General features: G+C 36.5%; 50 protein-coding genes (1 of these 50 only partly in view). 27 read left to right on the forward strand and 23 right to left on the reverse strand.

Annotated elements, in window-relative coordinates:
• Positions 1-471: the final stretch of a FecCD family ABC transporter permease gene (locus WH188_RS16630; protein ID WP_208698610.1), read on the forward strand. The gene continues 564 nt to the left of window position 1, outside the view; 471 of the gene's 1035 nt are visible here — the last part of the coding sequence; its start codon lies beyond the left edge, outside the window; the stop codon is at positions 469-471.
• Positions 472-474: 3 nt separating this feature from the next.
• Positions 475-2304, forward strand: a complete 1830-nt coding sequence (locus tag WH188_RS16635) for a heme ABC transporter ATP-binding protein (protein ID WP_168126967.1) — start codon at positions 475-477, stop codon at positions 2302-2304.
• A gap of 7 nt (positions 2305-2311) precedes the next feature.
• Here the strand turns inward: WH188_RS16635 and WH188_RS16640 are convergent, their stop codons facing one another.
• A complete protein-coding gene (locus WH188_RS16640; RefSeq protein WP_021189896.1) occupies positions 2312-3271 on the reverse strand; it encodes a helix-turn-helix transcriptional regulator in 960 nt (319 codons plus the stop codon).
• 263 nt (positions 3272-3534) lie between these two features.
• Here WH188_RS16640 and WH188_RS16645 point away from each other — a divergent pair, with 263 nt between their 5' ends.
• The 7 genes from WH188_RS16645 to WH188_RS16675 all read left to right on the forward strand — a co-directional run bounded on the left by WH188_RS16645 (position 3535) and on the right by WH188_RS16675 (position 12240).
• Positions 3535-3894 (forward strand): S-adenosylmethionine decarboxylase family protein, encoded by a 360-nt coding sequence (locus WH188_RS16645; RefSeq protein WP_132842278.1) that lies wholly within the window; start codon positions 3535-3537, stop codon positions 3892-3894.
• Between the two features lie 3 nt (positions 3895-3897).
• Positions 3898-5304: a hypothetical protein gene (locus WH188_RS16650; RefSeq protein WP_168126966.1), complete on the forward strand. Its 1407-nt coding sequence runs from the start codon at positions 3898-3900 to the stop codon at positions 5302-5304.
• A 14-nt stretch (positions 5305-5318) separates the two neighbouring features.
• Complete coding sequence (locus WH188_RS16655; protein WP_108160091.1) at positions 5319-5537, forward strand: DUF350 domain-containing protein; 219 nt, start codon at positions 5319-5321, stop codon at positions 5535-5537.
• Complete coding sequence (locus WH188_RS16660) at positions 5530-7044, forward strand: polyamine aminopropyltransferase (RefSeq protein WP_132842282.1); 1515 nt, start codon at positions 5530-5532, stop codon at positions 7042-7044. The genes WH188_RS16655 and WH188_RS16660 overlap by 8 nt, the downstream gene beginning before the upstream one ends.
• 79 nt (positions 7045-7123) lie before the next feature.
• A complete protein-coding gene (locus WH188_RS16665) occupies positions 7124-8641 on the forward strand; it encodes an NAD(P)-binding protein (protein ID WP_168126965.1) in 1518 nt (505 codons plus the stop codon).
• Positions 8642-8736: 95 nt separating this feature from the next.
• Positions 8737-9783, forward strand: coding sequence for a ferredoxin--NADP reductase (locus WH188_RS16670; protein WP_168126964.1), 1047 nt, complete (start codon positions 8737-8739; stop codon positions 9781-9783).
• Between the two features lie 537 nt (positions 9784-10320).
• Positions 10321-12240, forward strand: a complete 1920-nt coding sequence (locus tag WH188_RS16675; RefSeq protein ID WP_168126963.1) for an acetoacetate--CoA ligase — start codon at positions 10321-10323, stop codon at positions 12238-12240.
• Between the two features lie 105 nt (positions 12241-12345).
• Here WH188_RS16675 and WH188_RS16680 read toward each other — a convergent pair whose 3' ends face one another.
• Positions 12346-13953 carry an acyl-CoA carboxylase subunit beta gene (locus WH188_RS16680; RefSeq protein ID WP_168126962.1) on the reverse strand — a complete coding sequence of 536 codons (1608 nt, stop codon included), beginning with the start codon at positions 13951-13953 and terminating at the stop codon, positions 12346-12348.
• Between the two features lie 151 nt (positions 13954-14104).
• On the opposite strand from WH188_RS16680, the gene WH188_RS16685 reads away from it, so the two are divergent.
• The 3 genes from WH188_RS16685 to WH188_RS16695 are packed head-to-tail and all read left to right on the forward strand — an operon-like array spanning position 14105 to position 16886.
• Positions 14105-15250, forward strand: coding sequence for an acyl-CoA dehydrogenase family protein (locus WH188_RS16685; RefSeq protein ID WP_021189893.1), 1146 nt, complete (start codon positions 14105-14107; stop codon positions 15248-15250).
• Complete coding sequence (locus tag WH188_RS16690; RefSeq protein WP_168126960.1) at positions 15243-16088, forward strand: hydroxymethylglutaryl-CoA lyase; 846 nt, start codon at positions 15243-15245, stop codon at positions 16086-16088. The genes WH188_RS16685 and WH188_RS16690 overlap by 8 nt, the downstream gene beginning before the upstream one ends.
• A gap of 12 nt (positions 16089-16100) precedes the next feature.
• Positions 16101-16886, forward strand: coding sequence for an enoyl-CoA hydratase/isomerase family protein (locus WH188_RS16695; protein ID WP_168126959.1), 786 nt, complete (start codon positions 16101-16103; stop codon positions 16884-16886).
• A 6-nt stretch (positions 16887-16892) separates the two neighbouring features.
• Here the strand turns inward: WH188_RS16695 and WH188_RS16700 are convergent, their stop codons facing one another.
• The 8 genes from WH188_RS16700 to WH188_RS16735 form a co-directional block, all read right to left on the reverse strand.
• Entirely contained in the window at positions 16893-17360 is a 468-nt protein-coding gene (locus tag WH188_RS16700; protein WP_168126958.1) for a hypothetical protein, read from the reverse strand.
• Between the two features lie 7 nt (positions 17361-17367).
• Complete coding sequence (locus WH188_RS16705) at positions 17368-19227, reverse strand: CocE/NonD family hydrolase (RefSeq protein WP_168126957.1); 1860 nt, start codon at positions 19225-19227, stop codon at positions 17368-17370.
• Positions 19228-19369: 142 nt separating this feature from the next.
• A complete protein-coding gene (locus WH188_RS16710) occupies positions 19370-20674 on the reverse strand; it encodes a DEAD/DEAH box helicase (protein WP_168126956.1) in 1305 nt (434 codons plus the stop codon).
• Between the two features lie 76 nt (positions 20675-20750).
• Entirely contained in the window at positions 20751-21758 is a 1008-nt protein-coding gene (gene asnA / locus WH188_RS16715) for an aspartate--ammonia ligase (protein ID WP_168126955.1), read from the reverse strand.
• Positions 21759-22043: 285 nt separating this feature from the next.
• Positions 22044-22370: a HesB/IscA family protein gene (locus WH188_RS16720; RefSeq protein ID WP_021189141.1), complete on the reverse strand. Its 327-nt coding sequence runs from the start codon at positions 22368-22370 to the stop codon at positions 22044-22046.
• Positions 22371-22460: 90 nt separating this feature from the next.
• The gene (locus WH188_RS16725; RefSeq protein ID WP_168126954.1) at positions 22461-23645 is read right to left on the reverse strand and encodes a cysteine desulfurase family protein; all 1185 of its coding nucleotides are present in this window, start codon (positions 23643-23645) and stop codon (positions 22461-22463) included.
• 25 nt (positions 23646-23670) lie between these two features.
• Entirely contained in the window at positions 23671-24105 is a 435-nt protein-coding gene (locus WH188_RS16730) for a DUF983 domain-containing protein (protein WP_168126953.1), read from the reverse strand.
• A gap of 2 nt (positions 24106-24107) precedes the next feature.
• Positions 24108-24977, reverse strand: coding sequence for an AraC family transcriptional regulator (locus WH188_RS16735; protein WP_021189138.1), 870 nt, complete (start codon positions 24975-24977; stop codon positions 24108-24110).
• A 136-nt stretch (positions 24978-25113) separates the two neighbouring features.
• On the opposite strand from WH188_RS16735, the gene WH188_RS16740 reads away from it, so the two are divergent.
• Entirely contained in the window at positions 25114-25965 is an 852-nt protein-coding gene (locus WH188_RS16740) for a mechanosensitive ion channel family protein (protein WP_168126952.1), read from the forward strand.
• 123 nt (positions 25966-26088) lie between these two features.
• On the opposite strand, the gene WH188_RS16745 is transcribed toward WH188_RS16740, so the two are convergent.
• The 5 genes from WH188_RS16745 to WH188_RS16765 all read right to left on the reverse strand — a co-directional run bounded on the left by WH188_RS16745 (position 26089) and on the right by WH188_RS16765 (position 31401).
• A complete protein-coding gene (locus tag WH188_RS16745) occupies positions 26089-27072 on the reverse strand; it encodes a 2-hydroxyacid dehydrogenase (RefSeq protein ID WP_168126951.1) in 984 nt (327 codons plus the stop codon).
• A gap of 180 nt (positions 27073-27252) precedes the next feature.
• Positions 27253-28683 carry a serine hydrolase gene (locus WH188_RS16750; protein WP_168126950.1) on the reverse strand — a complete coding sequence of 477 codons (1431 nt, stop codon included), beginning with the start codon at positions 28681-28683 and terminating at the stop codon, positions 27253-27255.
• 36 nt (positions 28684-28719) lie between these two features.
• Positions 28720-29460, reverse strand: a complete 741-nt coding sequence (locus WH188_RS16755; protein WP_132842306.1) for a LytR/AlgR family response regulator transcription factor — start codon at positions 29458-29460, stop codon at positions 28720-28722.
• Positions 29453-30496 carry a sensor histidine kinase gene (locus WH188_RS16760; RefSeq protein WP_339424427.1) on the reverse strand — a complete coding sequence of 348 codons (1044 nt, stop codon included), beginning with the start codon at positions 30494-30496 and terminating at the stop codon, positions 29453-29455. The genes WH188_RS16755 and WH188_RS16760 overlap by 8 nt, the downstream gene beginning before the upstream one ends.
• A gap of 2 nt (positions 30497-30498) precedes the next feature.
• A complete protein-coding gene (locus WH188_RS16765; RefSeq protein ID WP_132773016.1) occupies positions 30499-31401 on the reverse strand; it encodes a LiaF transmembrane domain-containing protein in 903 nt (300 codons plus the stop codon).
• 284 nt (positions 31402-31685) lie between these two features.
• On the opposite strand from WH188_RS16765, the gene WH188_RS16770 reads away from it, so the two are divergent.
• Positions 31686-32015 carry a DUF3276 family protein gene (locus tag WH188_RS16770; RefSeq protein WP_132773015.1) on the forward strand — a complete coding sequence of 110 codons (330 nt, stop codon included), beginning with the start codon at positions 31686-31688 and terminating at the stop codon, positions 32013-32015.
• A gap of 45 nt (positions 32016-32060) precedes the next feature.
• Here WH188_RS16770 and WH188_RS16775 read toward each other — a convergent pair whose 3' ends face one another.
• Positions 32061-32963: a DMT family transporter gene (locus WH188_RS16775; RefSeq protein WP_339424447.1), complete on the reverse strand. Its 903-nt coding sequence runs from the start codon at positions 32961-32963 to the stop codon at positions 32061-32063.
• A gap of 187 nt (positions 32964-33150) precedes the next feature.
• Entirely contained in the window at positions 33151-33882 is a 732-nt protein-coding gene (locus WH188_RS16780; protein ID WP_021189128.1) for a FadR/GntR family transcriptional regulator, read from the reverse strand.
• Positions 33883-34020: 138 nt separating this feature from the next.
• On the opposite strand from WH188_RS16780, the gene WH188_RS16785 reads away from it, so the two are divergent.
• From WH188_RS16785 to WH188_RS16800, 4 genes are all read left to right on the forward strand, one after another.
• Complete coding sequence (locus tag WH188_RS16785) at positions 34021-34632, forward strand: carboxypeptidase-like regulatory domain-containing protein (protein WP_339424428.1); 612 nt, start codon at positions 34021-34023, stop codon at positions 34630-34632.
• A gap of 29 nt (positions 34633-34661) precedes the next feature.
• On the forward strand, positions 34662-37319 hold the full coding sequence (locus WH188_RS16790) for a SusC/RagA family TonB-linked outer membrane protein (protein WP_339424448.1): 2658 nt from the start codon (positions 34662-34664) through the stop codon (positions 37317-37319).
• A gap of 20 nt (positions 37320-37339) precedes the next feature.
• Entirely contained in the window at positions 37340-38878 is a 1539-nt protein-coding gene (gene nanU, locus WH188_RS16795) for a SusD family outer membrane lipoprotein NanU (RefSeq protein WP_168126948.1), read from the forward strand.
• 117 nt (positions 38879-38995) lie between these two features.
• Positions 38996-39916, forward strand: coding sequence for a dihydrodipicolinate synthase family protein (locus WH188_RS16800; protein WP_132773011.1), 921 nt, complete (start codon positions 38996-38998; stop codon positions 39914-39916).
• A gap of 137 nt (positions 39917-40053) precedes the next feature.
• On the opposite strand, the gene WH188_RS16805 is transcribed toward WH188_RS16800, so the two are convergent.
• Positions 40054-41874: an alpha-L-fucosidase gene (locus WH188_RS16805; protein WP_168126947.1), complete on the reverse strand. Its 1821-nt coding sequence runs from the start codon at positions 41872-41874 to the stop codon at positions 40054-40056.
• 163 nt (positions 41875-42037) lie between these two features.
• On the reverse strand, positions 42038-42946 hold the full coding sequence (locus WH188_RS16810; RefSeq protein ID WP_168126946.1) for an AraC family transcriptional regulator: 909 nt from the start codon (positions 42944-42946) through the stop codon (positions 42038-42040).
• 584 nt (positions 42947-43530) lie between these two features.
• Between WH188_RS16810 and WH188_RS16815 the strand changes: the two genes are divergently transcribed.
• The 4 genes from WH188_RS16815 to WH188_RS16830 are packed head-to-tail and all read left to right on the forward strand — an operon-like array spanning position 43531 to position 50110.
• A complete protein-coding gene (locus WH188_RS16815; RefSeq protein ID WP_168126945.1) occupies positions 43531-46287 on the forward strand; it encodes a DUF1553 domain-containing protein in 2757 nt (918 codons plus the stop codon).
• Positions 46288-46292: 5 nt separating this feature from the next.
• Complete coding sequence (locus tag WH188_RS16820) at positions 46293-47786, forward strand: DUF1501 domain-containing protein (RefSeq protein WP_132773005.1); 1494 nt, start codon at positions 46293-46295, stop codon at positions 47784-47786.
• A 12-nt stretch (positions 47787-47798) separates the two neighbouring features.
• On the forward strand, positions 47799-48680 hold the full coding sequence (locus WH188_RS16825) for a sugar phosphate isomerase/epimerase family protein (RefSeq protein ID WP_237682749.1): 882 nt from the start codon (positions 47799-47801) through the stop codon (positions 48678-48680).
• Complete coding sequence (locus WH188_RS16830) at positions 48677-50110, forward strand: c-type cytochrome domain-containing protein (RefSeq protein WP_339424429.1); 1434 nt, start codon at positions 48677-48679, stop codon at positions 50108-50110. The genes WH188_RS16825 and WH188_RS16830 overlap by 4 nt, the downstream gene beginning before the upstream one ends.
• A 204-nt stretch (positions 50111-50314) precedes the next feature.
• Here WH188_RS16830 and WH188_RS16835 read toward each other — a convergent pair whose 3' ends face one another.
• The 3 genes from WH188_RS16835 to WH188_RS16845 form a co-directional block, all read right to left on the reverse strand.
• Positions 50315-50809: a GNAT family N-acetyltransferase gene (locus WH188_RS16835; protein WP_168126944.1), complete on the reverse strand. Its 495-nt coding sequence runs from the start codon at positions 50807-50809 to the stop codon at positions 50315-50317.
• Between the two features lie 49 nt (positions 50810-50858).
• Positions 50859-51320 carry a VOC family protein gene (locus WH188_RS16840; protein ID WP_168126943.1) on the reverse strand — a complete coding sequence of 154 codons (462 nt, stop codon included), beginning with the start codon at positions 51318-51320 and terminating at the stop codon, positions 50859-50861.
• 66 nt (positions 51321-51386) lie between these two features.
• Positions 51387-51773, reverse strand: coding sequence for a ribosomal maturation YjgA family protein (locus WH188_RS16845; protein WP_168126942.1), 387 nt, complete (start codon positions 51771-51773; stop codon positions 51387-51389).
• A gap of 207 nt (positions 51774-51980) precedes the next feature.
• Between WH188_RS16845 and WH188_RS16850 the strand changes: the two genes are divergently transcribed.
• The 3 genes from WH188_RS16850 to WH188_RS16860 all read left to right on the forward strand — a co-directional run bounded on the left by WH188_RS16850 (position 51981) and on the right by WH188_RS16860 (position 54314).
• The gene (locus tag WH188_RS16850; protein ID WP_132772994.1) at positions 51981-52553 is read left to right on the forward strand and encodes a Crp/Fnr family transcriptional regulator; all 573 of its coding nucleotides are present in this window, start codon (positions 51981-51983) and stop codon (positions 52551-52553) included.
• A 71-nt stretch (positions 52554-52624) separates the two neighbouring features.
• Positions 52625-53446: an alpha/beta hydrolase gene (locus WH188_RS16855; RefSeq protein ID WP_168126941.1), complete on the forward strand. Its 822-nt coding sequence runs from the start codon at positions 52625-52627 to the stop codon at positions 53444-53446.
• On the forward strand, positions 53433-54314 hold the full coding sequence (locus WH188_RS16860; RefSeq protein WP_168126940.1) for a DMT family transporter: 882 nt from the start codon (positions 53433-53435) through the stop codon (positions 54312-54314). Before WH188_RS16855 ends, WH188_RS16860 begins: the two co-directional genes overlap by 14 nt.
• A 69-nt stretch (positions 54315-54383) precedes the next feature.
• Here WH188_RS16860 and WH188_RS16865 read toward each other — a convergent pair whose 3' ends face one another.
• A complete protein-coding gene (locus WH188_RS16865; protein WP_132842339.1) occupies positions 54384-54860 on the reverse strand; it encodes a hypothetical protein in 477 nt (158 codons plus the stop codon).
• Between the two features lie 165 nt (positions 54861-55025).
• Between WH188_RS16865 and WH188_RS16870 the strand changes: the two genes are divergently transcribed.
• Together WH188_RS16870 and WH188_RS16875 are read left to right on the forward strand one after the other, a co-directional pair.
• A complete protein-coding gene (locus tag WH188_RS16870) occupies positions 55026-57002 on the forward strand; it encodes a tetratricopeptide repeat-containing sensor histidine kinase (RefSeq protein WP_168126939.1) in 1977 nt (658 codons plus the stop codon).
• Positions 56995-57627 carry a response regulator gene (locus tag WH188_RS16875; protein WP_168126938.1) on the forward strand — a complete coding sequence of 211 codons (633 nt, stop codon included), beginning with the start codon at positions 56995-56997 and terminating at the stop codon, positions 57625-57627. The genes WH188_RS16870 and WH188_RS16875 overlap by 8 nt, the downstream gene beginning before the upstream one ends.
• Positions 57628-57671: the final 44 nt, after the last annotated feature.

Consider the following 57671-nt stretch of genomic DNA (forward strand, 5'->3'; position numbering starts at 1 on the left):
TCCATCACCTTTTGGTCATTGGGCAGTTTAGCGGGAGCATCATGGGAAAATATTAAAGTATTGTATCCCTGTGTCTTTATTTCTTTAGTTATTCTACCTCTTTTTGCGAAACAATTGAATGTTTTTGCTTTAGGAGAATCTCAAGCTGAAATGATGGGCGTCAATACAAGCCGGTTGAAAATTGTTGTTATTTTGTTTTCAACATTGGCAGTAGGAGCAGCTGTTGCATTTTCCGGAGTTATCAGCTTCGTGGGTTTATTAGTACCGCATGCAATCCGGTTGATTGGTGGTGTTGATAATCGTTACGTGCTCGTGGCATCAAGTATTGCCGGAGCATTGGTCCTCACACTTGCTGATCTGCTTTCCCGCTTAATTATTCAGCCATTGGAACTTCCTATTGGGGTTATTACAGCATTATTGGGTACTCCAGTTTTCTTATTTATCCTGATCAGAGACAAGAATAAAATCTAGTTTATGCTACAAGTACAATCACTATCATACGAAATCAAAGGGCGTCCCATTTTAAGGGATATTGATATCTCTATTCAAAAAGGCGAATTTTACGCAATTGTAGGAGCAAATGGAGCCGGAAAAACATCTTTGTTACGTATGTTGGCTTCCGATCTGAAACCTGCAAAGGGAGAAATATTGTTTAAAGGCAAACCACTTCGTTCTTACTCATTGAAAGAACTTGCTTATGCGAGAGCTTTCCTACACCAGTCCAATAGTATGGCTATGGCGTTTACTGTCGAGGAGGTCGTCCGTATGGGACGCTATCATTTGAAAGCATCTCAGGAGCAACACGACGTGGCTATAGCAGAGTGTATGCGTATCTGTGAAGTCGAACATCTGGGCGATAGAAAAATACAGCAACTGTCGGGTGGAGAGCAGCAACGTGTTCATTTTGCAAGGGTATTGGCACAGGTGTGGGACCAGAAAGACGTTTTGTTATTATTAGATGAGCCTGTAGCGAGTATGGATATCCAATTTCAACATCAAACATTAGCCATTGCGAAAGCTTTGACTGCTGTTGGATTTAGTGTTGTTGCCATATTACATGAACTGAATCTTGTTGCACAGTATGCCGATCGTGTATTGATGCTCAAATCGGGTAGGAAATGGTGGGAGGGAGCTCCTATTGAAGTGCTCAAGCCTGAAAATATATATGCTATATTTGGTGTACAAACAAAAGTGAGTACTGATATGGCTACGCTGACACCGTCTGTACAAACCTGTACAGTACATTATTCAGCAGCAAAATTTAATTCAAATTATAAACATGAACTGGCGATGGAATTAAAAGAAAAGTACGAAAATTATAAAAAAGATAATCCTAAGGCAAGGATTTACGACTGTGCAAAAGCACTTAAGGTAAGTGAAGCACAGCTTCTATTGACACAATTGTCAGATGATGTGGTGTTACTTAAGGATGATATTTGGGCTATTTTGCAGGAATTACCGCGCTTAGGGCATGTTATGGCTTTGACACGTAATGATGCATGTGTTCATGAAAGAAAAGGAACGTATCCCACACCTTCCAATGAGGGGCATGTCGTATTATTTCATAATGATGATATTGACCTACGCGTTTTTATTCAGAATTGGGCTTATGCATTTGCTGTAAAAGTTAAAGATCTTTTGAGTATCCAGTTCTTTGATAAAGCGGGATTAGCTGTTCATAAAGTTTATTTGACCAAAGACTCTAATCCGATTGCTGTTTATGAAGAACTTGTAAATTCTTATCGTGCTGCAGACCAGACGTATTTTACAATCAATATTCCCGCAGTTTTAAGCGATATCTCCATTCCAGATACGGAAATTGCTGTCGATAGTTTTCAGTCAGATTGGCTGAATATGAAGGATAGCCATGAATTCTTTGGTATTTTACGTAAATATAGCTTACAGCGGACACAGGCATTACGTCTGGCACCTTCTGGTTTCGCAGAGCAATTGCCATTAGAGCGATTTACAGAAATCTTAAACCAGGCTTCAGAACAGGAAGTTCCTGTCATGGTTTTTGTTAGCAATAAAGGCTGTATTCAGATACATTCGGGATTGATCAAGAAACTTGTAACTATGGAGAATTGGTTTAATGTACTAGATCCACAGTTTAATCTGCATCTTAATATGGATGCGATTGACCAAATATGGCAGGTTAGAAAACCTTCTACGGATGGTGATGTAAACGCATTGGAAGTTTACGACAAGCAGGGAAATCTAATTGTTCAACTTTTTGGGAAACGAAAACCGGGTATTCCTGAATTAGAATCATGGCGTTCGCTATTGCAAGGTCAAAAGGTATAAAAGTAAATTAACGGCTTATTTCTGAAGGGAGTAAGCCGTAATATTTTTTAAATGCATGTGTAAAGCTAGCCTGATGTTTAAAACCCACGATCGTACTCACCTCATACATGTTTTTGTTTTCATTTAAAATCAGACGTTTTGCCTCCTCCATTCGGATACGTGTGATGTAGTTGTAAATGGTAGTACCAAAATGTTGTTTAAAGCCATTGCGAAGTTTAAACTCATTCAATAGTACTAATTTTGATAATTGCTTGTGTGTTGGCGGATTGACAAAATTATTGCGAAGGATCCGCTGTGCCTCTTCCAGTTTTTGAACATCTTCGATCTTTAAAAGATCCGTAAGTTTATCGCTGATGAAACTGAACTGTTCAAACTGAAGCATGATGAGTTCGAGAATGCGCGCATTGACAAATATCTGCTTCAATTCATTTTTATTTGTCGTGGTACGAATACTATCAATGATCCCCTTCATTTCTGTGGTAACAAAAAGATCTTCTTCGACAATGGAGATCACTTTCTTTTCCTTCATCTTCTCTTTGAATTCCAAATGAAGTGGCGTATGTATGCTGATCATATTCTGATAGAGTTCAGGTGTCATGATGACCATAAAATACAGGAAGTCCTGATTGCTCTGAATCGGATGCTCTTCGTAAAGAGAAGGAATGTAACGTATGTTATGTTTACTGAAAGTAAATCCATGCGCAGATTCTGATTTACTGAGGATAAATTGGCTCACGACAGCTTCGCCTTCTATCTCCGAGATAATATCTACAGGAGCTGAAACACGCATATCCGCGCAGAGCACAAACAAGCCTCTGCTCAGGATCTGATAGGTACTGATATTTATCGGGCTTTTATTGATTGCAATATGCTTTTCGGATAAAATGGTATTGATCGAGCTGATCTCAGGAAGCTCTTCCCAAAATAGCCATTCATTATGTTGTTTTATCTTTGCTTTTATAATCATACCTTATTACAAATATACATTATTTGTAATAGATCTAAATTAATTTATTGAAATGAGACCTTTAAATGACGAGCAATTATTCTATTTTAAAAAACAGGTTGATTGAAATGCAAACAGATGTTTATGAATAAGATAATTAGCGTATAGCCGATGAATCTAAGTGTCATATCGGGCAATAAGTTGGTTAATCTACTCTATTTTAATATCTTTTAAATTAAAAAAATGTATATATTTGCCGCCATAGCCGAGAACCATTTTTAGAAATGAACGAACAGTATAAGCCAGGAACCCATCAATTGTTAACACTTCAGGTGAATGATGTTAATCTATTAACCGATATGTCGAATTTTTTAGATTTTACAATACATCAAATAAATGATCATGGTCTGAAAATTGTCGGAATCTCATCTCATGAATTTGACAGTAAAGGTTTCACAGTAGCTATATGTTTGATGGAATCACATATCTGTATCCATACATGGCCTGAGTTTTCACAGCTTACACTAGATATTTATCTATGTAATTATCTCAAGGATAATACGAAGAAAGTACTTGAGCTAGGGGAGGTTTTTAAGCATTATTTTGATGCGTCAGTATTGAATGAAACCATTGTTAATCGATAGTTTATGCTTATCATTTGCTCGAAATGTAATTTTAAACATGGTTTTGATGTTGAAGTGGTTGATTATAAGGGTTTCGTATGTTCTAATTGCGGAAGTTATTATAAAGGTGAAGATCATACAACTTGGGTTTTTGTTAAAGTCTTTCCGAAGCCTGAATATATTTTATGGACTAGCTTAGGGGAACGGATTGGAGAAAAGAAAAACGATTATGTGGTTATTACCAAAATACAACGGGTTAATCTAGATGGCGAGTATAGTAATGAATATGTAGGTCTCAATTCCAAAAACAACGAAATTTATTGGAGTGATGGACCTGATTATGCAGCTATTCTACATTCAGTTGGACTGCCAGAAATAAAATCAGTAAAGGAAGATCGGCTTAAATTACAGACAAGGACCTATATTTTAAAATATCAGGATACTTTAAAGGTAGTGTACGCGGAAGGGTTTGTCTTTGAAGATCTTGATGCAAGATCTCAAGCTAATACTTATATCAATAGTATCAATGAAGATCGTTTCGTATCGCATGAAATAATTGATAACGTGAACGAGTACTATAGTGGAACATATCAAAATCAAGAAGATTATTTTCAAACCTTTGAATATTATAATGAATACCTAAGCCGGAAGAAAAAGACGAGTACGATCCTCAATATATTGACCATTTGTTTTGTTATCTTAATCGGACTAGGATTCTTTTTAATTAACAGGTCTAATATTCAGGAGTATTACTATCAATTTGATCAAAAATTTACTTCCTCAAAATTGAATAATGAGTACATTGGGGAGTCTTTTAGTGTAAATGGCAGTGAACCACAAAAATTAACTTTTCAAGGAATTTCAGATGTTAATGTTCCAAATGTGCATCTTCGGATCAAGTTGATTAATGAACTTACCAACCAAATACAGGAAACAGCACTTTTGCAACATCATTATAATGAAGTTAATCATGCTTGCGGTATTTCGGTGAGTTTTTGCAAAGTAGAGCCCGGCACATATCACATGGTATTTGAAACCTACTCAACTAATAAGAATGTTGCTTCAGTATATCTAAATGAAGACTACAAGATCACTTTTGGAGGTGTAGATTACTGGGGCTTAATTATTACTTATGTTTTGCTCGTATTGTTGGTCTTGTGGATAAGAAATTCATTGTTAGGACTGGGAAAAGATAGCCTTATGTTTGTCAATAAAGAAATTAATTATTTAGCGGTATTGAATTATAAAGGCTTTGGATCCTGGTTCGTGATCTTGTTTGGATTATCTTTAGGCTTACAGTACTATAATAAATATATCAAAACTTGTACAACATCTTATCAAGTAAATACAGTGGAAGATAATACATATACCGGATCTCGGTATCATTATTATCGACCAACATATTCGGATTATGGTTCTAGTCACAAATAAAAATATATAGTCATATGAATTATGAAATCTTTTACAAAGGAATAGCGGCATCTATTGTCTATTCTATAATCGGAATTGTCGTTTTTATATTTGCTTATTGGGTTATAGAGAGGTTAACACCTGAAAAATCATGGCAAGAAATCGTTAAAAACAAAAATATTGCATTAGCGATTGTTTTTGCTGCATTCATTCTAGGCATATCGATTATTATTGCGGCAGCTATTCATGGATAAAAAAAAGAATCTGCCCATATTTCTGCTGATATCTGTTTTCATAATTGCTACATGTGGTCTTATTTATGAACTGGTTGCAGGTGCATTAGCTAGTTATTTGTTAGGAGATTCTGTAAAACAATTTTCATTTATTATTGGGACCTATCTTTTTGCGATGGGCGTGGGTTCGTTTTTTGCTAAGTATATTGTTAAAAATCTTTTAGACCGATTTATAGATATCGAGTTGTTGATTGGAATAATTGGTGGAACTAGTTCTGTTATTTTATTTCTGTTATTTCAACAAGTTGAACATTTCCAGTTGATCTTATATCTTTTTGTTTTTTTAACAGGATGTCTTAGCGGAATGGAAATACCGCTGTTAATGAATATTTTAAAAGATCGTGTCAACTTTAGAGACTTGGTTTCTAATGTCTTCACTTTTGATTATATCGGTGCTCTTATTGCCTCTGTATTATTTCCAATATTACTCATTCCGAAACTTGGGGTAATGGGGACATCATTATTTTTTGGAATTATCAATGTTACTGTTGGCATATTTCTCTCTTTTTATTTGAGTAAACAACTTAAAAATCCAATTATTCTTAAAATAAAGTCACTTGTATGCTTTATTATTTTGATTGGTTTGTTTTTTTACTCTAATGAACTGTTAAAATATTCCGAGAATCAGCTATACAGTACCAATGTTATTTATAAACACTCTACGCCATATCAACGTATTGTACTGACTGAGGCAAAAGGAGAATATCAGCTGTTCTTAAATAATAATCTACAATTCAATACAAAGGACGAATATCGATATCATGAAACGTTGGTCCACCCAGCGATGTCTATTGCTAAAAGTCCAAAGAAAGTACTTGTTTTAGGAGGGGGTGACGGGCTTGCAGTAAGAGAAATTTTAAAATATTCTTCTGTAGAAAAAGTAGTGCTTGTCGATCTGGATGAGGGGATGACAAAATTGTTCCAGACAAATGAACTGTTGAGAAAGCATAATGCTAATGCATTGAACAATTCTCGTGTTGAGGTTATAAATAGGGATGCGTTTCTTTGGGTGAAGGAAGCAAAAGATAAATTTGATGTGATGATTATCGATTTTCCTGATCCATCTAATTATAGTTTGGGAAAACTCTATACAAACAATTTTTACAAAAGCCTATATCCACTCATGGAGCCGCAATGTATCGTTTCTGTTCAAACAACATCTCCATATTTTGCACCAAAATCTTATTGGTGCATTTATGAGACTATCGCATCTGTTTTTCCGAATAATTTGGCCTATCATACTTATGTTCCTTCTTTTGGCGAATGGGGATTTAACCTCTTCTCACCCGATATGAGAGTCAATTTTAATCGCGTAAACCAGCGTGTTCCAAATTTGAAGTATTATAATTATAATCTTCAGAAAATGACCGATTTTCCAGCTGATATGAAAGCTGTAGATGTGGAAATAAATCGTTTAGATAATCAGATTTTAGTACGGTATTTTGATGAGGAGTGGAGTAAAATATAAAGAATCCAGGCGATCATTTGTTAAAAATAGTATTTTACTGACGTTAGGAAGCTATCTTTTATCTTCTTGTAAAAGGAGAATGAATACCATATTTCTAAAATTAACGGGGACAAACCATATTTTAGGACATAAACTACGGTTTCCTGATTTTCCAAATATTAGTGAGACACTGGAGATTCCAGTTTTAATTATAGGGGGTGGGATTGCAGGGCTTACAGCCGGATATACATTAAATAAGCGTGGAGGGAAAGATTTTTTTCTTGTAGAATTAGAGGCTGAGACGGGAGGGAATGCAAAGAGTGGAGAAAATAAGTATTCCAAATATCCACTTGGAGCTCATTATTTACCACTTCCAAATGCTTCTAATGTTGAGTTGATTGATTTTTTATTTGATGTAGGAGTTGTAATTGGCCGAGATGACAATGGCAATCCAATTTTTGACGAAGAGCAATTGTCCTTTGCTCCACAGGAACGTTTATTTATCAAAAATTATTGGCAGGAAGGTATTGTACCGCAATATGGAAGTAGTGATGCTGATCAACAAGAGTTTACAAGGTTTCTGCATAAGATGGAAGAGTTTAAAGCCTTGAAAGATCAAAATGGCCATTATATTTTTAATATTCCAATGTGCTATTCTTCACCCGAAAAATTTGATTTAAGCCTTGATCAAATAACGATGGAAGAGTGGTTACGAAAAGAAGGTTATACTTCGAGCTATCTTCATGAGTATCTTAATTATTGCTGTAGGGATGACTATGGTACTGGAATAAAATATACCGCTGCATTTGCGGTGATTCACTATTTTGCCGCTCGAAAGCACGATTTTAAAAAAGATGAAGATGCTGTACTTACGTGGCAAGAAGGAAATGGTCGATTAGCCAAGTTATTGGCTGAAAGCTTCGAAAATCAAATTCTGAAACAACATATGGTTTACAAAATAACGGTAAATGAAAGTAATGTTGAAGTGTTGCTGTTCGATGCGCAGAGAAAGGTGTCAAAAAAAATAATAGCTGAAAAAGTGATTAATTGCTGTCCGCAATATGTCAACAAGTACCTATTGCCGCAGAGAGGCAAAAATTTTCAACTGCTACAGTATGCTCCCTGGATTGTTGCAACAGTGGTGTTGCATAAATTTCCTTTTGCTGATGGCGCCAATCTTGCCTGGGAAAACATTATTTTTGGAGCAAAGGGATTAGGGTATGTATATGCACAGCACCAGAGTTTAGGCCAATTCACAAGTCCATTTGTGATTTCTTATTATCATAGTTTGGATGGTACGGATTTAAATGAACAAAGGCGTAAACTGTATAATCAAACTGATGAGCAATGGAAGGAGTTTATTATTAAGGATCTTTCAATAGCGCATTTTGGTATTGAAGATGAAATCATTTCTATAGAGATTTTTAGGCATGGCCATGGCATGGTTTCCCCAATTCCGGGTTATTTGTCTTCTGAATATAGAAAACAGCTGACTCTACCAATTGCTAACAAGATTTTCTTTGCTCATTCTGATTTAAGTGGAGTTTCTATTTTTGAAGAAGCTTTTTATCAAGGAAGGGGTGCTGTAGATAATATGCTTGATAGTTGGGAAGCATAATGTTCCACTTTTTTGAAGAATTGTCTATTACAGCTATCTATAGTCTATTGCAATTAATGATTTGATAAAACTCGATGTGAATACTATCTTTGGTTATGCACAAGCTCAGAATTACGAACATCATTCCGCGTGAAAATCACAATGTAACCATTAATTTCGAACCAGTATCAGGGGAGTTTCCAACTTATAAAGCTGGTCAATTTTTGACTTTATCTTTTGAATTTGCTAATCGGGAGTTGAGGAGATCGTATTCTTTTAGTAGTTCACCAGATGTCGATGAACCCTTAAGTATTACGGTTAAGCGGGTTGAAAACGGTGAGATTTCCCGTTTTTTACATCATAAAATTCAGGAGGGAGATATTGTGGATGCATTAGATCCACAAGGTCTGTTTATTTATGAACCTATTGAAGATAGCGCACGTACCGTATTTTTATTCGCCGCAGGTATTGGTATCACTCCTTTATTCTCCATCTTGAAGACTGCGTTGGTTCGTGAAAGTAAATCAAAGATAGTGCTGGCTTATAGCAATAGCTCTCCAGAGGTAACTCCTTTTAAAGAAGAACTACAGCAATGGGCAAAAAAATATCCGGATCGTCTTCAGATCATTTGGATTTATTCAAATAGTAAAAATCTGATGACAGCACGATTGAATAGAGATTATATCCTTTCCATTTTGAAAAATCATTTGCCAACTGCACATCAGGACGTTCTGTTTTACACCTGTGGTCCAGTGATCTATATGGACTTGTGTCGTTTCACTTTGTTGGGGATGGGGTTTGATGAATCTCAAATCAAACGGGAGACCTTTTTGCTTCCTGAAAATGAAGAAGACGATGATGATGAAACAGAAAAAGAGGTGGATAAGACGACTTACTCCATCAAATTAAACTTTCAAGGCCAAAGCTATCATTTAGATATTCCTTATAATAAATCTATTTTAGATGTGGGTTTGGAAAACAAGATTAAGCTTCCATATTCCTGCAAGTCGGGTATGTGCAGTACATGTATATCAAATTGCTCCCAAGGAAAAGTGCGTATGTCGTATAATGAGGTACTGACAGATCGTGAAGTTGAAAATGGACGTATTTTACTTTGTACGGGACATCCAATTGAAACAGATACGATTATCGATGTGCTTTAGTACAAACATTAGCCATTATTTAGGGGTTCATGTTAATATTAAATACGCTTAGGCCATTTTCTTTTGATATCCGTTGGTAATGGTTCGGATATTGATTCGTGTTGGTTCGGGGATGCTAGGGAACTGGTTCGGGATTCGTTCGATGATTATTTGGCATTTGTTTGTCTTTTTATCGAAAAGGAGTCGAAGTACAGTCGAACAGGAGTCGAACGAAAGGCGGAGGTGTATCCTAGTAAATACCTATCAATGCAGAGCCGTTGTCGAGTAGAGTGTGGACTTTCACGGACTTTCATGGACTTGTACGGACTTTCAAGGAGTTCTCTTCACGATTTAACGGGGGTATAAAAGCTGATGTCTATGTTTGAATCTTTTAGATTTATTGATGTTTCTCGTAATGGCTACAACCCTGATTAGCATTTTTATTAGATTTAAGACCTGATTATAGCAATACATCTGTTGTTTACAAATCAATTTCTTGAGCTGATTTATTTTACATTATTTTCGTTAGATTTGATTCAAACCAAATGAATCAGAATAATGAGTAATTTACTTTGGAAGCCTTCTGTTGCTTATCAACAGGAATCTTCTTTATACCAGTTTAAGCAATTTGTAGAACAGAAACGACAATTTAAGATGGATTCTTATCCTATACTTTGGGACTGGTCAGTTTCAAATCTGGAAGAATTCTGGGAAGATATCGCCGCGTTTTTTGACGTAATTTTTCATACTCCTCACCAAGAAATTTTTCAAGCTTCTCCACAAGGATTTATTGGTTCTAAATGGTTTGAAGGTGCCACTTTAAATTATGCGGAACATATTTTCCGAAAATCTACTGCAGAACGGCCGGCTCTTTTGTTCCAGGAAGAGAATAAGCCCCTTCAGAGCATTTCTTGGGACGAACTGGAAGGAATGGTTAGTTCATTGCAGCCGTTCTTGATAGGGCAGGGTATAGAGAAGGGAGATCGTGTTGTGGGTGTGTTGAGAAACAGTCCCGCTTCTATCGCTCTTTTTTTAGCGGCTAACAGTATTGGCGCTATCTGGTCATGCTGTTCTCCAGATTTTGGATCTTCAAGTATATTGGAACGATTTTCTCAGGTGACACCTAAGCTTTTGTTCGCAGATGCTGCATACAGCTATAACGGCAAATTATTTGATCTTAAAGCTTCAATGATTGATCTATCTTCAAATCTGGAAAGTCTGGTACACGATGTCGTTTTTGTGGATGAACAGGTCTGGAAAGATGCGGTATCACAAGAGACAGGAGTGCCGTTGCGTTTTACAGCGGTACCTTTTGACCATCCAATTTGGATTTTATACTCTTCTGGTACGACAGGTAAGCCTAAGGCAATTACGCACAGCTGTGGTGGTATTTTATTGGAGCATTTAAAAGCATTGGCTTTACACCAGAATGTGCAAGAGGGGGAGCGATTTATCTGGTATGCAACCACCGGGTGGATGATGTGGAACTATGCGCTTTCTTCCTTATTACTGGGGGCTACCCTTTGTATTTATGAGGGTTCATTGGCCTATCCTGAAAAGTTATCTTTTTGGAATTTTATTGGACAGCACGAGATTGACCATGTGGGGGCTGGCGCCGCCTATTATATCGCCAATCAGCATATTGAATTGACGCAACCTCGTTTTCAACCCAAAACGATTGGTTCAACAGGCTCTCCATTGCCTCCGCAGACCTTTTCCTGGTTACAAAAGCAATTTCCCCAAGCGCAGATTGTTTCACTGAGTGGCGGTACAGATGTCTGTAGCGCATTTTTATCCGGAAATCCTTTATTACCTGTCTATGCCGGTGAAATACAGTGTTTAACCTTAGGGTCAAAGATTGAAGCCTTTAATGAAAATGGAGAATCAGTGAAAAATGAAGTAGGTGAACTGGTTATAACGCTCCCTATGCCATCAATGCCCATATATTTTTGGAATGATCTTCATAATGAAAAGTATCAGGAGAGCTATTTTGAAAAATACCCAGGAGTGTGGTGTCATGGCGACTGGATCAAATTTACGGAACATCAGGGTATTATCGTTTACGGTCGTTCTGATGCTACTTTGAATCGGGGTGGGGTACGTATCGGGACTGCTGAAATTTATAACATATTAAATACTTTTCCGGAAGTTGCCGATAGTTTAATTATTTGTCTTGATCATGCGGACGGGACGTCTACCATGCCCCTGTATGTGCAGATGGAGGACGGAGTCTCTTTGACCGATGAGCTGAAAGCGGCTATCAAATTAAAGCTAAGAAAAAGCTATAGTCCACGTCATGTACCCGATACTATTGTAGCAGTACCAATCATTCCTTACACGCTTAGTGGTAAGAAACTGGAGATTCCTGTGAAAAAAATTATGATGGGAACTCCGTTAGAGAAGGCAGTAAGCGTCGCTGTATTAAGAGATCCTAATTCTCTTGATTTTTGGGTTAAATTACTATTAGATAGTAAGTAGTTATTATTAATGTAAATAATTACTGTATGTAAATAAATAATGCCCCGGTCAAAAATCGGGGCATTATTTATGCTATTTTACTTTTGCAAAATGTGATGTAGGGGATCAGGTTTGGATCACACCGACATTGTAACGTTCTGTAATTGGGTTATGATTTGCAGCTTCTATACCAAGGCTAATAACAGTTCTTGTCTCATCGGGTCTGATTACGCCATCGACCCAGATGCGGGCAGCAGCATAGTAAGGGCTTAGCTGTTCCAAGTAACGTTTCTTGATATCATCTAGCAGTGTGTTCTTTTCTTCTTCAGATATATCTATGCCTTTCGCTTTTAAAGCAGATTCTTGAATCTGTAAGAGGGTATTGCCGGCAGCAGCACCGCTCATAACAGCCATCTGCGCCGTAGGCCAAGCATATATGAGTCTAGGATCGTATGCCTTACCGCACATCGCATAATTTCCAGCTCCGTAACTGTTGCCGATGATAAAGGTAAACTTGGGCACAACTGAATTTGCCATCGCATTGACCATCTTAGCTCCATCTTTGATGATTCCGCCCTGTTCGGAGCGACTACCGACCATGAAACCTGTTACATCTTGCAGAAATACCAGTGGAATTAATTGTTGATTACAGTTCATGATAAAGCGTGCAGCCTTATCTGCAGAATCACTGTATATTACCCCACCCATCTGCATTTCAACAGCACCAGCTGGTTTCTTTGCTTTAACAATTTCACGTTGGTTTGCAACGATTCCTACTGCCCATCCGTCAATACGGGCAAGACCACAGACAATCGTTTTGCCATAATCCTGTTTATATTCTTCAAAAGTACCTTCGTCCACTAAAGCTTCTAAAAGCTTGTGCATGGAATACGGTTTTGTGCGATCTAAAGGCAATATTTCTGCGATTTCGGAGCTTTGACGTAAAGGCGCCTTGGCTTCTTTACGATTAAATCCTGCTTTTGGATGCGCACCAAGTTTATCCATAACACCTTTTATAGCATCAAGACAGCTTGCTTCATCTGGAAATTTATTGTCTGTAACGCCAGAAATAACAGAATGTGTGCTTGCGCCTCCTAATGTTTCGGCATCAACAGTCTCACCGATAGCAGATTTGACCAGATAGGGGCCAGCTAAAAATACAGAGCCGGTTCCTTCAACGATAAATGCGTAGTCGGACATGATCGGTAAATAGGCACCTCCCGCAACACAACTGCCCATTATAGCGGCTATTTGAGGTATACCCATAGATGACATTTTAGCATTATTTCTAAAAATGCGTCCAAAATGCTCTTTATCAGGGAATATTTGATCCTGCATCGGTAAAAAGACACCTGCAGAATCGACAAGGTATATGATGGGAATTTTGTTCTCCATAGCAATTTCTTGCGCACGTAGATTTTTTTTGCAGCTAATGGGGAACCAGGCACCAGCCTTTACAGTTGCATCATTAGAGACAATGACGCATAATTCGTCTTTAACATACCCTAAAACACAGACAACACCTGCATTTGGACAACCGCCTTCTTCAGGGTACATATTGTCTCCGGCAAACTGGGCAATTTCAACATAAGCTTTGTGATCATCAAGGAGGTATTCGACACGCTCCCATGCAGTGAGCTTTCCTTTGGCTTTTAATTTTTTGATTTTATCTTCGCCACCTCCCAAGCGAAGTGCTGCTCTTTTTAGTTCTAACTCTACAATTAGTTCATTCATGTTATAATTGGATTTTAAGCATGTCAAATTCAGAATTTGATAATATGAGATAAATTTAACATTATATTTTGAGTTTCTCTAAAAAAAGATGTTATAATTTTGTTATTATTGTAAATAACAGAATTCCAATTATAAATTAAAGATTACATTTATGTTTATTGAAAATGAACAACAAATGATGATGATTCGCCAAAGTGCTAGAGACTTTGCTGAAACTCATATTCGTCCCTACATCATGGAGTGGGATGAAGCACAAACATTTCCTGCACCTTTATTTAAGAAGCTCGGCGAGCATGGCTTTATGGGCATTATTGTCCCGGAAGCTTATGGTGGATCTGGCTTTGGATACCAGGAGTATATAACCGTTTTGGACGAGATTTCCAAAGTTTGTGGTTCCATAGGACTTTCGGTAGCGGCACATAATTCATTGTGTACAAATCATATATTGAGTTTCGCAAATGAAAGTCAGAAGCAGAAATATCTACCAAAATTGGCAACAGGAGAATGGCTGGGAGCTTGGGGTTTAACAGAAACGGGTTCGGGGTCTGATGCTGGAGGATTAGCGACTGTTGCGGTTCGTGACGGTGATTATTTTGTGCTGAATGGTTCTAAAAACTTCATCACACATGCCATTAGCTCGGACGTAGCTGTTGTACTTGCCCGTACCGGTGAGAAAGGTGACAAAAAGGGTGTTACTGCTTTTATTGTCGAGAAGGGGACGGAAGGTTTTTCTGCAGGTAAAAAGGAAAATAAATTAGGGATGCGTGCTTCAGAAACCGCATGTTTGTTTTTCGATAATTGTCGTATTCATCAGGATCAGATGGTCGGTGAAGAGGGGCAGGGTTTTGTTCAGGCATTGAAACTATTGGATGGTGGCCGTATTTCTATCGCTGCTTTATCATTGGGTATTGCTCGTGGTGCTTATGAATGTGCGTTAAAGTATGCAAACGAAAGAGAACAGTTCAATCAGAAGATTTTTGAATTTCAGGCGGTTGGATTTAAGCTTGCAGAGATGGCTACAGAAATTCAGGCAGCAGAGCTGCTGACCCGTCAAGCTGGATATATGAAAGATCGTGGTGAACGCATTTCTAAAATAGGAGCAATGGCAAAGCTATACGCTTCAGAAACGGCAGTTTCGGTTTCTAATGAATCTGTTCAGATTTTTGGAGGATATGGCTTTACAAAAGATTATCCTGCTGAGAAGTTCTTTAGAGACGCAAAATTATGTACAATAGGGGAAGGTACGTCGAGTATACAGAAGATGGTTATTTCTCGGGAAATTCAAAAAGATGCCTAAAAAAGAAGATATAATTTTGGTAGAATGTCCCAGGGATGCCATTCAAGGGATATCGCATGTGATTCCAACGGAAAAAAAAGTTAAGTATTTGAACATGTTGCTTGAAAGCGAATTGTTTGACTGGCTTGACTGTGGATCGTTTGTTTCTCCAAAAGCTGTTCCGCAATTGGCGGATACTGAAGAAGTGCTTCGTCAGCTGAATACGTCCGGTAAAACGAAGCTGCTGGGGATCATTGCTAATGAACAAGGTGCTTTACGTGCTGTGAAATCGGATAATCTCACTTATTTGGGATATCCTTTTTCCATCTCTGAGGTTTTTCAGCAACGAAATACAAATGCTTCTATCATTGATTCATTTGAACGTCTGAAAGGTATTGTGGAAATTGCACATCAACACAAAAAAGAAATGGTGGTTTATATATCCATGGCATTTGGAAATCCATTTGGTGATTTTTGGAGTAATGAGCTTGTGCTTGATTGGATGGACAATATTGCTGCCCTAGGGGTGGTGGAATTTTCTTTGGCAGACACAACTTCTGAGGCAACATTGCCACAGATAACACAACTTTTTGAACAGGCATTACAACGGTTTCCAACCTTAAATATCGGTGCACATTTTCATTCTCCTAAGGCAAGTAGTCTAGATAAAATCAATGCCGCTTACCTTGCTGGATGTCGAAAATTTGATGGTGCTATTTTAGGATACGGAGGCTGTCCGTTTGCCGAAGATGAGTTGGTAGGGAATATTCCAACGGAAGATTTAATATATTATTTTGAGCGAAAAGGGCAGGATAAAATATTGACCTTTGGTGGTGAATTTATTAATTTAATAGCATAAAGTCAGAAGTTTATGAGTGGTCATTTGAATTATAAGTTTATTAAGGTGAAACAGGCCGATCATGTTTTTTATTTGACCTTGGCCCGTCCTGAAAAACGAAATGCTTTTACACCGTTGATGATTGATGAGATCTATCATGCCATACAAATCGCAGATTCTGATCCGGATGTTAGGGTGCTTATTCTCGACGCGGAAGGTCCTGTATTTTGTGCGGGCATGGATTTGAAAGCTTTTGAAAATCCAGATGTTTCCGAGCTGGCAAAGACGGTTCCACATGTTGATTTGTCTTTGGGAGAAGTCATATCACAATTGAATAAACCTTCGATCGCAGTGCTCGAAGGAAATGTGATTGCGGGAGGTTTTTTAATGATTCTAGAATGCACCTATGTTATTGCGAAGTCGACAGTTCAGTTCTCTTTACCAGAGGTGCAGTTAGGATTGTTTCCTTTTCAGGTTTTGGCGGGTCTGCTGAAGCATTTGCCCCATAACAAAGCAATGGATCTATGCATTCGTCCAGAGGTGATTTCAGCTCAAGAAATGAAAAATATGGGTTTAGTTTTTGAACTGATGGATCAGAAACCCGATATGTTGCCAGATTTGATCAATAAGCTGACGTCTATTGCGCCATTAGCGGTTAAGATGGGCTTTGAGTCAGCGAAACAATTAGAAGGGCTTAGAAAGGCTGATCAGTATGCTTTTCTTCTTGAGCAGTTGCAAAGACTGAGAACAAGCCATGATTTTAAAGAAGGAATGGCCGCGCGTATGGAAAAAAGACCTCCAAATTGGAAAGGAGAGTAATTGTTATTAAAACATTCTGAAGCTAGGTCTACTCGTTAAAGGTGAAAATTCCCACGGGATAGAGGTGAAGATAATGCATATAGCCCAAGCAGTGTAGATAAATATCGTTTTGAATTTAGCTACACTGCTTTGTTGTTTACGGGCCTTTATATATCCAATGGTAAACACTAAAAGGCCAATAGTCATCATGGTGATGTGTTCCATTCCAAAAAAACGTACCTGACGCAGTTTGATGGCTTCATTAAAATTTTTGATAAAATAATGTACGATCGGACTTTCAAAATAGAGTGTTAATCCTACTATAAACTGTATGTAAAGTAAGATTAACGTTACTATCTGTAGTATATAATCATACGGTTTCATGTGATACTTTTTTTTCCAGCCCATATAGGCACGTACTAATAATGCGATAAGACAAACGACGATCATCCATCTGCTAGCCGAATGTAGGGCAAGAAAGAAATGGTAAAGCATGCTTTTTCTATTTTAAGATCGAAAATTCAATATATGACGAATTGTTGTGATCATGAAAAATACGATGTGTTGCTTTCCTGTAGTCACTCGCTTTGGCTTCATAACCTTCAAAAAACTGCTGTGGATTACGTTCTGCAATTGGAAACCAGGTATTTTGTACCTGAATCATGATGCGGTGTCCTTTTTTGAACGTATGCGCTACATCAGGCATGCTATAGTTAACCGCAGTAACAAAATCCGGTTGCATAGGTTCTGCCTTCTCAAATCCATTCCGATATTTTCCAGCCATAATTTCACCGCGAACCAGCATTTGGTAGCCATCCATAACTTTATTGTTGGAGGATGGACTGTTTGCAGGGTAGACATCAATAAGTTTTACGACATAATCTGCGTCTGTTCCAGAGGTTGATACTTTTAGGAAGTTTTTAATGGGGCCAACTATTGTGATATCTTCGTTTAAAGGTTCTGTTTGATAAACCATAACATCGGGTCTAGATGAGGCGAAACGCTGGTCGTCGATCATGTACTCACGTGTCCTGCTCTCCATAACACCACCTTGATAAGGTACAGGTTTGTTAGGATCACTAACATATTCATCCCAAGAATCTGTACGTCCTACTTTTTCAAACCCTAGTTTGCCTTGAGGTTGTAGGTAGAGTTTTTTGTCCTCTACATCTTTTGGAGGCCATTTATCAAATGATTTCCATTGGTTGCTTCCTGTTACAAAGATATTCGCTTCTGCCCCCTTAAAATCACCCTTCCCTTTCAGATAATAATTGAAAAAGGGTAGTTCAAATTTTTCCTGATACGTCACACTTGTTTTCTGGTCAAATTGAATATCACCAAAAGAGCTACCGTCACCACGTACCCAGCCTCCGTGAAACCAAGGGCCAGCCACAAGAATCGAATTATTCTTTGGGTTTTGTTTTTCGATCGCTTTGTAAGTTTCAAATGTTCCGTAGGCATCTTCGGCATCAAAAAAGCCTCCAACTACCATAACGGCTGGTTTAACATCGGTTAAGTGCGGTAATATCTCTCTATCTTTCCAAAACTGATCATAATGCGGGTGGTCAAAGACATCATTCCAAAATTTGATAGAATCGGCAAAATAGTTGTCTTTGAGGTTTTTCGCTGTCCCGGCATTCATGTAGAACTGATAAACATCTTTTGAAGGATATTGAAAAGTCTTGGGTGCCTGATCTGGCGTAATGGGTTTAGGTCTAGGAATACCGAAGCTGGACATGAATTTAAATGCATCTCCTGTGAAAAGTACGCCATTGTGATGAAAGTCATCGCCCAGGTACCAGTTTGTTACGGGAGCTTGCGGTGATACTGCTTTTAATGATGGATGTGTTTTCGTAAGACTTACTGTGGAGTAAAATCCTGGATAAGAAATGCCGTACATGCCTGCTTTACCATTGTAGTTCTTTAGGTTTTTGCTGAGCCATTCTAGTAAGTCATAGGTATCCGTACTTTCATCAATATCTTTTTTTCCTTTTTTTAAGTTTGTCGGTCTTATATCTTCAAAGTTTCCTTCGCTCATCCATTTGCCACGTACATCTTGGTAAACAAAGATGTAACCTTCTAAAGTCATTGCCGGGAAATTCCCTAATGTCTCTTTGTATTTATCTTCACCATAAGGGCCTACGGTATAAGGGGTGCGGTTTAATAAAACAGGATATTGCTGACTTTTGTCTTTTGGTGTGTAGATGGTGGTAAATAATTTGACCCCATCACGCGTCGGAACTGAAATTTCCTTTTTATCATAATTCTTTTTAACATAGTCTGTTTCGAGGATTGACTGAGCCTTTACTTGAAATGAAAAGGTTGTTGCAAGCACTGAAAAAGCTAAAAATACTTTGTTCATGGTATTAGATTAATTTTACGATAGGACAAGATAAGAAAAATGAATAAAGACTGGATTAAAAAAAAAGCCAGATTAAATATCATGATTTAATTTGGCCTTTTTTAATAACAGTTATCTGTTTTTGGGAGAGGATAGGAATAGCCTAGCTTCTCAATATTCTAATCTTTTTGCCTTTAATCTTACCGAGGTTAGAATGTTTAAGTATGGTGCTAACTAAAGAGCGTTTGACAGCAACGAAAGATTCCCTGTCTTTAACTTCAATAATACCGACATCACTTTTTTCTATTCCCTCGAGGTTAAGTAAGAAGCCAACGAGATCAATTTTGTTGACTTTATCTTTTTTACCTGCTGAAAAGTATAGGGTAGCGAAATCAGAGTTTTCAGGTAGCTTATATTCACCATCGATTTCTTCGATTTCGATATCATCCGCCACATATGGATAATCTTCGTCAGGTTTTAAGATGATAAATACTTTTCCTTTTGCTTGCATACGTGCTGTTCTACCATTTCTATGTGTGAAATCATCTTCACGGTAAGGTAACTGATAATGGATAATGGCATCGATTTCAGGGATATCAAGTCCTCGGGCAGCAAGGTCGGTCGTGATTAAGATATGATTGCTATTGTTTCTAAATTTCAAGAGTGCAAGTTCGCGATCACTTTGTTCCAGTCCGCCGTGGAATACATCATGTATGATATCACGGTTTTGTAGCAATTCGCTGATGTGGTCAACAGCATCGCGATGATTACAAAAGATAAGTACTTTTTGATTACCTATTTTGCATAGCAATTGAAATAGCGCTTCTAATTTTTTATGGATTGGAGCAACAATCTTTTTTATCGTTAACGCTGGTGCACTTTGTATGTGACTTAGAAAATTAACCTCCGTTGCAGCAGAAATGCCTGTGAAATCAGGTATTTCTTTCATTGCGGTAGCCGACGTTAAGATGCGTGTTTCTAAGTTAGTTAAGTAGTCAATTATAAAAGACATCTGATCCTGAAAACCTAATTCCAATGATTTATCAAATTCATCCAAAACCAGCGTCTTGATTTGTGTCGGATCAAAGTGGTTTCCTTCAAGATGATAAACAATACGACCTGGTGTACCAATGAGGATAGCAGGAGGATTCTTTAAATTGTTTCTTTCAGTCTTGGTATCATGACCGCCATAGCAACAGGTGATTTTAAAACCGGTAGCAACTCTTTTTAATACGGATTCAATCTGCAAAGCCAATTCGCGGGTGGGTACAAGGATCAAAGATTGGACGTCAGCTACATCTTTGTTTAATGTTTTCATCAAAGCAAGTGCAAAAGCTAATGTTTTACCTGAACCGGTTGGTGAAAGTAAGATGAGATTTTCTTTTTCTTTGAATTTATCCATGACCTCATTCTGCATGTCATTCAGCGAAGAGATATGGAGTTTTTGTAATATGGCGTCTATTTGCATGTTGCAAAAGTACACAAAGTATTACATAAAAAAAGGTCTGCCGTAAGCAGACCTTTTTTTATGTTTATGGATTCAATTATAATAAATGAATTCCTTTATCTTGTAATGATTGTTTTTCCTGTTCATCCCATATACTGACCTGAACTTCACCAATATGTGCTTTTTTAAGCATAAACATGCATACACGTGATTGTCCGATTCCACCACCGATGGCTTCTGGCAACTCATCATTTAACAACATTTTGTGGAATGATAATGTTGCGCGTTCAGCATTATTTCTAATTTTAAGCTGTCGCTCTAACGCAGTTTTGTCTACACGTACGCCCATAGAAGATAGTTCAAATGCAGTGTTTAAAATAGGATTCCAAACTAAGATATCCCCATTTAATCCATTTGTTCCACTTCCATTTTCAGTACTCCAGTCATCGTAATCTGCTGCACGTCCATCATGAGCTTCGCCATTCGATAAAATTCCACCTATACCATAGATAAATACAGCGCCATGCTCTTTTGCAATGGCATTTTCACGCTCTTTAGGTGTGAATGTTGGATATTTTTGCAACAATTCTTCTGAAGAAATAAAGGTAATCTCTTCAGGTAAAACAGATTTAATATCTGGGTATTGACGTTCTACTTGCTTTTCAGTGAAACGTAAAGCATCATATATTTTTAGAACGGTATCTTGTAGAAAAGAAAATGTTCTCTGTTCTGCGGAGATTGTTTTTTCCCAATCCCATTGATCTACATAGATAGAGTGAATCGGCGTATAGTCCTCATCAGGACGTAATGCACGCATATCTGTCAATATGCCCTCTCCAACCTCAAGTTCAAGCTCTTTTAATCTTAAGCGCTTCCATTTTGCTAGTGAGTGAACAACAACAGCCTTACGTTCCTGTAGCGCTTTGATAGGGAAGGCTACTGGTCTTTCGATGCCATTTAAATCATCATTTATACCTGTACCATCAAGTACAACCAAAGGTGATGAGATAGGAATCAATCCTAAATTATTTCTAAGTTGTTGTGCAAAAGTATCCTTTACAAAACTAATAGCAACTTCAGTTTTTAATAACTTTCTTTTATCCATGAAATGTATATATATCAAAAAATAGCCTCTTAGTTATCTATTTTTTATTTGTATCTGTTAAGAATCTGTATAGAGTAATACTCAAAACAAATTCTGATTCCCTCAATTTTCCTCAAAAATAGCAATATTTCAGACATAACAAGGTATTGTTGGTAAATTTATTTCCAGATTGATATATTTTTGATGTGATGGCAAGAAATTGCCTGAATTGATGAGATCTTAAAAAAATAAGGAGGTCGCCATTTTGATATGGCGACCTCCAATATTTTTTATATGTTTGTTTTTTTAAACGGAGAAACTTTCACCGCAAGCACAAGTTCTTGTGGCATTTGGATTATGGAATTCAAATCCTTTACCATCTAATCCATCAGAATAGTCAAGCTCTGTTCCAGCTAGATATAAGAATGACTTGATATCTAAACATACTTTAACACCTTTATCTTCACAAAACTGATCACCTTTTTTTTCTTCGTTATCGAAATGCAGTTTATAGCTTAGGCCTGAACAACCTCCACTTTCAACAGCAACACGCACAAAATAACTGCTGTCATATTTTTCAGTACTCATTATCTCTTCAATTCGAGATTTTGCTTTGTCTGTAACGGTTACCATATCGCTGAATAATTATATTAATATTGAATAGTACAAATTACGCTAACTTCTTTTTTATTTCCAATACAAATCTGACCCTAAATGTAATAATTAAGTAATAAGACCGGCTTGGAAGAGTTGCCAGATAGGAGAGTTTTGTCTAATTTTTGTCACTGCTTCTGTAATGAGCCTAGTGGTGGTGTCTACTTCTTCTTTTGTTGTCAATCTGCTTATACTGAATCGTACTGTTGCTAACACATCTTCTTTTGAAACCCCCATTGCAAGTAGTACGTGAGACGGGTCTCTGGTACCACTAACACATGCAGAACCGGATGATAATGCTAATTGTGGACAATGGGTCATGAGCTCGCTCGCAAGTAAATGCTTGAAACAGATCGACGTGGTGTTAGGTAAACGTGAAGTAGTCTTTGCATGAATATAAGTTGCAGGGATTTTACTTAATGCATTTTCTAAATATTCCCTCAATTGAATCGTATGCTCAAAATCTCTTTCATGATGCTGTATGTGGGTTATTGCTGATCCGAGACCAACAATATTGGGGACATTGTATGTACCTGCCCGAAAACCATTTTCTTGCCCTCCTCCTGTAATCAGTGCACTGATTTGGATGGGTTTGGACTTGCGACGGATGAATAATGCGCCGATGCCTTTTGGTCCATGGAGTTTGTGAGCACTTAAACATAGTATGTCAATGGGGATGTGAGCAAGGTTAAGTGGGATTTTGCCAATGTATTGTGTAGCATCACAAAAATATAAACAGTCTTTATCTTTGCATAACGCCGCAATTTCCTGAATAGGGTGGATATAACCGGTTTCATTATTTGCGGCCATAATACAGACTAATATGGTCTGTGCCGTAATATGCTCTTCTAGAACACTTAAATCTATTTTTCCAGTGTGATCAACATCAAGATAGGTAACTAAAGCCCCCTCTTTTTCTAATTGTAGCAGGGTTTCTAAAACAGCTTTGTGCTCTGTTTTGACTGTAATGATGTGATTGCCTTTGGATTTATAATTTTTATAAATTCCTTTTAGTACTGTGTTAATGGATTCGGTTGCACCTGAATTGAAAAAGATCTCTTTAGGTTGACAGTTAAGAGATCGGGCAACCTGTAGACGGGCTTTTTCTATTGCTCCGTTGGCTTCACGCCCCATGCTATGATACACACTGGATGCATTTGCATAATTATGGATGAAATAGGGTACCATGGTATCCCATACTTCATCCATGATTTTAGTTGTTGCATTATTGTCGAGATAAATTAACTCCTTCATTGTATAAAGGTAAATATTATCTTGTTTATAAAGTCCTTGATGTGGGGTTGATTTCTTTTTGTTTGATATTCGGATTGTAATTCAATCCTGGACTCAACCAGTACATCAGTACCACTCTGGAATAACGGTAATTGAAAGGGCTCAATACAAAAACGGTTACAAGTGCCACAATGGAGTAAAGCCAAAAAGAACTGTCATTTCCCGTTAGTATATAAGTTGCTACACAGGCTGTTATCATCTCAGCAACGGTGAATGCATAACTCACAAACATTGACACGTAGAAATAACCGGGTTCACGTTCGTAGCGTAAACCACAATAATCACAATGTGTGTTCATTTTTTGTGTTTTAAAGCCATAAGTATTCCCTGTGAATATTTTTCCTTTACGACAGCGTGGACATAGTGCCTTGCTGGCGGCTTTAAATTCTGATAATTCGTAAGTAGTTTCCTTCTCTTTCATATCTAACTGTTGTTTTTTCTGAATTCATCGGGTGTTAATCCAGTAGCTTTTTTAAAAAATTTAGTAAAATAAGAGTTGTCATTAAAATTCAACTCGATAGCGATCTCATTAATATTAAGATTTTTATTGACTAATAATCGCTTTGCTTCAAGTAATACGCGTTCTCGTATTATTTCTCCTGCTGCACTTCCGATATAGGATTTACAGATGGCATTTAAATGATTGGGAGTAATAAATAACTGTTCCGCATATGCTTTAGGTAATCTAATCTCTTTAAAATTCTTTTCCACTAAACGCTGGTAATTGTGGAATATGGTATAATTATAGGGATTACTCGCCTTTTCTGTTTTTGTACCATGCCAAGATTCAATCCAGAGCAATAGCTGAAGTAAGCTCACCCGTATTAAATCGCTAGCAGTCGGATTTTTACTTGTCTGGTAAAATGCCTCAAATATTTTTACAGCGTCTTGTCTATTCGACTCGGGAATTGTAAATACAATCTGATCATTCTGACCGCTTAAAAACGAGAAACGGTTTAAATAATCCGTTCGTAATAAGAAAGATTGAAAGTATTCCGGATCAAAGTTTACAACAAAACCTTCTTCATCACCGTTGAAATTCCAAGTGTGAACTTGCCCCGGGGCCATAAAGTAGATTTGATATGCTTCTATTTCGTGTTTCTCAAAATCGATCAGGTGATTGCCGGAACCATTTGTAAAGAGCACAAAATGGTAGAAATTGTGTTTATGCGGAAATACCATATTGTGATGCATAGCGATGTAATCAGCAAGATGATCGACAAATAAGAGGCTGCTCGAATCGTTATTGATGGAGCAGTTATCTAATACGGGTATGGTACTTTTCTTTATCACATTACAAATTTACTTCAAAAATCACATTTGCAACTGATTTAATTATCGATTTTATGGTGTTTTTCAACGATTGATAATTTTATTGCCAATTCGTGACTCAATTGTTATATTTATGAGAAACAAAAACAGATAACAAATGAATAGATTAGAAAGCAGTCTGGATACGTTACTAGAAGTTGTACTTTTAAAGACACCAAGTATTATTACAGGGATTATTATATTAATCGTTGGAAGCTACATTGTCAAATTTTTACTTGGCCTGATCAGTAGGAGATTTGAAAAACGTAATGTAGACTTATCAATACGGGGATTTGCGATGAGTATCTTGCGTGTTGTATTTTACGCCCTATTATTCCTAACAGTAGCGAGTACCATGGGAATTGAAACAACTTCCTTTATTGCCGCTTTATCAGCGTTTGGTCTGGCCGCAGGTTTAGCATTGCAGGGCAGTTTAAGTAATTTTGCGGGCGGGGTACTGATTCTTTTATTTAGACCTTTCGAAGTTGGAGACTATGTGAGCAGCAGTAACGGTACATCGGGCACTGTGGAAAGGATTGATATTTTATATACGACGTTAATTGCTGGAGATGGCGTTCGTGTATTTAGTCCAAATGGTCCCTTAGCAAATTCTGTTATTCAAAATTTTACCAAAATTACCAATCGCCGTTTTGAGTATACGGTCGGTATTTCATATGATGCCAATATTAAGGAAGCGCGGGAAATTATTATGGACGTACTCCATAATGATTCACGTATTCTGAAAACTCCTCCAGTTGAGGTTTTTGTGAAAGGGTTGGGAGATAGTTCCGTTAATCTAACCATTCGTGCATGGACAAAAAAGGAAGATTTTTGGCCAGCGAACAATGAAAATCAAGAAGCTATTAAAAATGCTTTGGATAAACATAATATCAGCATTCCTTATCCACAGACTGAGATGCGTATTATTTCGGATCTAAAGGGGGGACAGGACCGCATTATGAAATCTTAATCGAGTGATCGGATCAAAATAAAGTACCGATAAGCTAATATAGCTTGTTGGTACTTTTTTAGTTTTGAAGGATCTTTCTTTGCATACCGCGGTAAAATCAGTTTATTGATTTTATTGATGAATTTATATATTATTTTCATAAATCTCTTTGTTTAAAATTTGAGGCATTTTGATGTGCTTATTAGCGGCGATCAAATTATGTGCTGCCATTAACGCCATATTATCCCTAGCTTCTGTTGTAGCAGATCCGATATGGGGCAATACAGCCAGGTTGGGTAAGCTAAGCAGTGGATTGTCAAATGCCATAGGCTCAGGGTTAGTGACATCTAGACCAGCTCCCCACAGTTCTCCGCTTGTTAATGCCGTGTACAAATCTTCTTCTTGATGTAATCCCCCACGTGCTGTATTGATGAATATAGCTGTGTTTTTCATTCTTTTGAAGGCTTCTTTATTAAATTTCCCTTTCGTCTCTGCTGTAAGATTCGCATGAACCGATAGCACATCACTTCGGGTTAATAATTCATCATAATTTACGTAAGTAGCATCCAAAAGTCGTTTTGCATTACTGTTTGGTTGTCTATTGTAATAAATGATATCCATATTATAAGCCGCTTTGGCTTTCCTTGCTAGTTCAAAACCAATACGGCCTAATCCAAAAATTCCTAAAGTTTTTCCATCAAGCTCCACTCCGAGGTGTTCCGTTAATTCAAAATCTTTCCATTCGTTATTCATGATTTTTCGGTTCATGAAAAACGCTTTTCGCGACACTGCGAGCATTAATAGAAAAGCGATATCAGCAGTTGCGTTGGATAACACATCAGGTGTATTGCTTACAGGAATACCATATTTGGTTGCGGCTTCAAGGTCAACACTGTCATATCCGGCACTCATCAATGCTATTCCCTTAAGATGACTACATTGTTCGAAAAATTTTTCATCTAGCAGATTATGTCCGGCGGCAAATAAATAATCTACCTGTTTACAGGCATTAATTAAATCTGATTGAAGTATCTTCCCGGGTTCTGTGCGATAAGAGATATCAAAACCAGCTTGTTGTAAACTATCAATCGCTTTTTGAGGAATTGTTCTGCAGATAAAAACTTTCATACGCTTAAAATCAATTTTCTATTACCAAACTTAGCTAAATTTGTTTTATTTATGATGTAATTATATATGTAAAAACAAATCGATATCTCATTGGTTCATCATTATTTTATGGAGACGATTAAAAAAATAGGGGACATATTGCATAATATGTCCCCTAACTATTTGAATGGTTGCTTTATCTTATTTTTGAGAAAGTAGAAAATGGAAAATCGATAATCCAGTTGTCTCAATAGATTCGGCAGCATTGGAAAGTAAAACTACCGCTGTTTTTTTATCTGGTGCAATAGCTATGAATGAACTGCTTCCACCTGTACCACCTGTGTGGTAACAGTAAGTAATATCATCCAATAAATCCATGTGCCAAGCCAGACCAATGTCTGTGCTAGGAGGAAGGAAATATGTGAACTGACGTGTCAGTGCCATAGCGTTCTCCAATTGCGTTTCCGGCATTTTGAACTGTGTCTGCGCAAAGGTCATTAAATCGGTAACAGTCGATTTTAAACCTCCAGCCGCACTAAAAATTTGAAAATCCCATGCTTTCGTTTCTTCTCCTTTTATGTTATAGACTTTTGGCAGATATTGTGTTTTAGGATTTAGAACATCAGTAGTCGATGTTAAGCCTAAAGGTTTTGCGATAATTTCCTGAATTTCCGTGTTGTAACTTTTTTTATGGAGTGATGTTAATATATCTCCTAATAATGCATACCCAAGATTACTATATTCATATTTTTCTCCGCTTTCATTTTCGGCTTTGAAAGTTGCCAAATATTGGTGTAAATATTTCCTATCATAATTTTTGTACGGGTTGTTGGGGTCAAAACCTTTTGTTTTATCAAGATTATCTGGTAATCGGGGCAAACCGGAAGTATGATTTGCTAAGGTTTTAAACGTTATCTTTTGTAAGCTAGGATTTATTTTTAATGAATCAGGTAAAAAATCAACGATATGCTGTTCTAAACTTAATGTTCCACTTTGAACGAAATCCGCTAATAATGTAGCCGTGAAGATTTTTGACAGTGAACCTATTTCATACAGGGTACTGCTTGTGGGTAGAATTTTATTTCCTTTTTCAGTCTCACCATAAAAGTAGGTATTTAACTGACCATTTTTTATGATACCAATTGCTAAAGATTGTGTATTCCCCTTTTTGGTATAAATATTGGCAGCAGAATCAATGAAAAAATCAACTTTATTTTCGACAACGGTATTTGTTAATACGGGTGCCTGTTTCTCTGCAACAGGTTTTGTTACGGGTTGAAAACCTAAAGTGTGGTAATGCAACGTGCTATCCACACCGAAAGGAACCTGAAAGGATTTATCTGTGAAATCTACACGATATTGATTTACTCCATTACTGTAGTTTATTTTTTCAGCATGTTTGATCCTACCTAACGGATAAATCTCATTTTCCAGTAAGTTTTTTAAAGAAGAATAAGGTACTGCTCTCTTAAAATTTTCATTCGCCAGTTTATAAATGGAATCTGTCTGTTGTGAATTGATAAAAAATTCTATTTTATTATAGAACGTGTGATTAATTTGTTCTTGATTAGAATTTTGAGCAACAGCAGTCAATGAGCTACTGAGTAAAAGTGCAGCAATAAAATTTTTCATAATGATTATACTGCTACAAATTTACATAAACTTTATTTATATGCCAATCATTTGTTTTAATCTGGCATATCCAGATTTACTGATGTTAAGCTTTTCACCGGTTATTAAAATAGCGACAAAGCTATCTTTTTCCCAAGGTTCAATGCGTGCCAGCTGATCGATCTTGATGATATAAGAACGGTGTATTCTAACGAATGTCTGTTCATCGAGATGCTTTTCAAAGAAAGCCATTGTTTTATTTTTCAGATAGAGACCATCTGCTGTATGAATTTTCACATAGTCATCATAAGCTTCCAGATATTTAATCTGTGGAACGGGTATTATTTTAATCTGTGTTCCTGTTTTTACAACGATGCGGTCTAGTTTTGACTCCTCTTGATGAATGACTGCTTCATAATTAGGTGCCGGTTCTGCATTTGGTTTTGAAAAACTTAATTTAAACTTCTCGAATGCTTGCTTAAATCTGTTCGGTGAAATTGGTTTCATCAGATAGTCAATCGCATTTTTTTCAAAAGCTTTGAGTGCATAGTCATCAAATGCTGTTGTAAAGATTACTGCGGGTGGGTTTTCGACTAATTCCAACATTTCGAAGCCTGTTAATTTAGGCATTTGAACATCTAGAAAGAGTAAGTCTGGTTGGTGTTGCTGTATTGCTTTTACTCCTTCAAATCCATCTCCACACTCTGCAACAATAGAAACTAACGGATCTTTGCTCAGGTACTCTACTAAGATAGAACGCGCTAGAGGTTCATCATCTATAAGGATAACTTTAATCATATTGCGGGATTTTGATACTGCTTGTAAATATATTTTGTTCGGTTTGTGTTGTTAGTAGGTCATTTCTTCCAAAAAGAAGAAATAAGCGCCGTTGAATACTGGTAAGCCCAAAGCCTGTTCCTTTAGATTGCACGGATTCACCTGGCTCAAAGGGATTTTCTATCGAAACATGTAATGTTTTATTTTCTAAGAAACATTTAATGCTGATGGTTACATTTTCTGTTACATTGTATAGGCCATGTTTAATAGCGTTTTCAACTAGCGGTTGCAAAATCATCGCCGGTATTTTGGTCGATAAAACATCTTGGTCATGATCAATGTGGATATTAAGCCGGTGACCGAATCTTACTTTTTCAATATCTAAGTATAGTTCGAGATGGTTTAATTCCTCTTGAAGTACGATCAACTGGTTATTTTCCTTTCGGAGTGTACCCCTTAAAAAATCGGACAATTGAAAGGTCATATTGCGGGCCTGATCTGGCTTACTACCTATTAAAGCAATAATGGAATTGAGACTGTTAAAAAGGAAATGAGGCTGTAATTGCTGTCTTAGGTTGTACAGTTCTGCTTCACGCAGTTGATTCTCCGAATCTTGCTTTCTTTTGATGTTAGAAATATATTCTTCCTGTATATTCCATACAATAATGAAAATAGCTACTGATGTTAAGATTAAAAAATTAACAATATAGCGATAAGGAATAATGAGGTCATAGATTTTTAAATGCTCCTTCGGAAGATAATATTGAACGACCAGTCGGCTTCCAAGAATGCTTATGCCGCTCATAATGAAGCCTATAATAAGCACCTTCCAGATTTGGTTAGGTTTAGGTATATAGTAATTGAGCGTGGTGGAAATTGCATAGCAACAGAGCATCATCATTAAACTGTTGATGATGGAGTCCTTTATTGTTATTTCGCTTGGAAACCCGGACCTATACATTAAAGCATATTGCATGACAAAGTAGCCAAGCAATATGCTTAAACAAATGATTAAAATCAGTTTATTTTTATTCTGCAATAAAAGTTTATCCTTCATGTCTAGGCATTTCTAATGGTTAAATTTCCAAAAAGACAAGTACCTGTGATATATAATTTTTTAGCTGGATCTCTTGTTAGACCTACATTGAAACGTCGGTCATCAACATCACCGAACACGGATGAAACGTTAGAATAAACGGTCCAATTCGCAGGAACAATAATTTTAGCACTTCCGAACATTTGGAAAGCATCAATTACGGCTATGTCGGTTATATCCGCCTGTGTCAGATCAATGGATACGCTACCGAACATACAAGCTATGTTACCACCTCTAAAATTTTTAGATAGAATAAATTTTTTGAGGCTTGCAAAGATGGAATTGACATTTAAAACATCTTCAAAGCTATTTTCTGTCTGTGCATAATATGGAGTGGCAAAGGCCTGCTCATTAGGCAGACCTTGATTGCTATTTGTATTGCTGTTGGCGTTTCCGCTTGTCTCGTCATTTTCAGCTACTGTTTGTTGATCATTTTCAGTTGCCGGATCGATAACACGCTTATCCCAGTCAAAGTCTACGGGAGGCTTTGGAGGACCACTCGGGTTGATAGGCATGGGAGGCATAGGAGGTAAACCTTTTTTTCTTCCCATGATAAAATATGCTCCTAATCCAATAATCAAGATCGGGAATATAATTCCTCCAAAATCGGTGTGCATGATTCTTCTAGCTAGAAATGCTAGACCAACCGCAATTAAGATGATAGAAGATTTTTTTTGAAAATTAGAATTGACACCTATTACAAGACCGATAATAATCAAAATCATATACCAGCCAAATATCCATGAAGGGAAGAAGAAGTCTAAATCTAAATTTTTTAATAGTAATAGAATACCGATGAGTATGATGATACCACCTATGATATTTTTACTGTTGTTGCTTTTTGGTACGAATGGCTCTTTTTCCATGACTTTTAAAATTTATACTTCAAAGGTATAGTTGTTATATAACCCGAAGTAATTGAAATAGGTAATCGATCAATAATATTCGGTAAATGTAATAAAATCCTCGGTGAAAAAATATCGTTGAGGAGCGATAGGTGACATTTATCGGCTAAATATAAAAATCAAGTTCGTTAAAAGAGCTTATCATAGATTCAAAATTTATTTTTTTTGAATAATATTTGGAAGTTACATGCTAAATATTATATATTTATCAAAGATTAAGATAACTTAAACTTAAATAATAACCAATGGGAGATTTTGAAAACAAAGAGCGAGAAGAGGTTTTTTCAAAAAAAGTGAGAGCGGGTAAGCGTACCTATTTTTTTGATGTAAAGGCTACACGGTCTAACGATTACTACATTACCATCACTGAAAGCAAGAAACGTTTTGAAGACGGCCAGTTTATTAAACACAAAATATTCTTGTATAAAGAAGACTTTGAGAAATTTGCAGAGGGTTTGACAGATGTTGTTGAATACATTAAATCGAATCAGGAAGTTCTTGAAAAACGCTACGAGCCTAATTTTGATGATCCAGCATATGTAAGTGAATCATCTAAAGATGATTTTTCTTTCTAAGATTTTATAAATTATTTAAAGGCTGTAATAATCTTACAGCCTTTTTTATTTTTTACTTAATATGAAGACCGTAGCGATAATGCAGAAAGTTCCTATCCAATCCCACAAGGAAAAGGGAACATGAAGCCAAGATACGGCCAAAAATGTGGCAGAAAGAGGCTCAGCTGATGCTAACAGACTCGCTTTCTGTCCACCGATTAATTTTACGGAAGTCAGATAGAAGTAAAATGGAAAAACAGTTCCGAAAAGAATAATGAGTGCCGTAAATAAATAAGTTTTAGTATCCCAAACGCCCTGAATATCCCAAGGTGCTTTCATGAAACTGAAGGCAATACCACCACAAAGGAGAGACCAGCCAATCACTACAGAGGATTTGTGTTTTGATAGTAATGTTATCGGCATTAAAGTGTAGATCGCTAGTGCGACCGCAGAGGCTAAGCCAAAAAACAGCGCGGTATTGGATATGGCGAGGGTATTGATATTACCATTTGTGACTAATAGAAAAGTTCCAATTATTGCCAGAATAATAGCAAATAATTCTAAAAGGCTGGGTAATCTTTTATGCTTAAACGCTAAATAGATGGCGATTATGATTGGACCAGCATATTGTAGCACAGTAGCGGTAGCGGCATTCGAATGCTTAATGGCCGCAAAATAAGTATATTGTACAGCCAGCATACCAAAAATGCTAAAGGCAAGTAGTTGTAAACGGTCATTTTTAGTTTTCCAAATTTTAAATATAGGCGCTCTTTCGCTAGTTTTTGCAAAGCTTAGTAAGCAGATGCCAGATAGTAACATACGAACTGTAATCAACCATTCAACATTTATTTCCCTTTTTTGAAATAGAAATTGTGCTAATGTCCCAGATACTCCCCATAGGATAGCCGCTGCAATTGCTAAAGAAAAGCCTTTATAAATCGTACTTTTTTTGTGGGCATAAAGGTAAATAGAAGTGAGCTATAAAATTAGAATAAATATAGATGTTGTTCGAATGAAGTCGGCTACGGGAGCGCTACATATTCATTATACTTAACATTTAAGTAGCAAGTTGATAGGTATGAGATACACTGCTTTCATACTTCTGGTATGAAAGCAGTTGCTGTATAGTAATAAGTTATGATGAAATATTGAATCTTTAATCAATAGGTTTGTTATCGTATTGTTGTATACGTTGAAAGTGATTATCTAAGTGCTGGCGCATCGCATTTCTGAAAACTTCAGGAGTTCCTACCTTTAATATGTCCACCAAGCCACGGTGAGATATAAAATTCTTTGAATTTGACTTTTCAATCAGCATGCCACTCGAATGTACAAATTTAAAGACTGGTAAAAGAAGATTTTGAAAATCTTTAAGCATGATATTCCCACTGATCTCATATAATTTACCATGGAATGCAACTTCTGTTTCGATATCAAATATGCTGTTGTCATTATCATTTGATTCTTTAGCAACAATTACTTCTAATTCTTGAATATCTGCAGGAGTAATTCTTTGATAAAGTAAATCTGCCATTCCAAGTTCCAATATCAATCTCATTTCAAATAAATCACGCAGTGTCTTATCATCCATGATCGTTGGGTAAAGCGATTTTTTCATCGGACTGATCAGATCCGGACTGGTTAATACAGCACCTCTATGTTTTTTAGATTCTACTAAGCCTACTAGTCTTAAACGTAACATTGCTTCTCGGATCACCGTGCGGCTTACTCCTAAAGTTTCCGCTAATTCTAATTCCTTGGGAAGTGCATCGCCTATTTTTAATCCCTGACTAATGAATAAATTGATGATTTCTTTCTCCACTTTATCAACGAGTGAAGAGGTATCAATGGTGTTAACAAAATTGATCAATGTTGGATTTGTACTCATAAAAGTGCATTTATACGCCTAAAAACAAATATACATATAAATTTTTACAAGTATGTTGTACATAATGTTAATTTAATGTTGTTTTTTACAAATTAAATTATATAAATTTGCTTTATGTAATACTTAATAATAACCAATATGTATTCAAACCGAAAATTAAAACATTTATTACTCTGGTCTATGCTAGCAGGAAATCTAGCTGTAATCCATGCGCAGGATCGAAACATTCAAGGTAAAGTCAGAGATGCCGTTACAGGAGAAGTTTTGGGAAATGTAACTATTAACGTGAAGGGAAGTAAACAATCTTTACAAACAAAAGCTGATGGTTCCTTTATTTTACCGACAAATCCGAATGCGATCCTGGTCATTACTTCTACAGGATACAAACCTCAGGAAGTAAAAGTTGGACAGGCAGAATCCTTGGAAATTAAATTAGAATCTTCCAATCAGCAAATTGATGAGGTTGTTGTTGTGGGCTATGGAACACAGAGTAGGAGAAGTGTGACCGGATCTATTGCTAAACTTGATAAAGAGGTACTTCAAAATTCTCCTAGATCTAATGTTGCAACTGCACTTCAAGGAAGTATTCCGGGATTACAGGTTGTCAATAAATCTGGTCAACCAGGTGCAGCTCCCATGCTAAAGTTACGAGGAGGAGCTTCTATTAATAACCCAGGAGGGCCGTTAGTTATTGTTGATGGGGTAATTCGTGATTTGAATGATATTAGTTCTGAAATATTGAATCGATAGACTTATTAAAAGATGCTTCTGCAACAGCTATTTATGGTGCTAGAGCAAATAATGGAGTACTTCTTGTAACTACAAAAACAGGTAAATCGGGTACTGCTAATGTATCATATAAATTTGTAGGAGGATATAATCAACGTAGAGCCGGCTATGCATATATGAATGCGGGTGATTATATAAAATATACACGGCAAGGCTATTTAAATGCTGGACGATCATTGGAATCTGTCAATAGTTCAAGGGGACTAGGGATTTCTTCTGATCCTGCTTACAATGCTTCATTTGACATTAGAAAATTCACCGATGAATTAAAGCCATTATTAAATGAGGGTTGGAAGCTTGTTGATGATCCCTATGGAGGCCAGATAATTTATAAAGATCATAGTGGTGAAGTAGAGAATGCTTTATTTAGAAATACTTATACGAAAGATCATTATGTAAATGTCACTGGAGGGAATGAGAAAGGAAAGTATTTCGCAGCGTTTGATGCTTATGATGAAGATGGGGTTATAGTTGGATCTAGCTATAAAAGGTATACAGGAGATATCAATGGTTCATATAAGTTAAAACCAAATGTGGAAGTATCTACCAATGTTACACTCTCTACTGCTTCTCAATATGGTACTCCATCTACGGAAACCAATGCACTTTATAGGACATTAGCAATTTGGCCTACTTTTAATCCGTGGATTGATGAAGCGCAAACACAGCCAAATCCGGGAGTTTCTGCAAGTGATGGTAATCCCCTATACTGGTTAGGTCGGTTAAAGCGTAAAAATGAAACGAATCGTATTGTGGCAAATGCTTCATTAAAATGGGACATTATTCCCGGACTTTATTTCAAGGCAACAGCTAATGCCTATATGAAAGAAGTGTTAAATGAATCTTTTCAGATGTCAACACAAACATATTCTAACATTTTTTCAAATCCACAAACCATTGGTAGTACTTCAAGAGATGCTTACCGTAACTTGAATAGAGATTTTCAAACACAGTTTAATGGTATCTTGAATTATTCGAAAAGCATTGCCGAAAAGCATAATATTTCAGCAATGGTAGGTGCGGAATATTTTAAGGTTAAGACTGATTACATGCAAGTGTATGGAAAAAATGCACCTACAGATGATATCACTACCGTCAATGCCTCTACCGTTTTTCCTGTAGGAAATAATACAAGCACTGCGTCTGAATACCGCATCATTTCTTCCATGGGACGTCTTGCATATGATTATGATGGCAGAATTTTGGTGAATGCTGTTTATCGATTGGATGGAACTTCAATACTGGCACGCGGCAACCGTACCGGATTTTTTCCGGGAGCATCTGCCGGCTGGAATATGCATCAGGAAGAGTTTTTTAAAAAATCTGTTCTTTCAAAATATATTACTACGTTCAAACCACGATTAAGTTATGGGGAGAACGGAAATATTGCAGGATTAGAGCGTTACCAAGTACAGGGAGTGTACAACGTGCAGCCTAGTTACAATGGTCTTGCAGGTTATTTAAATACTTCACCAGTAAATAAGAATCTAGCCTGGGAAACAAGTAAAACAACAGGTGCTGGTTTAGACTTAGGCATACTGAACAATCGTGTTACAGTATTATTAGATTATTATGATCGTCGCACAAGTAATTTGTTAACTAATTTGCTATTACCAAGTTATACTGGTTTCCCTTCCATTACAACAAATTTAGGAACGCTTCAAAATAAAGGATTTGAAATTGCTGTTCAATCTCAAATATTAAAAGATCCTGAAGGTTTTAACTTAAGTATAGGCGCAAATGCAGCTTTTGTTAAAAACAAAATTCTTGAACTTCCTTATAATGGGAATGAAAATAATAGACAGGGTGGTTTGCAAATCTATGACCCAGTTTCGGGTCAGGTGAAGTGGGTTGGGGGCTATCAAGAAGGTCATACTTTGGGGGATATTTATGCTTACAAGCAGGTTTCTATCTTTAAGGACGATGCAGAAGTAAATCAAATCGCAGGAAATAGGACTGATAATATTGCCGGAATTACTGGACCGAATCTACCAATTGGGAAAAATGGACGTATAACACCAGGAGATGTAAACTGGCAGGACGTTGACGGTAATAATATTATTGATTCTCGTGATCAAGTGTATATAGGGAACATCAACCCTAAATGGACTGGTGGCTTTACAACAAACATGAGTTATAAAGGATTCAGTATGTTTTCTAATTGGGAATTTGCATTGGGTCATACTATTTATAATGATTTGGTAGCACGTACATTAGGTAATTATCAAGGGACTTTTAATTATTTAGAAATGCAAAAACAGGCATGGTCTCCAACGAATACAGATACAGATATTCCAAAAGTTTACTTTGCAGATCAGGTTTTAGGATCGAAACAAAACTATACAAGAGGAAATAATGCAAATCCAAATTTGAACAGTAATAACTCAAGATTTTATGAGAAAGGAGATTACTTAGCTCTTCGTGAGATTACGCTTTCTTACGATCTTCCGAAATGGTTGCACTCAAAAACTCATATTCTTTCACGTGCTCGAGTGTATGTAAGTGCGAACAACCTATTTTATATCACTAAATTTTCTGGACCAACACCTGAACCGCCAGTAGATGTAAATAATGTAACAACAGGCGTATATGGAGGTACATATCCAACTCCGAGGTCTTATGTATTGGGCGTTCAACTTTCTTTTTAATTGTATTAATTGAAACTATCATGAAAAAAACAATATTAACATATCTTTTTTTAGGAAGCCTAATCTGTATGGGATTAAACTCCTGTACGAATGATTTAGAACTTACACCGATCAGTAACTATAGTGATGAAATTTATTGGAAGACAGCTGATCAATTTGAAGCGTTTGCTGTGGGTTTGCATTCAAGATTTAGAACGAATGAACGTAATTTTTTACTTTTAGGTGAATTACGTGCCGGTCTATTTGGTAATGATCCAGGAACTACGGCGTCCTTCACAGGTGAAGCATCACAAGGTTTAGAAAGAATGTGGCAACACAATCTAGATATGGATAATTCTGGAGTGACTAATTTTGCTAATTTGTATGAACAGATTAATCAGCTTAATTTGATGATTAGTAAACTAAATACAACAACTGTGCTTACTGAAGGAAGCAAGAATTATTACCTTGGGATTGCACATGGTATGCGTTCTTTTTACTATTTTCAATTGTATCGTACCTGGGGAGATGTTGTCATTCAAACAGATGCATTACCAAGCAATATTGATGTTTCCAATTTAGCGAAAGCTGCATCACCGGCCGCTGATGTTATGAAATTGATCAAAGCGGACTTAGAAAGCTCAATTTCAGCTTTTGGTACTGATTATTCTATACGTCAAGAACGTTCTTTTTGGTCTAAAAATGCGACTTTAATGCTCAAAGCAGAGGTCTATTTGTGGTCAGCGCATCGTGAGGGCGGTAAACCAGATGCTACTATTGCGAAAAACGCACTTACAGATGTGAAATCCAATTTGCCATTAGCTTTGCAAACAGACTTTAATAACGTAAATGATGTAAAAAGTAGGGGCAATAATGAGATGATATTTGTGCTTCGACATAAACTGAACGAGGCTACTCTTGGATTTATTACTGATTTTGTTCCCAATTCAAATATTCTTGTTAACTTTTCTGATTCATTGACTAATCGTAAATTTAGCGTAACACAAGATAATTATGGAGGCTTATTAAGGATACCAACGCGTATTAGTACATATCGTAATTATAATGACCTAGATACCCGTAAAAATATATCTATTCAGGCTGCATACACTAAAGATGGTAATGGAAACTATAAAATTGCTGGCTGCTTCCTTAAGAAATATCAGGGTGAGCAAAATGCGGGTTCTAGGGCCTACACCAATGACTATGCATTGTATCGCTATGCTGATCTATTACTATTGATGGCAGAAGCTAAAGTAATTTTAGGAGAAAATCCAAAAGAAGAAATCAATCAGATTCGTACCCGTGCTTTTGGAAGTAATTATAGTGAAAGTGTATTTGGATATCCAAATCAAGCAGTGGATAAAAATGCAAATGAAGCGATATTGCAGGAACGAAAATTGGAATTTTTAGGAGAAGGCAAATATTGGTATGATCTCAGAAGATTTGGAGATCAGTATGTGTTTTTACATACAGGTTTATCTGCACAAGAATCCTATAAATTGTTTTGGCCTATTGATCGTACTTCTTTAACCAACAACAGAGCTCTTAAACAAACGGCTGGTTATCCTGAGTTTTAATTTTACTAAAATACAAGTACTGCAATAACAAAATCCCGGTTATTCCGGAACCTAACCACAAAAATTCTACTCCATAACGGAGTAGAATTTCACTTTAGAAAAATCTAATTATTATATATGATCACAAAAAAAATAGATGGCTTAATTGCCGCCCCTTTCACACCATTTGACGAGAATGGAGCATTAAATTTAGCACAAATACCAAATTACTACCAGTCTTTAAAAAATAATAAGGTTACGGGAGGCTTTATCTGTGGATCAACAGGTGAAGGAGTTTCATTAACTTTTCAAGAAAAAGTCGATGTCTTAAAAGCATGGACCAAGTTAACAAAAAGCGATCCTGATTTTAGTTTAATGATTCTCTTAGGAGGTACAAACATTAAAGAATGCCGAGAGTTGGCCACAATTGCTGAAGCAGAAGGCGTAGACGCTATTTCATTTACATCACCATTTTACTTCAAGCCTTCAAATGTGGATCAGCTAGCTAAATGTTGTGCCGCTGTTGCTGAAGCAGCTCCCAATACGGCATTCTATTATTATCATATTCCGGTGTTGACAGGTGGTAATTTTCCAATGATTGATTTACTGAAAGCAGTAGATGGCAAAATTCCGAATTTTGCAGGAATTAAGTACACACATGAAGACTTTATGGATTTTCTATCGTGTATGAACTATGCGGATCGAAAGTATGATATGCTGTGGGGCAGAGATGAGAATATGCTATCTGCTCTAGTATTAGGAGCAAGGGGAGCGGTTGGGAGTACTTACAATTATGCCGCACCATTATATTATGACCTGATCAAAGCATTTGATGATGGTGATTTCGACAGGGCAAATGATCTTCAGCAACAATCTATTGATATGATTACCCTTCTTGGAAAATATGGCGGTATTTCAGTAGGTAAGGCATATATGAAACAGGTTGGACTAGACTGTGGAGAATTTCGACTACCAGTCAAAAATATGACTGCAGAGCAATATAAATCATTCGAATCTGATGTTAAAAAATTGAATTTTAATTCTTTCTGTTCAAAATAGTTTAACGGCAATTAATTGAAAACAAAAAATATTTTTCATTTTTTGTGAAACTCGACATCAAATTTAAATGAAAAGAGCCCGTTTCCATTTACTTTTTAAAGATGGAAACAGGCTCTTAGCTGTCTATTTATTTCAGTTTATTTGACAGGAACGAGACTGATTGAACTAATCTCAGGTAATGAATTTCCCGTAATTTCAAGCGCTTTTAGTTCCGCTTTTAAAGCGGTGTCTCCAAGTGCCTGTTGTGAAATTTCAAATGTTCCTGTTTCAACATCTACAAATTGGCTACCTTTGGTTGCCTTGAGTTGATAAGATAAGTTGTTCGTTCCGAGACTTAGCGAAATAGTTCCTGATTTTTGCTCGTGCGGAAGATAATTAACGACTATCTTATAGGTGCCAGGACGCTGGATTTTTACATCCCACGCCACTTGATCGGATTTTTTAGACCAGTCGCCAATTGCATTTGGACGATTCGGATCATGAGTCGTTGCGCCAATAAGTTTAATTCCTCCAGTACCGATTAATTTAGCATTGTTAGCCGTTAAGATTATTCTACCATCTTTTTGAGTTAATATCTGTTGCTGTATTACTTGAGGAGTTCCTTTGATTTCTGCAACAATAACCATTGGCATCTGTCCTTTAAAGTCCGCAGGTAATTGGATTGTTTTTCCCGCAGCAGATTTTGATATCTTTAATGATTTTTTAGAACTTCCTAATAAATAGGCTTTATGAATAGTACTAGCCAATGGTACTTCTATACTGCCATTTGATGGAATATCGAATACATGGAAATATAGTTTACCATCTTTTTGAGTACAGTAGCCCCAATCTAATCCTTGAAACGGACTTGCAGTGGTTCCATATATGGATTCATTATTTACTTTCATCCATTTACCGATGTCCTTAAGCAGCTTGACGGCTTTCTCTGGAATAGCACCTTCACCATCCGGACCAACATTGAGTAGGAAATTTCCACCTTTACTTACTGTTTCGATAAATAGACGCATTGTTTTATCAAATGATTTCCAGTTCTGGTCATGTGCACTATAGCCATAGCTTTCATTCATCGTGTGGCTCACTTCCCAGTCCATACCCGGAAGACCTGTTGGTGGTATATATTTTTCGGGAGTTCCAATATCCCCATTTTTATTTTCAAGACCATCCCAGAAACGGTTATTGACAATAATCCGAGGTTGCCATTTAATTAAATCTGTAAGAATACGTTTTGTACCCCAGCTCTCACCCTGATGATTTTTACTACTAAAGTCAAGCCATAGGACATCCAGACCTCCATAATTATTCGCAAGCTCTTTCACCTGCCCATATAAATAATCTTTATAGACTTCATGATTGGGCTTATAGCCAGTAGGGTTGGGGTTTAAATAGGACAGACCTTCATATGAGTCCGGATGTTGCCAATCTAATAATGAATAGTAAGCACCCGCTTTTAGACCTTTAGCACGAAAAGCTTTAACGACTTCTCCGTAAAGATCACGTCCTTTAGGTGAAATATTAGTACCTCCTGTGATGTCATTTTTTAATGAATAAGGTTGTTGACTATTAAAAATTGAGAATCCTTCGTGGTGACGTGAGGTTATAATAACATACTTCATGCCTGCTTCTTCTGCAAGGGATGCCCAAGCAGAGGCATCAAATTTTGAAGCTGTGAATTTTGGTTTTAAAACTTCGGCATATGGCTTGCTCGGTACTTTTGCCCATGCTTGAATCCATTCGGCATAATGTTGTGGATATTGTTTTCCTTCCCAGCTACCTCCAGCGGCACTGTAAAGTCCCCAATGGATGAAAAGTCCAAATCGGGCTTCTCTGAACCACGCCATCCGACTATCTTTTGTTTCCTCCCATCCGGATACTCCTTCGTATGGAATAGATTGCGCATTACTCGATAATACTGCTGTCGATAATAATCCTAAAAGAGCAATTTTCTTAATTATTTTCATTTAGTTTTTATGGTTTATGTTGATATTATATATCTACTATAGAATACCCTTTAACTTTTATTCTTTATCAGTTCCAAAGAAAGCGAATTATTTTTTATTTGAAAACTTTGGAATATGAATGTTACCATAATTATTTAGGACATTTTATTCGTTGTGAATAATACTAATCATTGGAAGAAATAGATTTAAGTGGTGCGCTAAATCTACCTACTTCCATTTCTTTTCGATAGGTTCTCGGATTTTTATTCATAATTTCTTTAAAAAACTTATTGAAGTTTGTTAAATTTTGATAACCGCTAGCATAACATACCTCTGAAATATTCAGATTCTTATCTTCCAGCAATTTGCAGGCATGTCCTATGCGTGTTTCATTTACGAATTTAGAAAACGATTTTTGGGTGTGTTTTTTGAAGAACCTGCAGAAAGCATTTGAGTTCATATTTAAGAGGCTAGCCGCTTCCTGCAACGAAACGGTTTCTCTAAAGTTTTGCATTACGTAAACATAAATGATGTTTATCCGTTTATTATCCTTTTCGCTGTAAACAGGTTTATATGTCCCTGATGATAAATGATCATATTCGGCACTTTGATGCAATAATGCTATAAGATTTAGGAAACCGGTTATTTTTGAAAAAGAATCTTTATGGACTAGATCCCGCATGAGTGTCATTGCATTTTTTAATGTATTCCCATAAAAACGTAAACCATCTTTAGTCTTATCAATAAATTTTTGCATGGCTTGAATTGTCGATTGATCATCGGTCAATTGAATAAGAAAGTCAGCTGGAAAGTAAATAACAAGAGCTTTAGCACGCTCATGGTAGTCTGGCTTTAAAAAAGCATCATCATTATGCCAAATATGTGGAATGTTAGGCCCGATTAATACCATATCTCCTGCACTAAATGAGTCAATATGATTACCAACAATACGTTTGCCGTAACTTTCTTCGATAAGGACGAGTTCGCATAGTTCATGAAAGTGCAAAGGATTACTAAAAAAAGCTTCGTCCACATGTTTGATATGTATTGTTTTCTTCGGAAGTGGACTGATTTCTATTAATTTAGCTTTCATTCGTCTAGATAATTGGCTTGTAACCTACGAATATATAAATTTCGGTATAATAAAACAATTTTTGATCTTTTGTGATCATTGATCGCTTTTTAGGGATATATAGTTGTAAAAGATGAACTGCTGATGTTGATTTATGCTAATAAGCATTAGAACAATGTGATGGATGAGCGACTCCCCATAAGCGAGGTGATCAAATCTTGAATAGTAAAATTTTTGATATTGTAAATGGTCGCTAGTTTTAAAGGGAAAAAGTCTCCATGATAGCCATAGCATTTCAAGTTATAAAGAGCATCATAAATTAAACATAGGTTTACTATGACGCTGAAAGAAACAAATAAATTACACAAAAAAGGTATTAACGTCAATATACTGTCATTATTTGTTAATGAGGTTGTATTTTATGAGGTTGAAGATCCTTAATTTTATTTTTTATAAATGAAGAAGAACTGCTGTTAGCAAGATACATTATAAAACCTTTGTATTATTTTATAAACCTAATAAGCGAATACAACTAATTTGCTTTGTTTAAAATCGCTGTACTGCGATTTAAAATAAAAGCTTAGAAGTTATAAATCGTATTAAACATGAAAAAGAAAGTCGTCGTCGTATCCCTCTTATTGAGTGCCATTGTGGTCGTCGGATTGTTTACCTTTAAGAAGGAAGATCCTGTTGATTTTAGTGCTGAAGTGAAACCTATCCTTAATAAGCATTGCATTACTTGCCATGGTGGCGTAAAGAAAAATGGAGGTTTTAGTTTGCTTTTCGAAAATGAGGCATTTGCTAAGGCAGAGTCTGGTAAGCCGGCTATAATCGCAGGCGATGCAGATCATAGTGAATTTATTAAACGGTTGACCATTGATGATCCCGAGTTAAGAATGCCATACAATGCACCACGATTGAGTGATGATGAAATCGACATCTTGAAAAGATGGATCAACGAGGGGGCGAAATGGGGCAAGCACTGGGCTTATACGTTACCTGAAAAAGTGGAAGTACCTAAACCATTTTCTTTTGCTGGTTTATTTGGAATGAATCCATCGGGTATATCCAATAATATCGATTATTTCGTTCAGGATAAAATGAAAGAGAAAGACCTGTCTTTTTCAAAGGAGGCGGATAAGGAGACCTTATTGAGACGATTGTATCTAGATGTGGTCGGTATTCCACCAAGTTTAACCGAATTGCAATCATTTGTAAATGATACGAGGGGAAATGCTTACGAGTTAAGAGTTGATAGTTTACTAGCTTCACAACAGTATGGTGAAAAATGGGCTAGTTGGTGGCTGGACTTAGCCCGATATGCGGATACTAAAGGTTATGAAAAGGATGGGTCAAGACAAATATGGCCTTATCGCGATTGGCTCATTAAAGCTTTTAATAAGGATATGCCTTTCGACGAATTTACGGTACAGCAATTAGCGGGTGACTTATTACCTGATCCAACTAAAGATCAACTTATTGCAACTGCTTTTCACAGGAATACAATGAATAATGATGAAGGGGGGACCGACAGTGAAGAGTTTCGTGTGGCCTCTGTTCTAGATCGGGTCAATACAACTTACCAGGTTTGGCTAAGTACAACTTTTGAGTGTGTACAGTGTCACAGCCATACTTACGATCCATTTAAATTTGAAGAGTATTATAAATCTGTTGCTTTTTTTAATAATACACGAGATGAAGATACCCAAGGTGATCATCCAAGGTTGCGGTTCTATAAGGCCGAAGATGAAAGCAGAGTGGATAGTATCAAATCTTGGTTGACCCAGAAAGGGAATCAAAAGCTGATTCGTTCTACAGACTTATTCTTGCATACATTGGAACCAAAAATTCATGCACATTATAGTGATCAGGTTGAAAATGGCGCTTTGTATGATACTAAATGGCTCGGAATACGTTCAGGAGGAAGTGCTCGATTGAAACACATCACCTTGCAGGGTAAAAAGCAATTTTATATTAATTATTGGACATCATTAAATGGAGGTGCCATAGAAGTCAGAAAGGGTAGTAAAACAGGCCCGTTACTGACGACAGTCCAATTGCCTAGTACTTCAGGAAGACAAGTTATTCAAGCAGATCTGAAGGAAGATACCGGAGTTCATGACCTTTATTTAATATTTAAGAATGCAACAGCAGCAAAAGATCAGCCGATTTGTATGATTGAGTGGTTCGCATTGCGCGAAGGGTTTCCAGTATCTGCAGACCCGGAGTCCCAGCGTATGCAAAATAACTTTATGCAACTGATTAATACAAATCCTGAAAGTGTACCTGTGATGATTGAAAATCCTGCAGAAATGCATCGTAAAACACATGTTTTTGAGCGAGGAAATAGATTAGCGCTAGGTAAAGAGGTGCAACCTGCAGTTCCTGAAACATTAAACCCTTTTCCAAAGGGAGCTCCTAACAATAGATTGGGCTTTGCTAAATGGATTGTAAGTAAAGATAATCCTTTGACAGCACGTACTTTGGTAAATCGAATTTGGGCGCAATTATTTGGACGCGGGTTGGTGGAACCACTAGGAGATATGGGGACGCAGAGTACACCATCTATGCATATTGATTTATTGGATTACTTAGCGCTAGATCTCATGCAAAATAAAAAGTGGAGTATGAAAGCGCTTATTAAGGATATTGTTATGTCTTTCACCTATAAGCAATCATCGAGTTTAAATCAAGGAGATGCGGAGAAAGATCCGGCTAATATATTTCTAGCGAGAGGACCACGGTTCAGACTTTCGGCAGAGCAGATTCGGGATCAGACATTAGCCGTAAGTGGTCTTCTAAGTTCTAAAATGTATGGACCTTCGGTGATGCCCTATCAGCCGGATGGTGTATGGATGACGGTATATAGTGGTGAATCGTGGGCAACAAGTACAGGTGAAGATCAATTTAGAAGGGGGTTATATACATTTTTAAAACGGACAAGTCCTTATCCTTCATTTATTTCTTTTGATGCATCGAGTCGAGAGGTCTGTTTGGTTGATCGGATCAGAACAAATACTCCATTACAAGCATTAACCACGTTAAATGATCCCGTTTATCTGGAGGCAGCTAAACATCTTTCGACACTCATGCAGAAAGAAGGAGCAGGAGATTCTAAAAAAATAATTTCTTATGGTTATAAGAAACTGATGTTAAAAAATCCGAGTGCAGAAAAAGTGGTTGCACTGGAAAAATTATATAAAGAAGCATTACAAAATTTTAATAAAAAACCGGCAGAGGCGGCTAAATTCATGGCTGTTAATGCGAGTGATTTAAAAGATCCATCTTTAACATCAAAGGCTGCCTACATGGTGGTAGCCAATGCTTTATTAAATCTGGATGAATTTCTTACAAAATCTTAAACGACATGAAAGATCTCGATAAATTATTTCGTGAATTGCAACAGCAGAAATTGCAGGCGGTAACGCGTAGACATTTTTTGAAAGATTGTGTGGCAGGTGTTGGAAGCATAGCATTAGCAAGTTTTTTGGCAAGTTGTGGAGGGAACTCCAGTGGATCTGGAGCTATAGATTTAAATGCATTAAATCCACTTGTACCAAAATCACCTCATTTTCCTGGAAAAGCAAAAAGTGTCATTTACTTGCATATGGCAGGGGCTCCTTCACAATTGGAACTTTTTGACTATAAGCCAGTGTTGCAGACATTACATAATCAACCCTGTCCTGAGTCACTATTAGCAGGTAAAACTTTTGCATTTATCAGAGGTACTCCTAAAATGCTAGGTCCTCAAGCGACTTTCAAACAGTATGGGCAAAGTGGAGCTTGGGTTTCCGATCATCTACCGCATTTTAGTAAAGTTGTGGACGATGTAAGCTTTTTAAAGGCTGTACATACAGACCAGTTTAATCATGGTCCTGCACAGATGTTTATGCAAACTGGTAGTGCAAGATTGGGTAGGCCTAGTATCGGATCTTGGGTAACTTATGGTTTAGGATCAGAAAATAGCAACTTGCCAGGTTTCGTAGTATTGACTTCAGGAGGAAAGACTCCTGATGCCGGAAAAAGTGTTTGGGGATCAGGATTCTTACCTTCAGTATATCAGGGTGTGCAATGCCGTTCGAAAGGTGATCCTGTTCTATATCTTGCCGATCCGGAAGGCATGAGCAGAGACTTAAAGAGACATGCTATCGATGCGATTAATGAAGTCAACAAGGACGAATATAATACCTATAAGGATCCTGAAACATTATCTCGAATAGCCCAATATGAGATGGCTTACAAAATGCAGGTCGCGGTTCCAGAGGTTATGGACATCAGTCAAGAACCGGCGCATATTCATGAATTATATGGTACAGAACCGGGTAAAGAGTCTTTTGCGAATAATTGTTTATTAGCACGAAAACTGGTCGAACAAGGAGTCCGTTATGTACAGTTGTTTGATTGGGGATGGGATAGCCATGGAACTAATGCCTCCGATTCTATCGATTATGGTTTCCGTAATAAATGTAGGGAAATTGACAGACCTATGACCGCATTGATTATGGATCTTAAGCAACGTGGATTGCTGGACGAAACGCTTGTAGTGTGGGGAGGAGAATTTGGACGAACTCCAATGCAGGAAAATAGAGATAATAGCGATATGCCCTTTTTAGGACGTGATCATCATACTGATGCCTATACGATCTGGATGGCAGGAGGCGGTGTCAAGAAAGGGGTGACCTATGGAGAGACCGATGAAATCGGGTTTACGGGTGTAAGCGGAAGATCGTCCGTTCATGATGTACATGCGACAATGCTTCATTTGCTCGGTTTCGATCATGAAAAATTTACTTATGAATTTCAGGGCAGACCATTCCGTTTAACGGATGTTGAAGGTAACCTGATTAGTGCAGTTGTTTAATAAATAATTGGAATGAAATATATATACAGCATTATGCTTTTTATTTTATGGGCTCAACCAAATCAAGCTCAAGTGAATAATAATTTAAAAATAAAGTTCTATTGTACCAATTGGGGTATGTCAGAGTCATGGGACAGCTACTGTGCTCGAGTAAGTCAGGCTGGATTTGATGGTTTAGAGACCTGGCTTCCAGCGGCAGGGGAAGAGCGTACAGCCATGTTTAATGCTTTAAAAAAACATAACCTTTCTTTGGGTTTATTAAGTGGAGGTGGCGGTGCCAATTTTGATCAGTATCTTGCTTCTTTTATAAAAAATGTTGAGGATGCCGCGCAACAAAAACCAGATTATATTAATTGTCATACTGGAAAAGAGTATTATACGTTTGAACAAAATAAAGCTTTGATTGATGCAGCAGAAGCCATTTCTAAAAAAACGGGTATCCCAGTTAGACATGAAACACACCGCGGCCGATTTAGCTTTGCCGCACATATTACAAAAAAATATTTAGAAGAGATTCCGCATTTGCGTTTAACATTAGATATATCACATTGGTGTAATGTTCATGAGTCCATGTTATCAGATCAGAAAGAAGCCGTTCAATTGGCGCTTTTAAAAACTGGACATATACACGCCCGTGTTGGTCATCCGCAAGGACCACAGGTTAATGATCCCGCAGCTCCAGAATGGAAATCTATTTTGGATCAGCATTTGGCATGGTGGGATGAAATTGTACGTATTCACAAAGAAAGTAAAGCAAAAGTCCTAACCATAACAACTGAATTTGGTCCCGCTGGATATTTACCGACTTTACCTTATACACAACAGCCTGTAGCCGATCAATGGAGTATCAATGTCTTTATGTTAAATCTTTTAAAGACACGCTATAAATCATGATGTTGTTTTTTGAAGAGTTAATGAATTTTACAGGAAGATGGCACCCAGTTATGGTACATCTTCCTATTGGAATGTTAGTTATTGCCTGTGTATTGGCACTTTTCTCAAGAAAGGAAAATTATAAGAATATAGGCCCAGCAATATCATTATCCTTATTGTTTGGTAGTGTGGCGGCTATATTCGCTTGTTTTACAGGGTATCTGTTGTCTTTACAAGGCGGTTATGAGCAAGATACTTTGAATTTCCATCAGTGGTTAGGACTTGCAGTTGCTGCTATTAGTCTTTTTTTATATTTTTTATATAAGGAAGGTGTTCGTAATTCATTCATTGAAAAGTTTAAATCTAAGCGTGATACATTATTATTTTTGATGTTTATTCTTATTGGCATTACTGGTCACTTTGGAGGTACTTTAACACATGGGAAAGGGTATTTTACAGATGCGCTTCCTACAGCGATTAAAACTGTTGTCGGGATAGAGGATGCATCTGAAGAACCTGTTTTACTGACTAATGTGCAACAAACGCAGGTATATTCCGGAATTATTCAGCCCATTCTTAAACAGCGATGTCAAAGTTGTCACGGCGAGAAAAAGCAAGAAGGTGGTTTTGCTCTTCACGATCAAGCACATTTATTAAAAGGTGGTGATGGTGGGACAGTACTGGTTGCAAATGATTTAGAAAAGAGTGAATTATATGCGCGATTGATATTGCCAGAGGGTCATAAGAAAAGAATGCCTCCAAAAGGCCGCAAGCCAATTACTGCAGAACAAATTAAGTTGATCGGATGGTGGGTGAAAGAAGGTGCTGATTTTGCTAAAAAATCAAGTGACTTGGCGCAGACAGCAGAAATAAAAGAAATTTTAGGGAAATTAGAAAAGGGAAGTGAACCGACTTCTCCATTTGAAGAATTACCGGAGGCAAAAAAGCTACCGGCTGATTTTGTACAGCAGTTACAAGCAAAAGGAATTAAAGTTTTGCCTATTGCAGGTAATAGTGAATATGTAACCATCAACGCAATTAACTATCCTGAATTTAAGGATCAAGACTTAAAAGATCTTTTAAAGATCAAGGATAACATTGTGCAGTTGAAATTAGGGAATACCGCTATAACTGATCAAAGCCTCAAGATGATGGCCGAGTTCCCAAACCTAATGAAGTTACATTTAGAAAATACAAAAATTACAGATTTAGGACTTGAACATCTGAATGGACATCCAGCTTTATCCTATCTAAATTTATTTGCAGTGCCAGTTACTGATAAAGGGTTAGAAAAGCTCAATAAAATGCCAAAATTGAAACAAATCTATGCCTATCAGACAAAAGCGACGTTGGCAAGTGTTGAAAATTTAAGGAAGATATCAAAACAAGTTCTGATCGACACAGGATCTTATCAGTTACCATTTCTAGCTTCTGATACCGTTCGTTACTAATAACGATAGATCAATTTCGCTGATTGTTGGTATGTCCGTACAGCGCACATTTTAATGTTGTTTCTTGGGAATGATATCTTAAGAAACAACTTTATTTTATTTAATGCTGTTCTAAGAATCATTGTAATAATGAGTTTTTATGATTATATAGTGAATTGTTACTGGGTATTTTGAAGGATGATATGTATACAGGATATATCTTTTTTAAGTCCGTTTTAATATCAGCTTTTCGATTGTAGTACCATCTTCATTTCCTTTAAAATAGCTTTTAAAATTAAATTTTTCGACTAGTTTTCTTGAAGCGATATTTTCTGGGTGAATGATAGCAATTACATCATTTTCTTTATTGACGGTCGACGCTTGGGATAACAAATATTCACAAATTTTAGTTCCTAGACCTTTTTTCCAATGCTCTTTTCGCAGTAAATAACCAATTTCAAAAATATGGATATTTCTTTTGTAGAAGACTAGTTTGCAATCACCAATGATTTGATCAGTAGCTGTATCCAATACTTGGTAATAACCAAGAGAATCATGCTGTTTGCCTAAATCTAAGATAAATGCAAACCTTCTCTTAGCATCTGTTTCAGATAGACCTTTTCCGGTGATGTATTGCATCAGGTCATCTTCTTTAACAAGATTAAGATAGTCTGAAAAGTCTTCTTCGGTATATTTTTTAAAAGTTAGCTGGGTGGTCATAAGATGTGAAAATATCGATAAATAGAGATGTCTTTAAATATGAATTTATTTACTTTTCATGTTTTCCTACTACTTTTAACCAATCGGCATAGCGCAGTACACCATGTTCTGGTTGCCCTTTTCCTTCAAGCATACTGATGAATTCCAAACTATTGCCATCAGGATCATCAAAATAGATTGCAAGTGCTGGCATCCATGCAAAAACCATAGGTTCTGTCGAATCATCTTTCAAGAAATTGTAAGGTTTTAGATCATTTTTTTCTAACCAAGATACTGCATCGTCGCGTACAAACTCGAGATCACATTGAAATGCGAAGTGTCTTTTTTGTATAGAGGTATTTTTTTCCCATAAACCTAACATCGCCTTTTTATCTGCAGTCAGCCATAAAAATGCGATTCGACGTGGGTGGTCAATGAAAGCTAATTCCAAATTTATTTTTTTTGAATAGAATGTGATTGCATTTTCCAAATTACTCACTTCAATATGAGTTTCAAATAATCCTTTAATCATAAGTTTCTTTTTTATTATAAATAAATATCTAATACAGTTATTATCATGATACTATAGTTCTGACTTTTAATTCTCTAAAGTTTTTCTAAGAGTTCTGTCCAATAGATAGGCAATACCGGTACCCGCGATATAACCGAATAGATCTGACCAGAGAAAACCTTGCCCAAAAACAAGACGAAGAACTGGGTTGTTTCTGATATAAATAAAGAAGGAAGTTTGTATTAATTGCATGCATTCTATCGAAAAGCAGAAAACTAGAGTGAGTATAATTGAAAATAGGAGTGGACGCGTAAAAAATAGAAAACGAAAGATCCAATATACCATTATAGCGTATAACACGTCGCCTGTTATTGCAGGAACAAAATCAATTCTTCTAGAAACCAAACCAAGTATTATTGTGATAGCTACTAAACCAACGTAGGTTGTTCTTTTATTTTTACTGTTTTTTATCATGTATTAGCAACATTTCAAAATTTCTTAAAACACTTTTAAAATATATTCTTTTAAAGCTGATGTTTTATAAATAGCGATCTAGCGAAAATAACTAAATATTTCGGGAAGCTGGTGGTAATTTATGCCAAGTGATTATTAATGCATACAGAATATAGTCTAATATTTATTTTTCATTACCTAATTTAGCGGATAGTAATTCAACTCGACATGGATGATTTTTTGAAACAGATAAATGCCTATTATTCACTATCTGAAGAAACAGCAGATGCTCTGAAGGCAATCTGCAAAATACACTCTTTTAAAAAGAATGATTTAATTTTAAGAGCGGGAGATATGGCACGTTATTATTATTATGTTCGTAAAGGATTGCTGGGTTACTATACTATTAATGAGAGTGGTAATACAATTTTCAAACTTTTCTTTGAAGAGAATAGCTTTGTGGCTTCCACAGCCGCAATTATTGAACATAAGCCAAGTTTATTCCACATCATAGCGCTTGAAGATTGTGAAGTAATTATGTATCCTGCTCAAGTTTTTCGTGAATTGCTGATCAAATATCACGATCTTGCATTGTTTCATATTCATTATTTAGAGAAAAATTGGGTTGTAAAAAAAGAGCCTTTGGAAATCGACCTGAAATGGGATACAGCAAAAATACGTTATATCAAGCTTTATGAAAATCAGAAATTGTTTAAAAGACTTAAGCAACATCATATTGCCTCCTATCTTGGCATTACGCCAACACAACTCAGTCGAATACGAAAAGAATTAAATTTTTAATCCTTCAACATATGTAAACGTTTTTCATCTTTTGAAACTTGACTTTTGTCTTGAATTAAAACAATAAGAAGATGAAAAAAATTGCAATGATGTGCTTTATTTTTACATTAATACTTCCTGTTTTTGGACAACACATAGTCCATGAACATGTTTATAGTGCGAAAATGAACAAGAAAATTCCAGTGGTCATTATCACACCTCATATAATAGCGGAGAAAAGCTATAAATCTGTTTATATTTTGCACGGTTATAGTGGCAATTCCGAAAGAACTCATCAGCAAGATATTCCAGATCTTGTCGCAAAGTCGGAACTTTACCAAACTATTTATATTTTACCTGATGCTAATTTTAACAGCTGGTATGTCGATAGTCCCGTCGACATAGGATCACAATATCAAACTTTTATTGGAGATGAATTAGTAAACTATGTAGACGCACATTATCCAGTCTTTGCTCATAGAGAAAGTAGAGGGATTCTCGGTTGGAGTATGGGAGGCTATGGCGCTATAAATATTGGTGTTACCTACTCAAAATCATTCTCATTAGTAGGCAGTTCATGTGGAGCATTGGATTTTACTCGATTTGGAGAAGCTTATCATGGATACCAAGTTGATCAAGTATTAGGTCAATACGAACAGTTAGATCGAGCATTTCTGACATCCAGTAAGTTCGCAAAAATGCAAACTGCTGATCAGTTTTATATTTTGGACTGCGGTATTCAGGACGAGCAGATGATCGGTATGAATCGTGACTTTCATAATCAGCTGATAAAGGCAAATGTAGATCATATTTACCAGGAATCAAATGGTCGTCACGATACCGCTTACTGGAGCAGATCGCTTTCCAATCAATTGGCTTTATTTAATAACTACTTTTACTATGAAAAACTTTAAAGCAGTTATTTATGTACTTGCAGGCGCCATTAGCTACGGATTATTGGCGACTATCGTTAAATATGCGAATGGTTTAGGTATAGGGACAAGTGCCCTAACATTTTGGCAATTTTTTATTGGATTTATATTTCTATTATTCCTCGACCTGATCTGGAAAAAAAGAAGAGGGGAGAAGAAGGTTATTGTATCTTTCAGATCAAAGTCAAGATTGGTATTTTGGGGAACATCACTTGGACTCACAACCACATTATACTACCTTTCGATTCAGTATATTCCTGTATCCGTAGGAATTATTCTTCTCATGCAGTCTATCTGGATTAGTCTCATTGTGGAGATTGTTGTCCATAAAAAACGACCCACTACAGCTAAAATAATCGGTGTAATCATTGTTTTAATTGGTACAGTGCTTGCGACAAATATTTTTGAAACTGAACTTAATATCAGCGTAAAAGGTCTTCTATTGGGATTAGGAGCCGGAGCCTCATACACTTTGTCACTCTTTGCTTCAAGTTCCGTAGCTTTAGATGTACCCAGTCATTTACGAAGTAAGTATCTTGTTCTTGGTGGATTAATCTTAGTTTTTTTATTCTGGAATATTCATATTGTCGAACAAATGAGTGCGGTCAGTTTATATTGGGGAATTATGATTGCGATTTTTGGAACTATTCTGCCTCCACTTCTTTTCACTAAAGGTATTCCGCAAGTTGGAATTTCACTTGGTAATATCTTTGCCAGCTTGGAGATTCCTGTATCGATATTATCGGCAGTAATTATATTAAATGAGTCAGTTCATACAATACAGTGGGGTGGAATTATATTGATTCTGTTTGCTATTGTATTAATCAATAAACAAGAAAAGCCTCGATAGAGGCTTTTCTTGTTATATCACGAGATTTTAAATAAAATCTATTATAAATAATATAAATAGGTAAGAATCTTAGAACGAATATTGTTTCGTTAAGTTCGCACCATCTCCTGTTAGTGTAGGATTTTCAGTAACTTTAACTTTACCATCTACTTCTATTTTATAGTCTACAGATAAAGGTGCGCCATAATTGATTATTTGTACACCGCCCGAAAATGCGCGAATCGGTTCTGTCGTTTCAATAACGTATGTTTTAGTAGGACCAGTGAAATCAGTATCGCCTAATCCAATAGCCGATTCACCTGTTTTCACGACACCATTAACTTTCCAGACATCTGTTTTTCCGCCTGGATTTCCTCCTGCCACAGCAATCGAAACAAAATCCTGGTCAGCATTTACATTGTTAAGGGTTACTGTGATTTTATAGTGACTTCCCTTTTGTTCTGGTATTGTATTATCATCATCCTTGCTACAGCCTATCGTCAACATGCTAAATGTCAGCGCTGACAAAATCCCTAAAAGTGCTATTTTTACATTTACTTTTTTCATAATTACTAATTTTATTTATTTTGTGATAGCAAATTTCCATAGATTGGGTTATTTGAACAATCATCTTAAACCATGATTTAATTTCTAATGGTTTACCATGATTTTTTTTGCAAATAAAAGATCAACTCTTTTTATGCAGATATTTGTCATTTAATTACTAAACCCATGTTAAAGCGATATTTTTTATCAATCATATTTTCGATTTTTATTTTTGCATATTATGCGAAAGCACAACAGCTTATCCCGTTGGATGAAGAGGCTTATGTAAAGCAAATTAATGATCAGATCAATCGTGGTAATAGCGATAGTACACGCCTCTACAATTATTTACTGCTTTCAGAATATTGGGCGCCAACAGACGCTTTAAAAAGCAAGCAGGCATTGGATGCAGTATTACACGCTAAGAATAAAAATATTTTAAGCTCCGGACTTTTAAGTTATTACCAGGCAGTGTATGAAACAAGTCAAGGTGATAAAACTAAGGCTAAACAATTGTACAATGATGCGATATCTATACTTGAAAAAGAATCAAAGAATAAAGGTACCTTGATCAAATCTTGGTATAACTACGCATACATGCAAATGGAGGAAAAAGGTTATGATTTTTTAGTCAAGACTTTGACTGAGAAATGTATACCCTTGAGTGAAAAAAGTGGAAATACAGAACTTTTAGCTTATTGCTATACCCAATTAGGCTTAACTTTTATGTCTGTTGGACAGCTTAATACTGCTGAAGAATATCAAAAAAAGGCATTGGAGCAACTCCTTAGTATACCTGAACAAAATACAGCTCATCTTATTACTTATCTCAATCTTGTTAGTAATTACTGTTATAAACCTGACAGCAAAACTGCAAAAATCTATCTGGACAAGGCAACAGCACTTATTAAAAAATATCCCAATACACAGCATGCGGCTAATTATTATTATCAGGTAGCCATGTATCATACAACAAAACTGGAATTTACTCCAGCTTTGGAAAATCTAAGTAAGGGTATTCCATTGGCAAAAATAAAAAAGCAAGGAAAGATGTTGCAGATGTTAAAATTTAGGATGTATAATGTTTATCTGATGCAAAAAGATTATACGAAAGCTAAAGCCTTAATGGAGGGGATTTTAGATGAGGATATCTTGACAAAAGAAGGTATCAATCGTAAGATAATAATAACCCAATTGGCTACGGTTAATGAATTAATGGGCGACTATAAACAAGCTTATCAATGGTTAAAAAAGTCAAGCGCATTAAGCGATAGCCTGCAACAAAAAAAATTACTGGAGAAAATGAACGCGTTGGAAATCTCACATCAAACTTCAGTAAAGCAACAAACCATAAATCGTTTAGAACAGGAAAAAAAGGAAAATGAACTCTTAGCTAGAAATAAGAATCTGCGTACTATATTATTGGGCATTGCGCTTGGTTTGAGTTTGGTTATTGCATTCTTAGCCTATCTCAATTATTCGAAACAGAGGAAATTGAATGAACAAATCAGTTTGAGTCATCAGCAACAGTTGTTACGTATTGAGAACAAAAGGAAATATGATGCAACACACGCTCTTTTACAAGGAGAAGAGCAGGAACGTCAGCGTATTGCCCAGGATCTACATGATAGTATGGGAGGAATGCTGGCCAACATCAGAATGTCCATTTCAAAGGATGGGATAGGAAATATTAATGAAACAAATGATATCGTCCAAAAGCTAGATAGGTCTATTTCGGAAATGCGTCGTATTTCTAGAAATTTGATGCCTGAGACCTTAAAAAATCTAGGTCTTGAAACTGCATTATCAGAGCTTTGTGAATCCATGAGTTATAAAAAATTACGCATTCAATTCGAAGCTTTTGATTTATCGGAAAATATTCCTTTTGAAACTCAGCTTGCTCTTTATCGCATTACCCAAGAAAGTATAAGCAATGTCATCAAGTATGCACAGGCAAATAATGTAATTGTTCAGATCAGTCAGAATGACAATCTTTTGAATCTTACCATTGAAGACGATGGCGTTGGATTTGATAAAAATCAAATTACAAAAGGATTAGGATTAAAGAACATTGAAAACCGTGTACAATTGATTAATGGAACGGTAGATATTACTTCTGCAAAAGGGGAAGGGACTACAATAAATGTCGAATGTTATGTCTAGTAAAATTACGTTAAATCTGGCAATAGTTGATGATCACCCGATGATTGTGGAGGGACTAAGATCTTTACTTCAAAATGAACATAAATTTCAAGTGTTTTCATTTACAAAAGGTGCCGCTATATTGGATTTTATTCAGGAAAATACAGTCGATATTGTATTATTGGATATTATTTTAAGTGATGGTAATGGATTGGATTTTTGTAAAAATATTAAACAAAAATCATCACATTCCATTGTACTTGGTATAAGCAATCAGGCTGAGCGCAGTATTATTTTCCGGTTTTTAGAAAATGGTGGTAATGGTTATATCTTAAAAAATGCTGATTCAGAAGAAATCGTTGCGTGCATCGAAAAAGCATTGGGCGGTGAGATTGCTTTAAGTAAAGAAGTACAGCAGATTATGTTAAGGCCTTCCCTCAATACTTTCGAAATACCACGACTGACAAAGAGAGAACAGCAGATTCTAAAATCTGTAGCTGACGGACTAACATCAGCAGAAATAGCTGAGAAGTTATTCATTTCCATCATTACGGTAGAAACTCACCGCAGAAATCTCCTGAAAAAATTTCAGGCAAAAAATATGATCGAATTAGTAAGGGTTGCAACAGAGAATAAATTGATCTAATCTATATTATTTCAACAATTTCTTATCCTTAACTCATTTCATCT

Origin of the sequence: Sphingobacterium sp. MYb388 (assembly GCF_037479535.1) — a bacterium.
GTDB classification, from domain to species: Bacteria; Bacteroidota; Bacteroidia; order Sphingobacteriales; family Sphingobacteriaceae; genus Sphingobacterium; species Sphingobacterium anhuiense.

Excerpts from the sequence above, each read along its gene's own strand:
- WH188_RS16635 (WP_168126967.1), top strand. The coding sequence starts at position 475 with ATGCTACAAGTACAATCACTATCATACGAAATCAAAGGGCGTCCCATT.
- WH188_RS16640 (WP_021189896.1), bottom strand. The coding sequence starts at position 3,271 with ATGATTATAAAAGCAAAGATAAAACAACATAATGAATGGCTATTTTGG.
- WH188_RS16645 (WP_132842278.1), top strand. The coding sequence starts at position 3,535 with ATGAACGAACAGTATAAGCCAGGAACCCATCAATTGTTAACACTTCAG.
- WH188_RS16650 (WP_168126966.1), top strand. The coding sequence starts at position 3,898 with ATGCTTATCATTTGCTCGAAATGTAATTTTAAACATGGTTTTGATGTT.
- WH188_RS16655 (WP_108160091.1), top strand. The coding sequence starts at position 5,319 with ATGAATTATGAAATCTTTTACAAAGGAATAGCGGCATCTATTGTCTAT.
- WH188_RS16660 (WP_132842282.1), top strand. The coding sequence starts at position 5,530 with ATGGATAAAAAAAAGAATCTGCCCATATTTCTGCTGATATCTGTTTTC.
- WH188_RS16665 (WP_168126965.1), top strand. The coding sequence starts at position 7,124 with ATGAATACCATATTTCTAAAATTAACGGGGACAAACCATATTTTAGGA.
- WH188_RS16670 (WP_168126964.1), top strand. The coding sequence starts at position 8,737 with ATGCACAAGCTCAGAATTACGAACATCATTCCGCGTGAAAATCACAAT.
- WH188_RS16675 (WP_168126963.1), top strand. The coding sequence starts at position 10,321 with ATGAGTAATTTACTTTGGAAGCCTTCTGTTGCTTATCAACAGGAATCT.
- WH188_RS16680 (WP_168126962.1), bottom strand. The coding sequence starts at position 13,953 with ATGAATGAACTAATTGTAGAGTTAGAACTAAAAAGAGCAGCACTTCGC.
- WH188_RS16685 (WP_021189893.1), top strand. The coding sequence starts at position 14,105 with ATGTTTATTGAAAATGAACAACAAATGATGATGATTCGCCAAAGTGCT.
- WH188_RS16690 (WP_168126960.1), top strand. The coding sequence starts at position 15,243 with ATGCCTAAAAAAGAAGATATAATTTTGGTAGAATGTCCCAGGGATGCC.
- WH188_RS16695 (WP_168126959.1), top strand. The coding sequence starts at position 16,101 with ATGAGTGGTCATTTGAATTATAAGTTTATTAAGGTGAAACAGGCCGAT.
- WH188_RS16700 (WP_168126958.1), bottom strand. The coding sequence starts at position 17,360 with ATGCTTTACCATTTCTTTCTTGCCCTACATTCGGCTAGCAGATGGATG.
- WH188_RS16705 (WP_168126957.1), bottom strand. The coding sequence starts at position 19,227 with ATGAACAAAGTATTTTTAGCTTTTTCAGTGCTTGCAACAACCTTTTCA.
- WH188_RS16710 (WP_168126956.1), bottom strand. The coding sequence starts at position 20,674 with ATGCAAATAGACGCCATATTACAAAAACTCCATATCTCTTCGCTGAAT.
- asnA (WP_168126955.1), bottom strand. The coding sequence starts at position 21,758 with ATGGATAAAAGAAAGTTATTAAAAACTGAAGTTGCTATTAGTTTTGTA.
- WH188_RS16720 (WP_021189141.1), bottom strand. The coding sequence starts at position 22,370 with ATGGTAACCGTTACAGACAAAGCAAAATCTCGAATTGAAGAGATAATG.
- WH188_RS16725 (WP_168126954.1), bottom strand. The coding sequence starts at position 23,645 with ATGAAGGAGTTAATTTATCTCGACAATAATGCAACAACTAAAATCATG.
- WH188_RS16730 (WP_168126953.1), bottom strand. The coding sequence starts at position 24,105 with ATGAAAGAGAAGGAAACTACTTACGAATTATCAGAATTTAAAGCCGCC.
- WH188_RS16740 (WP_168126952.1), top strand. The coding sequence starts at position 25,114 with ATGAATAGATTAGAAAGCAGTCTGGATACGTTACTAGAAGTTGTACTT.
- WH188_RS16745 (WP_168126951.1), bottom strand. The coding sequence starts at position 27,072 with ATGAAAGTTTTTATCTGCAGAACAATTCCTCAAAAAGCGATTGATAGT.
- WH188_RS16750 (WP_168126950.1), bottom strand. The coding sequence starts at position 28,683 with ATGAAAAATTTTATTGCTGCACTTTTACTCAGTAGCTCATTGACTGCT.
- WH188_RS16755 (WP_132842306.1), bottom strand. The coding sequence starts at position 29,460 with ATGATTAAAGTTATCCTTATAGATGATGAACCTCTAGCGCGTTCTATC.
- WH188_RS16760 (WP_339424427.1), bottom strand. The coding sequence starts at position 30,496 with ATGAAGGATAAACTTTTATTGCAGAATAAAAATAAACTGATTTTAATC.
- WH188_RS16765 (WP_132773016.1), bottom strand. The coding sequence starts at position 31,401 with ATGGAAAAAGAGCCATTCGTACCAAAAAGCAACAACAGTAAAAATATC.
- WH188_RS16770 (WP_132773015.1), top strand. The coding sequence starts at position 31,686 with ATGGGAGATTTTGAAAACAAAGAGCGAGAAGAGGTTTTTTCAAAAAAA.
- WH188_RS16780 (WP_021189128.1), bottom strand. The coding sequence starts at position 33,882 with ATGAGTACAAATCCAACATTGATCAATTTTGTTAACACCATTGATACC.
- WH188_RS16785 (WP_339424428.1), top strand. The coding sequence starts at position 34,021 with ATGTATTCAAACCGAAAATTAAAACATTTATTACTCTGGTCTATGCTA.
- nanU (WP_168126948.1), top strand. The coding sequence starts at position 37,340 with ATGAAAAAAACAATATTAACATATCTTTTTTTAGGAAGCCTAATCTGT.
- WH188_RS16800 (WP_132773011.1), top strand. The coding sequence starts at position 38,996 with ATGATCACAAAAAAAATAGATGGCTTAATTGCCGCCCCTTTCACACCA.
- WH188_RS16805 (WP_168126947.1), bottom strand. The coding sequence starts at position 41,874 with ATGAAAATAATTAAGAAAATTGCTCTTTTAGGATTATTATCGACAGCA.
- WH188_RS16810 (WP_168126946.1), bottom strand. The coding sequence starts at position 42,946 with ATGAAAGCTAAATTAATAGAAATCAGTCCACTTCCGAAGAAAACAATA.
- WH188_RS16815 (WP_168126945.1), top strand. The coding sequence starts at position 43,531 with ATGAAAAAGAAAGTCGTCGTCGTATCCCTCTTATTGAGTGCCATTGTG.
- WH188_RS16820 (WP_132773005.1), top strand. The coding sequence starts at position 46,293 with ATGAAAGATCTCGATAAATTATTTCGTGAATTGCAACAGCAGAAATTG.
- WH188_RS16825 (WP_237682749.1), top strand. The coding sequence starts at position 47,799 with ATGAAATATATATACAGCATTATGCTTTTTATTTTATGGGCTCAACCA.
- WH188_RS16830 (WP_339424429.1), top strand. The coding sequence starts at position 48,677 with ATGATGTTGTTTTTTGAAGAGTTAATGAATTTTACAGGAAGATGGCAC.
- WH188_RS16835 (WP_168126944.1), bottom strand. The coding sequence starts at position 50,809 with ATGACCACCCAGCTAACTTTTAAAAAATATACCGAAGAAGACTTTTCA.
- WH188_RS16840 (WP_168126943.1), bottom strand. The coding sequence starts at position 51,320 with ATGATTAAAGGATTATTTGAAACTCATATTGAAGTGAGTAATTTGGAA.
- WH188_RS16845 (WP_168126942.1), bottom strand. The coding sequence starts at position 51,773 with ATGATAAAAAACAGTAAAAATAAAAGAACAACCTACGTTGGTTTAGTA.
- WH188_RS16850 (WP_132772994.1), top strand. The coding sequence starts at position 51,981 with ATGGATGATTTTTTGAAACAGATAAATGCCTATTATTCACTATCTGAA.
- WH188_RS16855 (WP_168126941.1), top strand. The coding sequence starts at position 52,625 with ATGAAAAAAATTGCAATGATGTGCTTTATTTTTACATTAATACTTCCT.
- WH188_RS16860 (WP_168126940.1), top strand. The coding sequence starts at position 53,433 with ATGAAAAACTTTAAAGCAGTTATTTATGTACTTGCAGGCGCCATTAGC.
- WH188_RS16865 (WP_132842339.1), bottom strand. The coding sequence starts at position 54,860 with ATGAAAAAAGTAAATGTAAAAATAGCACTTTTAGGGATTTTGTCAGCG.
- WH188_RS16870 (WP_168126939.1), top strand. The coding sequence starts at position 55,026 with ATGTTAAAGCGATATTTTTTATCAATCATATTTTCGATTTTTATTTTT.
- WH188_RS16875 (WP_168126938.1), top strand. The coding sequence starts at position 56,995 with ATGTCTAGTAAAATTACGTTAAATCTGGCAATAGTTGATGATCACCCG.